Source organism: Paraburkholderia sp. MM5482-R2 (genome assembly GCF_050436125.1).
In the GTDB taxonomy this organism is placed as follows: domain Bacteria; phylum Pseudomonadota; class Gammaproteobacteria; order Burkholderiales; family Burkholderiaceae; genus Paraburkholderia; species Paraburkholderia tuberum.
This window is the reverse complement of the sequence record NZ_JBNDLP010000004.1, coordinates 230409-288079: the sequence shown is the minus strand read 5'-3', so window position 1 is coordinate 288079 and position 57671 is coordinate 230409. Positions and strand designations below refer to the sequence as shown.

Sequence of the window (57671 nt, the reverse complement as noted above, 5' to 3'; positions counted from 1 at the left end):
TAACGATTAACACCGCCGCTGTTGCGAGAGCCGCTAAGTTTTATAACGGCTGGTGTGTGATCGAAAGCCGTCGTTGGCGGACGACGCGTCGAGCGGCCGTATTGGGTGGCAAGGTGACGGTCCAAAAAAACGCGCAGACGTGCCATGAAACGCGAGGTTCGCCGCGAGATTGCGGCGCGGGTCCTTACGCGAACACTGCGCGGTGCTGCACCGAAGCCGGCGCGAGCTGTGCACCGCCGTTAGCGTCAGCGTCGCCCACCTGAAACGCCGCGGCCGCGCGTTGCAGACTCATCGCCTGCTCCTTCAGCGACTGTGCCGCGGCCGTCGCCTGCTCGACGAGCGCCGCGTTCTGCTGCGTCATGCTGTCCATCTGCGTGACCGCGAGATTCACCTGGTCGATGCCAGCGCTCTGTTCCGCCGCGGCCGCAGCGATTTCCTGCACGACACCGGTCACACGCATGATCGCGTCGCGCGCTTCGTCAATCGTCGAGCCGGTGTTTTCGACCAGCGTTGCACCACTGCCGACGCTGCCCACCGCATGACTGATCAGCTCGCGAATTTCCTTCGCCGCGGTCGCGCTACGCTGCGCGAGGCTGCGCACCTCGCTCGCGACGACTGCGAAGCCGCGGCCTTGCTCGCCCGCGCGTGCTGCCTCAACCGCAGCATTCAGCGCGAGGATGTTGGTCTGGAATGCGATGCCCTCGATCGTCGCGATGATCTCGACCATGCGACCCGATTCGTTCGAGATCCCCTTCATCGCCGCGACGGCCTGCGTGACCATGTCGCCGCCGCGGTTCGCGATTTTCGCGGCGCCGGCCGCAAGCTCGCTGGCAGTGCGCGCGTTGTCTGCAGTCTGGCGGACCATCGCCGTCATCTGCTCCATGCTCGACGCCGTTTCCTGCAACGACGCCGCCTGGCTCTCGGTGCGCGACGACAGGTCCGCGTTGCCGTTCGCGATCTCGTTCGCGCTGCACGCGACGTTGTCGGACGCATGCTTGATCTGGCAGATGGTACCCGTCAGCGCGTCGCGCATCCGCTGCATTACGTGTAGGAGGCTCGACGTGTCGCCGTTGCGCGTGCGGATCGCCACCGTCAGGTCGCCCGATGCGATCGCGTCCGCCACGTTGGCCGCATAGGCCGGATCGCCGCCGACCATGCGCGCGATGCTGCGGTTCGTCACCGCGACGAGCGTCACGAGGACCGCGGACACGGCCACGAAGATCGCGCCGATCAGCCACAACGATGCCATGAACGCAGCGTCGATGTCGTCAACATAGGCGCCGGTTGCGATGATCCAATCCCACGGCGCATAGCGCACCACGTAGCCGATCTTGCCGACCGCCTCTGTCGACGCCGCGCCTGAATGCGGGAACACGTAGTCGACGAAGCCGCCGTCCGGCGCCTGTGCGGTCGACGCGAACGTCACGTAATGGTGACGGCCGTCGGCATCGGCGCTGCCCGAGAGATCCTTGCTTTCGAGTGCCGGCTTGATCGGATGCATCACCATCTGCGGCTTCGAATTGATCACGAGGAAGTAGCCGTCTTCGCCGTAGCGGATGCCGCGCAGGCGTTCGAGTGCCTGCTTGCGGGCATCCGCCTCCGGCAACGCGCCGCTTTGCGCCAGCGCCGCATACTCCGTCACGATGCTGAGTCCGACGTGCGCGATGTTCGTGAGGTCGTGCTTACGTTCTTCGATGCGCGTCTCGCGCGACTGCCACGCCGCCGATACGGAGACAGCGAGCAACGCGACGAGGCTGATGATCAACGGCAGCCAAAGCTTCTGCGTAAAACTGAGCTTGCGCATCCTGAGTCCTCGTGCAAATGAATGGAAACCGCGCAGGGCTGCCATGCGAAGTGGCATGTGTATGGGCGCGCCGTGTGGCGCCGGCGGACTGTCCGGCGGCCATCCAGGTGGTTCCTGCTCGAGTTATCGGCGGATACGAGCGAAAGTTTCATCCCGTGAAACCCTCGGTTACCACCTTGCCAAGGCGTATCGGAGGGCCCTTGTGCGTCGGCTCCCACGGAGCGTCATCAGGCACCAGCCGGCCACTTGCTGCCGCTCGCACATCGCGCTGAGCCGACACTCGAACGGCTGGTCCACTCCGAAAACTGCCCGATACCCAATGCGAACATCTCGGCCTTAGCCGACAGTCGGGGATCCGCGGCTGTGGGGCGGCTGCACACTCCTTTGCAGACGTTCGAAAACCGGCGCTGGCGAATGGTGCTCTGACCGATGTTGATTGAATCTTCCCGAGACATTGCCGTCGTTCAGGTGGTAGACATGGGATTTACTGTTATCGAGTGCTCAACAGTCATTCGTTTGAGTGCAGTGCTGATTGCTTGTCGAGCAGTTGAGATGGGCCCATCGTCGGACTCGCAGCTAATTAGCCTTACGTGAGCCGAACACTTCCTGGTTAACCAAGCCTGTGCTACCGCACGTATACAACTCGTATCCCAGCAAGTCACCCGGATCGATGCGCCGCGCGCTCTTAGCAAGGCTATTCTCAAGCAATAACTCAAAATGCAGATGGGCGGGCTCCCCGCCCGCATTACCCGACGTACCCGTTTTCCCGATCTCCTCACCATCTCTTACAGAGTCGCCTTCGCTAACTTCAAACTGACTCAGGTGTGCGTAGAGCGCGTACAGCTTTTCATAGTTTTCGATTCCAACCGAAGCAATTAATCCAGGCTTGTACTTCGGATTATGAAATTCGAGCAAGATGCAGCGGCCGAAGCCTGACACGTTTGTGTGAATCTGGACAACAGATCCGTCCGCTACGGCGAACACTGGAGAATTGGATTCGGCGGAGAGGTCCCAGCCTTTGTGCCATTTCGTCCCACTATTCCTAACCTTTCCGAAAGAGTTGCCTAGAGCCTCATGCGGCCCGTCTGAGCGAATCTTGTTCACTACAAGAGGCAGTGTCATGTCGCCACTCCTTTGATGATGTTTGGTCAGGCTTTATCTCGCGAAACGCGAAGGTAAGCGCAGTCCAATAGGGCACGTCCTCGGAGCCTCCACAGCCAATTGCCGCGCTGGTCCCGCAAACGTTCAGTTCGCACCTCCGTCGCCAAAGAGCGCAAACGGCGCCCAGAAAAACGGATGTGCATATGACGCGATCATCTTGCCGTCTCTGAATCGTCCGGATTTGTCAATGATTGCAACCATTGTTTGCCGCAACGCTTCAGCACGGCCCAGCGTCGGCTCTGCTTGTTGAAGAGAAAACAGCTGGGTCGTCAGTTCCTGGGCCGATTCCGTTTCGACAGCCCAATGCGTCGCAAGCAGAGCGCGCGTGCCTGCATAGAAAAAAGCCCGTCCCAGACCTGACACCGCCTCTGAACCAGCGCCATCGGCCGCAGCAGTGTTGCAAGCGGACAGCACTACCCAGTCGGCGTTCAGTTTGAGCGTTAGCACATCATCCATCTTAAGCAGTCCATCGCCGGTTCCACCCACGACCTTGGGGTTTGACAAGGCCAGAGCAGGTTGCTGCAATCCGTCAAGGTCACCGGGCACGAGTCCATGTGTGGCAAACATGACGACACGGCGATTGGCGAGTAGTCCGCTCTTTGCGGCCGATACCGTCGCTGCGGTACCGAGTAAAACGTCCGAGTTCTCATCCGCACCGAGCGCACGGGCTACCTCGCGTACTTCGTCGGCCGTTTCGGGAAGGGGCATGAGATCGTCCAGATGTGCCGAGACAAGTGCTTGACTATCCAGTGCGCCACGGCCGGTGATACGTGTATCCAAAACATGGATCGCGCTCGTACCTCGTTGGCTGAACTGAGGCGTCGTGGCCGACCGAGCGGCGCTAAAAAGAGGGGCGCCGAAGCCGATGAAATTCTTGCGGAAACCGGTCGCCGTCGATACTTGCCGCAGACTAACTAACGCCGCGGCTGACGGCACGCTCGAAGTGGCGTGCGAGCGAACCAGCCATGCTACCTGCCGGTAACCGTCGAATATCGCGTGAGCATCAGTCGTGTGCTCAGGCCGTTCTACAGGGAGCAACCCGAACGGCACAAAGCCAAGTGCTTCATCGGGGACGATGACGAGCGAATGCGCACGATCCCATCCTGGCTGTACAGGCAAGAGTGCCTGTTCGTAGATGGCGTAGGCAGCGGCGAGATCGAACGACTTGATGCTTGCAAAGGTATCTCCGTGTATTTCGGTTGAGGCACGGACCAACGCTACCAGACGGCTAATTTGCCCGCGTCCGCCGCTGGACGCGCGAAACAAAATCGAGCCGGACGGATCGATACTCCAGATAAATGTGCGATCGCTGGTCACAAAGGTCGCTACCATCACCTCGTCGGGGCGCAGCGCCTTCGCGACAGCGCTTGCTCCTACGCTAGGTGACTCAAGTGCGTCACCGCGCTCGCTCAGATGCATGACGAGATCCTTGTGCGCCGCCTGCTGCTGCTGCTGAGTCAGCTTCAGCTCGTCCACAAGATTTGCCGTGATCTGCCGTATCTGCGGGCTGGGCCGGGTGGCCGACAGCCTCGCGAGATGAACGCGCAATGCACTCGCGCGCAAAGCAAGGTCCTGCTCCTGACGAACGACGTCAGCTGTTTGCGACGACCTTGCTGCAGCTCGAGCGGACGAAGCCTGGATTGCTCGTCGCACCTCAGCTTCGCGCGCCGAATCTGCGAGAACAAAGGCCTTCTCGGTCATCTGCCGCCTCACGTTGGGATCGCTCGCGTGCTGCGAGGCTTCGAACATGACTCCAACGTAGCATTCCGTCAGAAGGCGGTAGCGCACATGATCAAATACATTGCTACCCCCGCCGATCGTAGAGTATTGGGCAAATACGTCAAACTCTGCGATCGCGTCGGCGCTCTGCCCGGCATGGGCAAGCGTGAACGCATGAATGCCGATTGCCTCGGCCCATTCTCGACTGCCGTCCCCATACGTGCCCCGCCGCAGCTCCACCAAGCTACCCGCGAGCTGGACGGCCCGCGCGATTTGCCCATTTGCGGCCAAAGACAGAATTGCGTCAGGCGACTGATGAAATAGGGATCTCGCGAAGAAGTCGTCGTCGGGCAAGCCCGCTTTTGCCTGTTCAAACGATGTAAGACTTTTGGTCAGCTCGCCTTCGGCAAGATAGATGCGGCCCTTAAAGTGATCGATCTGGCGGCGTTGACGAACATTCGGAGGTACCTTCATTTCGTCAAGGATCGCGAGAGCTTCGTCGCAGAGACGAAGCGCATCAGCGATGTGATTTCGCGCATAGACCGCATCGCCCAGCGCCAAGACGCCATCGACGGTATCGAGGTTGGTTCGCCCGACGCGATGAAGCAGCGTGCGAATCACCTGCCGATCTATTGCTTCTGCCTCGTCGTACCGACCCTGCATTACCAGATTCTCGGAAAGATGCAGCAGGCGCTTCTCAATCCAGTTGGGCGTCCGATCTTTACGAGCGCTGCCTTCGTAGGCGGCAATTGAGTCGCGTATATAGGGCTCTGCCTGTCGCCACTGGCCGTCCGACTCGAGGATGAGATATTCGACAGTCGGGGCACGCCACTCCTGCGGCGGATCGGACTTGCTGATGTGGTTCATTAGCTGTTGCGCCTGCCGCCCGGCACTGCGAGAGTTGCTGGTATCGCCAATCGATGCATAGATGGCACTCAGCGTTTCATAGTTGCCGATTGACTTGGGTACCTCGCGTAAAGCCTGTTGCATGAGTTCGATGGCTTTTTGGAAGTTGCCGGCTTCTAACTCCGCATTGGCGAGTTCCCGTACGACGTCGCGTCGTGCTCCCGTGCCGCGGGTGTGCTCTGTCAGTTCATAAGCAGTGCGCAGATCTGTAAGCGCCTGTTCGGGACGACCGACCTGTGCGGCCGCCCCCGCACGTTTCCAATAGAACGTGATTGGGCTTTGACCTTCTTGCGGAGATGTTGCATTGGCAACCGCCGTCAACCGCTGCAAGGTGTCCTCATTGCCCTTTACGGTGCGGATTTCTGCAAGAATGTCATTCGCATTTCGCGGCGGCTGCAGGATCGGCTGAGTGGACGCCGAGAGCGGTAGGCGCGCCGCTTCATCATGTGTAGTTAGTGTGCCTGACGAGCAACCAGCAAGCAGGAATGTGAAAAACCAACACGCAAGGCCCATGTGCGTCGCTCTCACTTGCTCCTCCTCGCTACATTTAGTCATTGGGAATTGCATTGCATCGGGCTGAGAGCGCCCGTCCCGATTCTGAGCCCGCGGGATTTGACGTACCGGCGACGTCGGCAGGGCGGTCACCCTCATGCACCGAGTAGTCTTGGCGCAGTTGACATTGCTGCCGGTCTGTAAGACACCGCTGCCGCACTTGCCAACGGGAATAAAGGAAAATGAGCCTGCGTCTGGAGAATAGCCGCTGACGTCGTGGATATTTGCCGATACTTCGGCGATTTGCGCCTTGATATAGAGTTTTTTGCCTCCTTTGAATTTCGAGTGGGCGGTTTGGCGGGTCAAGGGCGGGCGTGAGCCCGGCGCAGCAAACCCTTGAGGCGCCCTGAATCGATAAGCTTGGGCATGGCTGGTTGCTGCAGAATGCGGCAACCAGCCATGCGAGACGAAGCGAACATGACGAATCAACTCTTTGAAGCCGCCTTGGGCATCAAGGCCCCGTGGTACGTGCAAAGGCGTCGACTTCGACACGGCCAAACGGCAGCTCACGATTGCCGTGGACTTTGTCGCTGGCAGCCGCTTCGCCTACCCCGGGGTCGCCGGTGAGCACCCAGTGCATGACACGCAAATCAAGCGACTGCGCCACCTGAATTTCTTCCAGCACGAGTGCTATCTGGAGGTCCGGGTACCGCGAGTGCGCTTGCCGGATGGAGCGGTACGGCTGGTCGAGCCGGATTGGGTCGGCCAACTTGACGGCTTCACGTTGCTGTTCGAAGCGCTGGTGCTGATGCTGGCGCAGCAGATGCTGTTTGCCGCTGTGGCGCGCATCGTCAATCTGTCGTGGCACCGGGTGCACGCCATCTGTTCGCGCTATGTGGAACTCGCGCTCGCGTCTGCGAACCTCTCGGACGTGAGCACGGTCGCCATTGACGAGACCTCGTACCGGCGCGGCCACGAGTATCTGACACTGGTCGCCGATATGCGGGCGCGGCGCGTCGTGTTCGTCACGCCCGGCCGGGACGCGAAGACGATTGAGGGCTTTGCGGCGTGCCTTAGCCAGCACTACGGCACGCCCGAGCAAGTCACCTCTGTGAGCATCGACATGTCGCCCGCGTTTATCAAGGGCGTGGGCGAACATCTGCCCAACGCGCGAGTGACGTTCGACAAGTTTCACGTCGTCGCCCACGCGTCCAAGGCGCTTGATACGGTGCGCCGCCAACAACAGAAAGCCGACCCGGAACTCAAAGGGATGCGCTGGACGCTGCTCAAGGACGCCAACAAACTGAATCTATCGCAGTTGACCGACCTCGAGGCGCTGGTCAGGCAGTACGCCACCAAGCGCACCGCCCGCGCATGGCTGTATCGCGAGCAACTGCGCGAGATTCTCGAGCGCAAGCAAATCCATGTCGTCTCCGAGATGTTGCGGCAGTGGTGCACCAATGTCATGCGCTCGAAAGTCGAGCCGATGAAGGACGTCGCGCGTCTGATTCGCCGGCACTTCGACGGCATCGTCGCCTGGACTCAGACCCGCCAGACCAACGGCTTCATCGAGGCCATCAACGGCTTGTTTCAAGCTGCCAAACGCAAGGCTCGCGGCTACACACGCTTCACTACCATGCGGACCGTGCTCTTTCTCATCGCTGGCAAACTCGATTTCTCCAGCTTCAACCCACATGCCTCGTGAGCCGCATTAGCCACTCCACTTTTGAAATAGCCATTTTTGTCATTAAAGTGGCGGTACCTAGCGACTGCCGGACTCTGATACTCGGTGCCTGATCTCCGGCGTCCCGAGCGGCCGCAGTGGGTCCGGCATCTGCCTGATCAGTCGGGAGAAGAGGGGGATGCCCCCGTCGCCCCGCGCCGACGCCCGGCCAACAAAAAAAGGCCCGCGCGCGGCGGGCCGGAATCCATGTGGAGACATGGAGGAGACGGCTTAGGTATGAACCCTGGCTCGATCTTGTGCACGCCCCAGGGTGAAAGACCGTGTCACGGACCCGGCCTCGACGCCACGGCCGCGGAGGGCGCGCCGCGCCGGGGGACGGGCAGGCTCCAGTTGCGACCGCGGCAGCCACGCGATGCGTGGCGCGGCCTGGCCGCGATAAGCGGCGTTATCGCGGCCAGCGTCGTTGCTAATCGTGACAGCGGGAGCGCCCGGCAGCCTCTGTCCACTGTCGTCGCGTCGTCACTCAGCGAGCCTGTGGATAACTCTCCCCCTGCACCCCCCAAAAACCCGGAGAGGTAAAGGTTTACGAAACCGCAAAACCATTATGAAGTGCATGAACCCGCGATGCGGGTTCAAGGTAACAAAATCACTGAAACCCAAAGCCTCGTCCAATACGAATAGTATTAGACGAGGCTAAAACCCAATGTTCACGGCAGTCTCAGAGTTAGATCTAGTAAAGCGCCGGCTATAACTGGCATTCAAATACGTGCACCGCAAGTTCGAGCCCGGATTTGCAGACCTGAATATCACTGGATCAGCAGGAGTAAGCCACCATGACCCGCATCGAAGAAGTGCTGTACACCGGCAAAACCCATACGACCGGCGGCCGGGAAGGCGCCGCGCGCAGCTCGGACGGCCGTCTCGACATCAAGCTGTCGCCGCCCGGCACCTCGGGGGGTGGAACGAATCCCGAGCAGTTGCTCGGCGCGGGCTGGTCGGCGTGTTTCATCGGCGCACTCGGGCTGGCGGCGCGCGCGTTGCACCTGTCGTTGCCGGCCGATACCAGCGTCGATGCGGAGATCGATCTCGGCACCACCGATGGCGCTTACTTTCTTCAGGCGCGTCTGTTCGTCAGTCTTCCCGGTGTCGAGCGTGACGTGGCGCACGGGTTGATCGAGCGAGCGCATCTGACCTGCCCGTATTCGAAGGCGTTGCGCGGTAATGTGGATGTGCAGACTACGCTCGTTTGAGCGTCGCTGAGGGTGGTGGCGGGGCCGCGCCGAAGCATCGCGCGGCCCCGCGTATCTGCCATGCCAGCAGCTTCGAAGCTACGCGGTGTCGGGTTCGTGCGGCCCGCTACGCCGCAGGCGCAACCGACGCTCCCGCGATCTTGTGCCGCGCGAGCGATTGCGCCACCAAGCCCGAGGCCTTCATCTCTTCGACAAACGAACGCAGCGCGTGAGCCGCCGCTTCGCCGCGGCTCTTCGGCACACCCATCGCCTGCCGGATCACCATGAAGCGCTCGTCTAGCAACCGCAGACCGGGAGTTTGCTTCGCATCGGCCTCGAGTTGCTGCTTCACGCCTGCCGCCACTTCCAGATGCTGCTCGATAAACGTCGGCACGACGCTCGGCGAGCTCGGCGCGCGCACGATTTGCGCGGATTTCAGCTCGCGCGTCAGAAACAGATCGTATGCACTGCCTGTGCCGACGACGACCCGGTTGTGCGCCTGATCCACATCCTGATTCGAGCGTACCGGCGAGTCGTCGCGCACCAGGTAGAAGCCTTCGATCAACACATACGGCGCTGTGAACGCGATCGTCTCGCCGCGCAACGGATCGATCGCGAAGAAGCCGAAATCCGCGCGCTCCTCGCCGACGGCCTGCACCGATTTGCCGGCCGTATCGAAGACGACCAGCTCCAGTTCGACGCCCAGTTTCGCGGCGAACGCGCGCGCAAGATCGATCGATACGCCGAACGGCTCGCCGGAGTCGGCGTGACGATTGGCGAGGATTGGATTGCCGAGATTGATCGACGCGCGCAGCTTGCCCGTGGGCGTGAATGCGGCGACGACGGAGGGATCGATGGTCATTACGGCTCTCGTGGCGATGGCGTTGGGGCGAGCGAAGTCTCAGGGTTCAAGGATTTCGCTGATGCGGGATAGCGCGTTGAGAGTATGCAACAGATGCTCGCCCGTTGCTTCTGACACTTCTTCGTTGCGCTCGCGCTCCAAAAGTTCGGCAGGAAGCATCATTGCAAGGGCGGGGGACGCCAGTTATCCGTGCCACGTCCCCTCGCCCTTTCACCCGCCAGCGGCACTTCAATCGCGCAACTTGACCGCCGTCATCCGCGGCATCAACAGATGAATGATGCCCAGCGCAACCAGATACGCCGACGCGCCGACCGTAAAGAGCGCCCAATACTGCCCGGTGCGCTGCAAAGTCTCGCCGATCACGCCGGAAAAGAAGAACGAACCGACCATCCCCGCCACGCCGCCGATACCGACCACCGTGCCGACCAGCCGCTTCGGAAACACGTCGCCGACGGTCGTGACGAGGTTCGCCGACCAGCCCTGGTGCGCCGCTGCCGCGAGACCAACGGCGAAGACCGCCCACCACAGGCTCTGGAAATACGACAACGTTGCGATCGGCACCACGCACAATGCACAAATGAGCATCGTGAGCTTGCGCGCGAAATTCGGCCTGTTGGTGCGGGCCATCAAACGCGACGACAGCCAGCCACCCGCCACGCTGCCGACCGATGACATCGTATAGATAGCGATCAGCGGCAGGCCCATGTTGCCGATGTCGATATGGCGCGACTCATTGAGCCACTTGGGCAGCCAGAACAGATAGAACCACCACACCGGATCGGTCAGCAACTTGCCGAACACAAACGCCCACGTTTCGCGGTACTTGAGCACCGACAACCAGCCGACTTTCTGCTCGACGACTTCCTCGCGATCGGCATTGATGTAGTCGAGTTCTTCCTTCGACACCGACGGATGCTCCGAAGGCTGCCGATAAACCAGCATCCACACCGCCAGCCAGATGAAACCGGTCGCGCCGCCCGCGATGAACGTCGCGCGCCAGCCCCACATCACGGCAGCGATCGGCACGAAGGCCGGCGCCACGATGCCGCCGATCGTCGCGCCCATGTTCCAGAAGCCCGTCGCTAGCGCGCGTTCCTTCTTCGGAAACCACGTGGCGGTAGTGCGGATCGCAACCGGAAAATTGGCCGCCTCGCTGAAGCCGAGCAGACCGCGCACGGCCGCGAAGCCCGGCACGGTCGATGCCACCGCGTGGAGCATCGCCGCGAGACTCCACAGCGCCATCGCGCTGCCGTAGACCTTCTTCGTGCTGACGCGATCCGCGATGCGGCCGAAGATCGCGAGACCCACCGCATAGGCGACCGTAAACACCATCACAGTCTGCGCGTACTGCACCTGGCTCCAGCCGATATCCTTTTGCAGCAGCGGCGCGAGCAGCCCGAGCATCTGACGATCCATGTAGTTGATGGTCGTCGCGGCGAAGATCATCGCGCAGATGGTCCATCGGTATCGTCCGACGGCCGTGCGTGCGGCGGCCGTCGTGGCTTCTATCGTTTTCATCGTGTCTCCTTAAGGTTTCTGCAAATGGTGTCTATACGGTTGTTCGATGCAGTCAATGCGCGGAGGTGGGCATTCCTTCGCGCGGGCTCATACGGGAGAAGAACACGACCCCGGCGGCTACCACCGACATCACGGCGAGTCCAGTGAGGCCGCCCTCGATCGAGCCGGTCTTCTGTTCGAGGAAGCCGAAGGCCGCTGGCGCGACGAAGCCGCCGAGGTTGCCGATCGAGTTGATCAGCGCCAGCACCGCGGCGGAAATCCGCGCGTCGAGATAGCCCTGCGGGATCACCCAGAACAGTGACGAGGCGGCCTTGAAGCCGATCGCCGCAAAGCAGATCGCGACGAACGAAAATGCCGGGCCGCCCTGGCCGGCCGCATACATGCCGAGCGCGGCGATCAGCAGCACGCACGCGACCCACGCCTGCTGGAACTTGAAGCGCGCCGCGAGCATCGCGAACAGATACATCGCCGCGATCGAGATCAGCCACGGAATCGAGTTGTACAGGCCGACCTGGAAATCGTTGAAATGGCCCATCTTGCGGATGATGCTGGGCAGCCAGAAGGTCGCGCCGTAGATGGTCAGCGATACCGCGAAGTAGATCAGGCAAAAGATCAGGATTTGCGGATCGCGCAGCAGCGCGCCTATCGATGGCTTGACCGGGTGCGCGGCGGCGCGCTGGCGTTGCTCTTCGTCGACCGCATCGAGCAAGGCGTCCTGCTCGGCGCGGGTGAGCCAGGCGGCGTCGCGCGGCTTCGAGTCGAGCCACAGCAGGATGAAGCCCGCGAGCACGACCGAGAACATGCCTTCGATGATGAACATCCACTGCCAGCCGCGCAGCCCCGCGCCTTCGATCAGCATCAGCCCGCCGGAGATCGGCCCGGACAGCACCGACGCGAGCGCCGAGCCGCTCAGGAAGATCGCCATCGCCTTGCCGCGCTCGTTGCTCGGCAGCCATTGCGTGAAGTAGTAGATGACGCCGGGAAAGAAGCCCGCTTCGGCCGCGCCGAGCAGGAGCCGCATCGCGTAGAACGACGTCTCGCCGCGCACGAACGCCATGCCGGCCGCGGCCAGCCCCCACGTGAGCATGATGCGCGCGAGCCACAGCTTCGCGCCGTAGCGCTGCAGCAGGATGTTCGACGGCACTTCGAAGATCGCGTAGCTGATGAAGAAGAGCCCCGCGCCGAGCCCATAGGCCGCCGCCCCGATGCCCAGATCGGCGCTCAGATGCTGGCGCACGAAGCCGATGTTCACGCGGTCGATGTAGTTGACGATGAACATCACGACGAACAGCGGCAGCACGCGCAATTTGATCTTGCGCACCGCGCTCGCCAGCGCGCCGGCGCGCTCGGGCCGCGCCGTGTCGGCAATCGGGCTACTCATGGGGTTGTCTCCTTCGATGGCGACGCGCGTTGCGCGTCGCAGGGCTCGTAGGCGCGGATTGGAAGCGGGAGTTAAAAGCGCGGATTCTTGCCGGTGAAGCCCGGCTCGTACTTGCGCATCTGCGAGAGGTCATCGCGATTGCGCACGCCGCACGACAGATACTGCGCATGCAGTTCGGCGAGCCGCTCGCGGTCGAGCTCGACGCCGAGGCCCGGCGTGGTGGGCACGCGCACCGAGCCGTCGTCGAACGTCACGCGGCCGCCCTTGATGACTTCTTCCTCCTGCCACGGATAATGCGTGTCGCACGCATAGGTCAGGTTGGGGATGCTTGCCGCGACGTGCGTCATCGCCATCAGGCTGATGCCGAGGTGCGAGTTCGAGTGCATCGACATGCCGAGATCCCACAGCTTGCACATGCGCGCGAGCGTCTGCGTCGCGCGCAGGCCGCCCCAGTAGTGGTGATCCGACAGCAGGACCTTGACCGAACCCATCTCGGCGCCGCGCCGGAAATCTTCCATCGTCGTGATGACCATGTTGGTCGCGAGCGGCAGGCGCGTGTGCTTCGCCAGTTCGGCCATTCCTTCGAGACCCGGGCACGGGTCTTCGTAGTACTCGAGCAGCTCGTCGAGTTCGGGGGCAGCGGCGATGCTCGTTTCGAGCGTCCAGTTGGCGTTTGGGTCGAGGCGCAGCGGCACGCCGGGGAACGCCTGATGCAGCGCGCGCATGCACGCGATTTCGTGTGCCGGTTCGAACACGCCGCCCTTCAGCTTGATGCTCTGGAAGCCATACAGCTCGATCATTCGACGCGCCTGCGCGACGATCTGCCCGGGGCTCAGGCCTTCGCCCCAGGCATCGGGCGCATAGGGCTTGTCGACGTGCTCGGCGTACTTGAAGAACAGATAGGCGCTGTAGGGCACGGCGTCGCGCACCTTGCCGCCGAGCAGGTCGACGATCGGCGCGCCGACGATCTGCCCTTGCAGATCGAGCATCGCGACTTCGAGCGTGCTGATGACTTTCGGCGCGTTCTTCGCCGAGTGCGAGCCGGGCGCGAGTTCGAATTCGACCGCACCCGGGCTCGCCTTGATCGACGCTCGCACGCGCTCTTCCATGCGATTGAGGTCGAATGGCGACAGGCCGGTCACCAGCGACTTCGCCTGTTCGAGCACGCGCAGCATCGGTTCGTCGCCATAAGTCTCGGAGATGCCGACGCGGCCGTCGCTCGTCTCCAGCTCGACGATGGCGCGCAGCGCCCAAGGTTCGTGGATTCCGGCGGCGTTGAGCAGCGGGCCGTCGCGGAAGGCGATCGGGGTGATGCGCACCTGCGTGATGGTGATGTCGCGAGTCATGATGGCATTCGGCATAAGAAGAGTTTGATGGGACGGATGGTAAAGCACTAATGTATTAGTGCGTTACTGGGGTAAATACCCATCTGCACTTCTCGCGGAATTCCGCTCGCAAGCCCGCTGGAAGGGGCGCGCGTCGGCTATAGTACTAGTGCCTCAGCGGACCGCCATGCCGGGTCACGCCTGCTTCCATGCTTCAGTTTCTGCCATGAAAAACCACGCTCATTCGTCGACGGTAACCCGGCTCGACCGCTCCCGCCACGCCGCGCCGCAAGTATTCGAACGACTGCGCGAAATGATCCTTTCCCTCGAACTCACGCCGGGTACGGTGCTGTCGCGCACCGAGCTGGCGAACCGCTACGGGCTCAGCCAGACGCCCGTGCGCGACGCGCTGATGAAGCTCGGCGAGGAAGGTCTCGTCGATATCTATCCGCAGCACGCGACGGTCGTCAGTCAGATCAACGTGACGTCCGCGCTGCAGGCGCATTTCCTGCGCCGCTCGATTGAACTCGAAGTGGTGCGCACGCTCGCGGAGCAGCGCGACGCCACGCTGTTCGCTGAACTGCGCCTGACGATCGCGCGGCAAACGGAAGTGCTCGACCTGAAGAACTACGAGCAGTTCTCGCTGCTCGATCAGGCGTTTCATCGGCAGATGTACGAGGCGGCCGGCGTGCCGCAGCTATGGGATCTGGTGCGTAGGTTGAGCGGCCATATCGACCGGCTGCGGCGCCTGAATCTGCCGGTGGAGGGCAAGACGATAGCGGTCGTGCGCGATCACACCGAGATCGTCGATGCGATCGACAAAGGTGATGTCGAGGCGGCGCAGGCAGCGCTACGCAAGCATCTGTCGGGGACGCTGAGTCAGATCGATCAGATCCGCACAAGTCATCCGAATTTTTTGGCGGACGAGTGAGCGTTCGCTGATTCGCTGGCTACGGCTGGTTCACGGTCATTCTGAATGGACCGCCGTTCGCCGCCGCGTGGGGTACCGCTTCGTTGAGCGGACCGCAACATCCTGTTTTCATGTTCATCGAACCGGAAGCGCGGCGGCTGTTCGGACCCGCCTGGGAAAACGAAGCGCGCCGCATGTGGATCGCGCACGACGCGAAGGCCCTAAGACCTTGGTCCGATTGACGCGACAGCCACGCGTGGCACCCTCGTACAAAGCCGGAATACTCGTATTCAACCTGTCAGGGAGGTCGCCATGTTTTCATGGAGCCGGGAGTTCGCGGTCGCGGTCATGGCTGTGTCCGTGATGGTTTGCGCGGGAAGCTCCTGGGCAACCGAACAGGCTCAGCAGCGTCGCGCCGGACGTGACGTTCGCCAGGAGACACGCCAGGGTTCCCGCCACACGAAGCAGGCGTGCCGGGCCACGGACCAGAAGAGCAATTCGCAATGCCGGCAGGACAAGCGGCAAACCAAGCAGAATGGCCGTGAGGCGGCCAGGAATATCAAGTATTGAGCGTTTGCGTTCGCGTGCGCCAGCTGGGCACTGAACCAGCGACAGCAGGGGATGGCAGACACCACGTCCACCAGATCAAGCGGGGAAGCTGATGCGAGCCTGCCGATACGTAGCGCTTTGCACCTTGCCGTTCATGATCGTCGGCTGTAACACGCCTCCGATCGCACCGGGCAAGCCGGTCGATATTCCGACTGCCCTCGAGCAGGTTCTCCAGGGTCTGTGCAATTTCCGCAAAGATCAGGCCGGCCGGAAGCAGGATCTGGGCGCTGCCATCGACTCTATTACCGTGGAACTCGACCTGACCGTCGACGGAGCGAGAAATCCCCCGGTGGCGGTCGCGCCGGATATCCAGTTCATTCCCACCGTTAGCTATGGTCAGATCATGACGGCAAACAGGGGTAGCAGACTCGTGCTTACGCTGAAAAACACCGGCAGCGGTGCCCACGGCGGCGACTGCGATGTCACCGCGCCGGCCAGGTAGAGACCACTTTCGCTCGCCATAGTCTATGGCATTGCGAAAGCAGACGACTGGGCACTTGCCGCGCGTTGAACAGCGCGGGTCGCGCCAGCGTTGCACGTCAACCTTGGGCGATGCTCTCCCACGCGCCCGATTGAGCCGAGCGGAACACGGCATCGATCACCCGCATATTCGCGCGCGCATCTTCTAGCGGAATAGCCTGCGGGCCCCCACTCAGGATCGCCTCCGCGAACGTGGCGGCGGCTACGCCATATTGATCGCACAGCGCAAGCTCCAGCCAGCGATCCGTCGCGACACCGTCGCTATTGTGCTCACTGATTAGCAGGCGTGTCGGTCGATCGTTTGGTGCATTGAATGGAATTTCGACTTCGATTCGCCCCTTGGTACCGTGAAATTGCATCCGCTGGTACGGATAGGTCTGAGTCGAGTAAAAGAAACTCGCCTGCACGCCATCGAAGTCCATCAGCACGGAGCCGAGCCGGTCCACTTTGAAGGTTGGATCCTGCTCCACCAGCGCAACTACGCGCCGTGGCTCACGCCCGATAGTGAAGCGCGACGTCGTGATCGGATAACAACCAATATCGAGCAGACCGCCGCCACCTAGCTCGCTCTTGTTGCGGATATTGTGTTCGTTCGTGTTGTGATAGGTGAAACCGCCGGTCACTGCCCGCAATTCGCCGATCGCGCCTTCGTCGATCAAGGTCCGCACCTTCAACCATTGCGGATGCGTGCGAACCATGAACGCTTCCTGGACGTATCGGCCGTTCATGTCGCGCGCGGCGATCAGCCGTTCAACCTGTAGAGCGTCCAGGCTGATCGGCTTCTCACACAGGACGTGCTTGCTCGCCTCGACCGATTTGATCGTCCATTCCACGTGGAGATGATTGGGTAATGGAATATAGACCGCGTCGATTTCCGGGTCCGCGAGGAGCGCCTCGTAACTATCGTATGCGACAGCCAGACCATACCTGGCCGCGGCTTCCCGCGCCTTCTCCGGAGAGCGCGACGCGATGCCTTTCACCCGACACTTCGGCGCGTTGTGCATGGGCACGACCACCTTGTCGTTGATCTTTGCGGCGCCCAAAATTCCCCAGACTATTTCATCCTTTGCCATGACATCCCTTTATTCGATTGCGTATCCGATGAGTCGAGCAGGCTGAACATTCGCGTGAGTCGACAAGTCGCGTGAGTCCGCGAACGACCAGAAGCATGCGATCGTATCAGTTTAACCGTGTCGACCCGCGATACGCGGCGAACACTGCCGCGCGCTGAGCGGGCGTCAGCCGGCCCAGATCGAGTTCGTCGTGATTGCGCAGAAACACCCCCCATTGCGCGCTCGGCGGCCGTGGCTTCGTCGCAAGGAGCGCGTCCTTCAACGGCTTCGTGTTGCCCGTCGCGAGCGTGTAGAACGTGTTTTGATTGACCCGGAAGTTGAACATCATCGGCAGGCGCTCGCCCTCGTCGCCGAAGTAGTGCAGGTCGGTTTGGGGCGGCACGTTGGCTTCGGCCAGATCGTCGTCATGCCAAGCCCTTGCAGGTAATCGAGCCTGCGCATCAGGCCCTGGAAGTCGCCGACGCCGTCGCCATTCGCATCCATGAAGGTGCCTACCGAGAGGCAATAAATGATCGCGCCAATTTGCTTGCCGCCAGCGAGGCGGTCATCGTGATTCTTACGCGAAGCTTGTGCGATGCCGTGCGGCCAATTAACGGGCCGAACGATGCAGTTCGGTAGTCGTCCCCAAGGTGCTCCAACCTCATTGGTTTCCACGAGCAATTGCGAAGTCGCCCGAGTGCGATCCGGCGGCCGCGCTCGCGCTCGAGCGTCAAAGCCGATCACGCAGCGGTCAAAGGCGCGGCGCTGGCACTCTCATCGATCGATGAAACGGTACTGCGGATGCGCGCGGCGATTCGCGCGTCGAGCGGCGTGTACACGAGCATGCTCAGGTCTGGCCGACCATCGACGGCGAACAGCGAATACTCCATTTCGATGGTCCCGAACGCAGGATGCAGCAGGCGCTTAACGTGCTGTCCTTCGCTGTGGCCGAATACCTGGTTTTCGCGCCACATGCGTTCGAAGTCCGGGCTCGCGCGACACAGATCGTCGACCAGATCGCCCACCTCGGAAGCGAGCCCCGCGCGGGCAACGTCCGCTCGGAACGTCCCCACGACGAAGCGCGCGACACTCTCCCAGTCGTGCTGTTTTGCCCGGACGGCCGGATCGCCGAACAGGAAGCGCAGGATGTTGCGCTGGCCCGGCGGCAGCGCGCTGTAGTCGGTCAGCACCACGGCTGCGGCGCGATTCCACGCGACGACGTCCCACGTCGCGGTCTTGATGATCGACGGGCTGGCATCGAGTGAATCGAGCACGCGCTGCAAGCGCGGGTCCACTGCGTCGGTGGACCGGTAGCGCACTTCCGGGGGGCGTCCGAGGCCCAGCATGAAAAGATGTTCGCGCTCGGTATTCGTCAGCATCAGCGCCGCGCAGATGCGCTCAAGCACCGCGGCGGACGGCGCGCCGCCGCGGCCCTGCTCGAGCCACGTGTACCACGTCGAGCTGATATTCGCGCGCTGCGCCACTTCTTCCCGGCGCAATCCGGGCGTGCGCCTGCGGCCCGAGAAGCCGAAGCTGGCCGGATCGAGCCGCGTGCGGCGACTACGCAGAAAGTCCCCGAGGGTTTGGGCGGTGTTCACTGGGATGATTAACCTGTTAGTCGCTTTACCGGGATAAGCTCACTACTTCAATAGCATAGTGAATGATCGCATAGTGCGTCGGTGGCTATTCTGGAGACTTGACCATGCGAATCTTTCTGACGGGCGCAACCGGGTTTATCGGCTCGGCTCTGGTGCCCGAACTTATCGAAGCCGGGCATCAGGTTGTCGGCATGACCCGGTCCGACCAGGGCGCGCAGGCTCTCAGCGCGGCCGGCGCGGAGGTCCATCGCGGCACGCTCGAAGACACCGACAGCCTGCGCAGCGGCGCCGCGAAGGCGGACGCCGTCGTTCACCTTGCTTTCGACCACGATTTCTCGCACTTCGTGGAGAACTGCGAGAAGGACAAGCGTGCTATCGCTGCACTGGGCTCGGCGCTGGCCGGCTCGGATCGGCCGCTTCTGATCACGTCGGGCACGGGCGTCGGCAGCCGCGATAACGGGCAGCCGGCCACCGAAGACGTGTTCAACACCAGTCACCCGAACCCGCGCATCGGCTCGGAGCTGGCCGGCAACGTGCAGCTGGAGGCGGGCGTCAACGTGTCGGTGATGCGCTTGCCGCAAGTGCATAACCCGTACCGGCAAGGCCTCATCACGCCGCTCATCCAGATCGCGCGGGACAAAGGCGTGTGCGCCTATGTGGAGGAGGGACGCAACCGCTGGCCGGCGGGGCATCTGTCGGATGTCGTGCGGCTGTACCGGCTCGCGATCGAGAAGGGCGAACGCGGTGCCCGCTATCACGCGGTCGGCGAAGAAGGCGTTAGCGCCCGCGAGATCGCCGAGGCGCTCGGACACGGCCTGAAGTTGCCGGTCGTCTCGATCGCGCGCGACGAGGCGCAGGCGTACTTCGGATGGATGGCGATGTTCGCCGCGCTCGATATGCCGGCATCGAGCGCGCAGACGCAGGCGCATTTGGGCTGGCGACCGACAGGTCCGGCGCTTCTCGCGGATCTGAACGAAGCGCGCTACGTTCAGGTGTCCACGTAGCTGTCGCTGTCGCTGTCAGCCGCCGTCCCACGAGAACAAACCTGGAGCAACCATCGCCGCCATCATAGGTGTTTCATTACGCCACTCGCCAGCTTGCGCAGTTCGTCGAACTGCGTGACGAGCTGGAGGCACAGAATAAAGGCCAGCGTCGCTGCGGGCGCCGGGTGGCGTTCGGTCCATCGCAGCACCGGCGTCGCGTAGCGTACGCGGATCGCATCCCGCGTCATCACCAATGTAATCACGATTCCCACCGCGGCGCCCACCAGCAAATCGGTCGGATAGTGAAAGCCGAGATAGGCGCGCGGAAGGCAAATGAACAGCGCAGTATAGAGAAGCGCCAGCACGCCCGACGCGCCGCGATATGAGGAAGATGCCGGTGGCGACCGCCATCCATAGCATCGCGTGATCGCTTGGGAAGGAACTCCAGTTGGTCAGCACTGCGTCCTTGATTTCGCCGCTGGCAAAGCGCAGATGCAGTTCGGTGTCGTAGACGGGGCGCACCCTGAATGGCAACCAGTGAGTCAGCAGTCTTCCGACTAAGAGCGCCACGATGCCGCTGACAAGCGTCGCGAGAACCATTTCTCGCCGCCATTCGCGGCACTCGTCTTGCTGAAACCACATCCACCACAGCACGGGAATGAGTACGAGGCCTTTGAAGGTGTACAGGTTGTCGATGGCCTGGATGGATAGATTCGCGAACTCACCGAGGTGTATGTTGGACAGATATGTTTCGATGGATAAATCGAAGCTATTCATTGTTTTCTAAAGAAATTGAGCCGGTCGCGGATGAGGGTCAGCATAATTCATCGCATGCACGGCATTTTTTGGCGCTTACTTTCACTGACAATTTTTACCGCGCAATTTCATCGCTAACTTTCAGTGACCCTGTGGACGCTCATAACAAGGGGAGCCGTGTGATTGAAATGCGCTCGTCCTCTCCAGCGCTGAGTCACCGCGCAGGATGCGGCGATACACTGTAGTCGGATCTTTCAAGGAGGCCGTCATGAAACTGGTCGACTGGAACATTCAGTGGGGATGCGGCGTCGACGGCCGCGTCGACCTCGGACGGATCGTGCGGGAAGCACGCGCGTTGTGCGACTTCGACGTCCTGTGTCTGCAGGAAGTCACGCGCGGCTTCAACGAGGAACCGGCGGCCGGCGGACTGAAAGGCGCGCCATCGTCCGATCAGTTCGCCGAACTTGCCGCTCTGCTGCCGGAGATGACCGTGCTCGATGCGATCGGCTCCGATCTGCCCTCGTTGGGCGCGAGCCGTCATCGGCGGCAGTTCGGCAATGCCATCGTGACCCGTTTGCCGGTTCGTCAGGTGCTGCGCCATTCTCTGCCGTGGCCCGCGGACCCCGCCAAGCCGTCGATGCTGCGCGTCGCGCTCGAAGCGGTGCTCGAAGCCGACGTCGGTCCGCTTCGTGTCATCACCACGCACCTCGAGTTCTATTCGGAGAAACAGCGGCTCGCACAAGTGGCGAGACTGCGCGAGTTGCATCAGGAGGCGTGCGCTCACGCGCGCGCTCCCGCGCGTGGCGAGAAGCCGGACAGTCCGTTTGCCGATACGGCGCGCCCGGTCAGCGCGATTTTGTGCGGAGACTTCAACAGCGCATTCGAAGACACCGCCTTTTGCCGGATGCTCGAACCGATCACCGACGCTCCGGCGTTCGTCGATGCGTGGGCCCGCGCGCACCCCGGCGAGCCGCGTGCCGCGACGGTCGGCCTATACGATCACGCGCAATGGCCCGACGGAGCATTCGCGTGCGATTTCGTTTTCGTCACGGAGGACCTGTGCGCACGCATTGCATCGTGCGATGTCGATCAGCACAGCCGCTCGTCCGATCATCAGCCGATGTGGCTGGAACTGCGTTGAAGGGACTCGGAGTTACCGCCCCGTTACTGGCGCAGGAAAATCTGACCGCGTGATTCGGCGGGATGCTTAAGGTGCTGTTAAGGGTCGCTCTGCGATGGTTGAGCCTATGTTCAAGCCATGAGAATAGCGAGCACGTCACATGAATAGCAACCCGTCGCAAACTCGCGCGCATGCACTCAGTAAAGTCCCGCAGATCACGCTGGGCTTCTGGATCATCAAAATCGCCGCCACGACGCTTGGCGAAACGGGCGGCGATTGGGTGACCATGTCGCTCAAATTGGGTTATCTGATCGGCACCGCGATTTTTGCGGTTATTTTTATTGGGCTGGTCGCAGGGCAGATCAGGGCGGAGCGGTTCAATGCCTCGCTCTATTGGGCGACCATCGTTGCAACGACCACGCTCGGTACCACGCTGGCCGACTTCTTCGATCGTTCGGTGGGAGTCGGCTATCCGGGCGGTGTAGTCATCGTCTTCGCGCTTCTGCTTGCGAGCCTGGGCGTCTGGTACAAATCGGAAGGTACGGTGGCGGTGCAGAGCGTAACCACGCCCAAAGCCGAGTGGTTCTATTGGGTGACGATCCTCTTTTCGCAGACACTGGGTACGGCCTTGGGCGATTGGGTGGCGGGATCGGACGAAGGCGGTCTGGGGCTTGGCTATGAGTACGGCGCCTTGATCTTCGGTGGGGGGCTGCTGATCGTCGGTGCGCTTTATTACTGGTCGCGGCTGTCACGGACCGCTATATTCTGGGCGGCGTTCATCCTGACGCGTCCGCTCGGCGCGACCTTGGGGGACCTGCTCGACAAACCCATTTCTCAAGGTGGGCTCGAGATCAGCCGACTCTATGCGTCGGTGATTCTGGTTTCGTTCATGGCGCTCTGCGTGATTTTCTTACCGCAACGTCCTGCTGGGCGAGCGATGCGGTAGATGGCGCGAAGAGGCTACGAATGTTCGGGAATAGCCATTGCGTGCCCGCTTCTCGGGTGGCGCCGCGTTGTTTGCCGTGTCTGCTCCTTCGATTACGGCAGCGACGAGTTTGACGCAACGCATTGGCACAGTGCCAGTTCGTCCTCGCGAAGCTCGGCCTCGGGAATTTCGCTGCGCGCTCAAACTGGATGCGGTCCTGTCAATTCGGCCAAAACGGAAAAACGAAGGAGCGCGACAGTCGCGCTCCGTTCATTCATGGGTTACAGCAGGCAGGCTTACTTGATCGCAGTCAGGTAAGAGCCGGACAGGAAGCGTTGCGAACGCGGAATGGTCGCCGTGTAGGCCTGAATCGCGGCTGCCAGCTGCGGACGAATCAGGTTACGGTTGTAGTCGTAGATCGAATAGCCGTCGCCTTCGCCATTGCTCGGATCGCCGTTGCGCACGACATACCAGAACGCCTTTGCCACCGAACCGTTGTTCATCAGAACCTTCAACTGGTTGAATGCGGCCGTTTGTCCGGCGTCCGTACCGTTGGTGCCATTGTTGGTCTCGGTCAGCCAGATCGGCTTCGCGCCACTGCTGACGAGGTTCGACACCGTGGTCATGAATGCCTGCACCATCATGTCGTATTCGGCGCTGCCGAAGTAGGGGTGAACGTCGACGACATCGATCGTGGTGTTCAACGGGCTGGAAGCACTCTTCGTGTTGTTACCCATTGCCTTGATGTAGTCGGTCGCCTGGATCAGCTCGCTGCCCGCGGGCGGTTTCCAGCCGTTATTCGGGTACGCCGAGTTGTAGAAGTACGAGATGCCCTGAGTGTGCAGAACCGTTTTGTAGCCCGACTGGCTTTTCGTGTTCAGGATCTGCCTGGCTTCCGAATAGAGCGTCTTGCTGCGATTCAGAATGTATCCGGAGATACCGTTCGGATCGCCGTAAGACGGGTCCGAAGCGGAGAACGACCAGTTGGTCTCATTGAACAGTTCGATGTCAGCCGTAAAGGGCAGAACGACGTCCATGAGCGAGCCGAGATACTTCGTGAACGTCGCGTCGCAGAAGTCGAGTCGCGGTGACGATGCGCTCGGCGGATTTTTGGTGGCCGGGCATTGGTATGCACTAGACGGCGCGTACATGCCCACCTGGAAAAGAATCTTCATGCCGCGCGTGCGTGCGGCGTTCAGAAGCGACTTCAGAAAGGCCACTTTGTTGGGATCCAGCGTGCTGCCGTCGGCCAGCGTCATGAAGTCCCACGAAACGCCGAGGCGAACCGTACCCACGCCCAATCCGGCAATCAGATCCAGGTCCTTTGAGCATTCGCTCAGCGCCGTCTGATCCGCACTCCAGAGATTGCAGTTCACGTCCATTGCAAAACGGTCGTTTCCGCTTCCGGTGGGCGGCGGCTGCAGCGCCGCGAGTTGCTGGGCGGTGGCGGCGGTCGAACTCGTCTGGGAGAACGCTGGCATCGATTGCCCGCACAACAGGGCTAAAACGGCGAATAGTGAGTAGAGTCTGAGTTTCATGGCTTAGCTATAAATTGCTACTGACCGGGGATGGGCCGAGAACGTTGGAACTACGTTTGCCGATGACCATCAGTTCCTGAAGCGATGGCATACGTAACGCAAACACGTCAAACGCGTGAGTCAACGGTCGCTGACATCACGATTGAAAATGCTCTTGCACGGGATATGCGGGTTTCGTATCGATCATCGCGAAACGGTTCAATCGCCTTGTCCCGCCCGTTGCACCAGGGCGCGGTTATAAGGCTGACCGTTCGCCTGAACCGGCGGAGAGCCATTGTCGGGGGGCACTACGCCGTTGCTGTACGGATCTGTAGCCGCGTTCGCGACTGTGTCGGCAGGGAGGGAGTTGGCCGTCACGGACGCGGTGCTGCCATCATCGCTTGTTTCACCGCCACAACCTGCAAGGCTTAGTACGCCTGCGATAAATGCAAGCGCCGAAGCAGTTTTTGCGATCTGGGGAAGCCGACGAAATGACGGTTTCAGTCTTGGAGAGAGTCTGCTGAAGAAGGACATCTGTCTATCAAGGCCGATGGAACCTGGCCGCTAAAACGAACAACGTTCGCGTGATAAGGACGTCGCCACGAAAAAATACGCAACAACACGAAGTACAACTGAATAATGATCGGCTTTTGTCAAGAGCCGCCCGCTGCCGCACTCGCGTGGGGCACTAATCGCGTTTAATCTTCAGATTTAATGCGACCTACTGAAAACCCGCTTTCATCATTTTCAATCGGAAGATTCGGTAATTCGTCGCAAATTGCGAAGTTTTTCCAATCGAATCAAAATCGACAAGGTTTTCCCTGAGTGATCTGATGAATACGAATGATACAGAATTGGAACAAATCTTGCGCCATCGGACGTAACTAAGCGTAACAACGAAATTTGTGCTATGTGAGCCTATCGGCAACGCGTCCCTCCTCCCTTCCAACGCTTATCCAGAGGCGTTCTCACGCCCGAATTAGAGATTCACAAAACAACAAAAAAGCCGTTACAAAATTGTTACTTGTCGCTTTTAGACAGTCGCGGTGCTTTATTTCCGCCAATGTATGGTTCTTATCGGGATGGCTGGGACCTAATTAAATGCTGATTAAATGTTTCGGTATGGTTTTAGAAAGAAAATAATGCTGCCGAGGCATTTATATGGGCCGCACCGGTCGCATCAAATAAATCGCGGAATGCGAATTTTGCCACGGTTTGACTTTGGGCTTTGGAACAAGGAGACGGCCGGGAGCCAGGGGCGCGGAACCTGCATATCATCGCCAGCGAAACACGCGCAATGGCTCGCCTGGTCGCGGCGAAACTCGAAGCCGCCGGAACACCGGCGCTGCTTGCTATTCGCCACCGCGGACTTGCCATCGTGCCGATGCTGAGGCCTTGTTGGGCAACCCCTTCGTTGTAGGAGCAGGGCTTGGCAGTTCGGTAACGGTCAGCCGAGTCTCTTCGGCCGGGCCGACCTGGTCCGCCTGCCTGACGCGTCTTGCCGCCACGTTTGAGCGCGCAATTCATTTTCGCGACTTCGCCATTTCCGCCGCCTCACGACGAATCTCAGGACAACATAGGTTTTGCTCGGGCTTTCTAAAACACCCAGTTTTTGAAGTTTCATTGTTATGTGGCCGACCTCACAAAGCGGAGCAAGTCGCGGGCCTGACGCTGTAATTTTCCGGAAGGTTCTCTGCTACGCTCCCGAATGCCGTTGATTCGCAATTAGAAAGCGAACGTAGCCGTCGCGCGACTCGTGCGCATTATCGCGTGGGTAACACGCAATAAAAGATGGCGACGAATGGTTCTGCGAGCCATTACACGTTGCGGGAGATCATAGTCATGTTCCATCAACACGCGCCGACTCGCGCGACGTTGCGTGCGTGCGCGCCGGTCCGAAGTCCGGGACGCCGCGCGCTGCTGCGTGCCATATCGGCCGCGGCGTTAGCCGGCGTTTCTTTTCCGCTATACGCGCAGCACGCAAGCATAGGACTCGTCACGCCGCCCATTCGTCTCGACGACTTCTGGGTGGTCGATCAAAGCGGCCAGAAACAGTTGCTAACCGACCTGTTGCGTCAGAAAGTGACTGCGTTGCAGACGATTTACACAGGATGCACTTCAGTTTGTCCTTTGCAGGGTGCACTGTTCAGCACCGTTCAGCAACGGATATCGCAGTTACAGCACCGCTACCCCGTTCAGTTGGTGTCGATCGGAATCGATCCGCTTTCCGACTCGCCGCCCGCGCTGCACGCATGGCTCATGCGCTTCCAGGCCGGACCCGAATGGCAGGCGGCCACGCCGACGTTGCAGGACGTCGACCGGATGCGCAGAGCGCTTTCGGGCAGCACCCTGCCACTCGGCAACATTGCCGATCACTCGACCCAAATCTACTGCTTCGACGCGAACGCAATGTTGCGCTGGCGAAGTGACGACCTGCCTCGCGCGGATCAAATTTGCGATGTACTGGGCGCATTAGGGCGTGTGTAACCTACTGGACTGAGGCTATGTCACAAAACCGATCGTTTAGGATCCTCTCGCAATCGTTCGACGGGTGCGTGAAAGCGTTGCTGCTGATCACATTCATGGCGACGCTTTCGATGTTCTCCACAGCTGCCGACGCGCAGACATCGAGCACGCTCACCGTCAACGGCACGACCTTGTGCGCCGACGTGAACGCTGAATCGAAGACGCCTGGCGCCTCGGTTATCGAGTGGACGTGCAATGGCGGGAATAACCAGCACTGGACACTGACGCAGAACAACGGGCTTTATCAGTTCGTCAACGTCAACAGCAACCTTTGCCTCGACATCTACGGTGTCAGCACGGACGCCGGCGCTGGGGCGGACCAGTGGACCTGCAATGGCCAGGCGAATCAAAGCTTTCAGCTGATCCCGCAAGGTGGCGGCTTTGCAATCGTCGCGTCGCAGAGTCACCTGTGTCTGGCTGCTGCCAGCCTCACGGCGCAGGGCTCGCAGATCACGCAGCAGGCTTGCAGCGGAACCGCTCTGCAGACGTGGCAGATCAGCGGCATGACCGCGAAAACATTGCCGGCAAAGTGGACTACACCCTATAACCTGTCGATCGTGCCGGCAGCTGCGGCGAATCTGCCCGATGGCACCGTGGTAGTGTGGTCCGCCGACCAGAAGCTGGACTTTACGTCTGGCGAAGTCACCCCCGGCAACACATACACCGCAATCTTTAACCCGACTACCGGCACGAGCAAACAGGTTCTCGTGTCGAATACCGGCCACGATATGTTCTGCCCGGGAATCGTCAATCTTCCGGATGGCCGTATTTACGTCACTGGTGGCTCGAGCAGCGACGCGACGAGTTTCTACACGCCTTCGACTGGAAAATGGTCGTCAGGTCCTCTAATGAATATTCCGCGCGCCTACCACGGCAGCGTAACGTTGAGCAATGGCAACGTATTCCTGGTGGGCGGCTCGTGGAACGGAGGCGAGGGCGGCAAGACCGGCGAAACCTGGTCACCGAGTACGGGTTGGCAGCTCAATAGCGCCATTCTCGCCGACTACATCCTCACGAATGACGCGGCTGGCATTTTCCGCTCCGACAATCATGCATGGCTGTTTGCGGTGGCAAATGGGCGAGTCTTCCACGCCGGCCCGAGCGTCGCCATGCACTGGTTCGATACCGCCGGCGCGGGCAACGTGACGCCTGCCGGCAACCGGGGCAGCGATACCGATGCGATGAACGGCAACGCCGTTATGTACGATATCGGCAAGATCCTGGCTGTAGGCGGTGCGCCGAGCTACGAGTATGCCAACGCGACTGCGGACGCCACCCTAATCGACATCAGCAGCGGCACCGCGGTGACTCAAACGCTTACGCCGATGAATTACCGCCGCGCCTTCAACACCAGCGTGGTCTTGCCGAACGGTCAGGTGGTAGTCCTTGGTGGAGAGGCGTACCCGATAACGTTTTCGGACGACACCGCCGTGCTGGCGCCAGAGTTGTGGGACCCTACCACCAAGACTTTCTCGGTGCTCCCGCCGCAAGCCGTGCCGCGTAACTATCACAGCATCGCACTGCTGTTGTCGGACGGTCGCGTACTGAGTGGTGGCGGTGGACTGTGCGGAACCTGCTCGACAAACCATACGAACCTCGAAATACTGACGCCGCCGTACCTGCTCAACGCGGACGGCTCGGCGGCAACACGGCCGACCCTCACAGCCGCGCCCACTACGGCACAGCTCGGGACATCGATCGCCGTAACGGGCAGCAGTGGCATCAAGGCCTTTGCGTTGATGCGCATGTCTTCGTCGACCCACGCGGTCAACAACGAGCAGCGACGGGTACCCGTGACTTTCACGGTAGGAACGGCGGGCGAATATCTGATCAATATTCCTTCCGATCCGGGTGTCGTCGTGCCTGGCTACTACATGCTGTTTGGCCTGAACGCGAAGGGCGTGCCGAGCGTTTCGCGCACGGTGCAGATCCAGTGATGGCGTTACGGTCACGGCGAACCGCGGCGCGTGCGCTGGCGCTGGCGCTGGCGAACATCACGTATGTCGCGCATGGCGCGCCGCTTTGTGAGTCGAACGATCTCGGGTGTTCGATCTTCAACGGGCAGCATTCGGTTGAGGCGCAATTGCGCGACGACGATCGTCTGTTGCCCGGCTCGACCACCCGTTGTGCGAACTGCCATTCGCAAACCGGCTCGAGCGACGCATTCGCACCACCCTTGACCGCCGGCAACCTGTTTCCTGCGAAGAGTCGAAGGGACGGTCCGGCGAGCAGTTACGATCAGGCGACGTTCTGCAGGGCGCTGAGGGAAGGCATCGACCCGGTCAACGTGATGTTGCGCAAAGCCATGCCTCACTACCGGATATCCGACACCGAGTGTGCGGCGCTCTGGCATTTCGTGACGAAGCCCTAGCACCCTTGCGTGCGGTTGCGCGAATTCGGCGCCGTTTGCTCCACCAGCTTTTGTCGGTGTTTTCACGCTATACCGGCGCTTGTTCGAAATGATCGAAATAGCAACATCGCAATTGCGCACGACCCGTTGGGGCGAAAAACGCGAATGTGCGGCAGCGTACGGAGGTGCGGCAAGCCGTCAGATAGGCTGCGATAACTTCTGCTATGAATAACTCGATTTCTGTTTGCTGGCGCAATACATCGGATGCGGAAAAATTAGAAGTCTGCGCCAGACCCGGCGGAAGTCTCTTTTAGACCATAAGACGATTCATTTCGAGCACGCTTGCGAGCAGGACTGACGTACTCGGCCTGTGCGTCCGATTTCAGCCGTCCCGTGACAAAAAGCGAGATCTGGCAACGCCGCATCGCCTGCACATTAAATCGAGCTTCCATCCTTTTCGTACACCCGCCCTGGGGTTTCGATGAATCAGAACTCTCTGCTTACGAATGCTGCCGTGCTCCGGAATAACGATGTCAGTCTTTCGCGTTATTTCGACGTTCTAATGGCCAACCGCTGGCTGGTCGGTGGGATCGCCGGCAGTGTGCTCGCCGTGGGCGTGGCCTACGCGTTTATCGCGCCGTCGGTGTACCAGGCCGATATTCTCGTGCAGGTTGAAGACAGCATTCCGACCAACAATTCAAAAGGCCCGCTGGGCGACGTCTCCAGCATGTTCGACGTCAAAACGGAGGCGACGGCTGAAATGGAAATCCTGCAGTCGAGAATGGTGGTCGGAAAAGCCGTTGACGATCTGCACCTCGACGTCAGCGCAAAGCCGAAGCGCTTTCCCTTGATCGGAGACTGGTTGGGCCGGCAAGCCCGGAGTCTTTCCGAGCCAGGTATCTTTGGATTTGGCGGATATGCATGGGGCGATGAAGCGATCAAGGTGTCCAGCTTCGACGTCCCGGAAGCATTCGAAGGCGAGAAGTTCGTTCTGACGGTTCGGGAGGGCGGACGCTACCGGCTGGAGCAGTCGGATCTCAGCGAGCCGATCGAGGGTCGCGTGGGCGAAAAGCTCGACACGAAACTGCCCGATGGCGCGATCACGCTGCAGGTCGATTCGCTGAACGCAAAGCCGGGCACGCAATTCATTCTGGAGAGACAGTCGCGCGAGAAGACGGTGGAAAGCCTGCAAAACCGGCTGACGGTCTCGCAGAAGGGTAAAGACAGCGGCATCATCGGCGCGTCGCTGATGGGCTCTGAGCGGCTGCTGACGGCCAGCACGCTCGCCGAAATCGGCAATGCGTATGTTGACCAGAATCTGAAGCGCAAGGCGGCGGAAGCCGAGAAGTCGCTTGCGTTCCTGAGCGAGCAGCTGCCGCAACTCAAGAGCGACCTGGAGCGCGCCGAGGGACGCTATAACGACATGCGCAACCGCATGGGCGTGTTCAATCTGAGTGAGCAGGGCAAGGCCTATCTGGATCAAAGCGTAGCCACGCAGCGCAGCCTGCTCGAACTGAAGCAGAAGCGCGCGGAGATGGGCGCGATCTACGCGCCGGGTCACCCCGCGATCCAGGCGATCGATCAGCAGATCGGCATGCTGAGCAGCAGGATCGGAAGCTTGTCGCAGCAGGAACAGGCGTTGCCGGACCTGGAGCAGAATGCGGTGCGCCTGACCCGGGACATGAACGTGAACAACGAGCTTTACGTCGGCATGCTGAACAACATGCAACAGCTCAGACTGGTTCGCGCCGGCAAGGTTGGAACGGTGCGGTTGATCGATAACCCGGTGGTGCCGAAAGAGCCGATCAAACCGAACAGGCTTCTGGTGATGATCTATGCTGCGTTGGGCGGCCTGATTCTGGGCGTGGGTGCGGCGTTCGGGCGTACGGCACTGTATCGGGGCGTGACCGACGCGCAGGAGATCGAGGAGCAAACGGGCCTGAACGTCTATGCGAGCGTGCCGCTGTCGCAGGCGAAAGTCGCGCGAATCGGCAAGACGCCGAAGCTGCCCGCTGGCGAGAAGTTCCTGCTGGCGAGCGAGTTTCCGCGCGACCCGTCGATTGAAAGCCTGCGCCGACTCAGAACCGCGCTTCATTTTGCCATGCTGGAATCGGAATCGGGCGACAATCGCGTGCTGCTGACGGGGCCGACGGAACAGGTGGGCAAGTCGTTCCTTTTCGGCGAATCTGGCGGCGGTCGTATCGGCGGCCGGCAAGCGGGTGTTGCTGATCGACGCGGACCTGCGAAAAGGTCATCTCGAGCAATACTTTGGTCTCGACTCGACACCCGGCCTGGCTGACTATCTGACGTCGGAGGTGACGTCCGACCCGGTGATCATGCGTGACGTGCGTCCGGGCCTCGACTTCGTTGCGCGCGGAGCGATACCGGAGAACCCGGCCGAGCTTCTGGTGAGCGAACGCATGCAGCAATTCCTCGCGAAGACGAGCGAATACGATATCGTGCTGATCGACACGCCGCCGGTGCTCGCCGTCTCCGACGCGACCGCGCTTGCGGATAGCTGCGGCACCGCGTTACTGGTGACCCGCTTCGAGACCACTTCCATTGCGCAGGTGCTGGAGGCGACCGCGCAGCTCAAGCAGGCGAATGCCCGGGTGAAGGGTGTGATCTTCAACGGGATCGATACGGATGTCTATCGCTATAGTCTCGGCGCGCGCGCAGACCTCTATCGCAGTGCTTCCTATCTCGATGCACTGCCGGCCAGTGGAGAGACAAAGAAAGACTAGCCTTCACGGCGCGAGGGCCGTCGTCACGAATGGTGATGAAAAATCAGCCGACTTTCGGCGTGGATGATTGGCGGATATCAAAGACTCATTCGTCAGTGTCGCTGGAGTTGTACTGAGTCAGGCGCTCAATTTCGTTTCGATTCTATTGATCGGGAAGTTCTGCGGGCCGACGGCTCTCGGGTACTTTTTATCCGCTCGTTAATCGGCTTGCGTCCGGAGGTTGCGTGCATGGCGGCGGACAAGGCCCAGGCCGTGCGTGCAATGACGAGTTGCAGCGCCGTCGCCATACCGATCGGCCCCGCGCTTGGTGGCCACGATCATTTCCGCCCCTCCGATTCGATCCCGGTGATCGCCCTCGCATTCGGCGTATTTCTGCAGCAGACGCTGGGTGAAGCGCCGACCAGCTGAGCGCACGGGCACCGGCGTCTTCATCTATGGCGGGATCTTTTCGACCTCTCTGTTTGTGCCGGCCGGCGTCTGCCATTTTGATGCTGATGATATTCGTCCATCGCGACGCCGGCAGCTTCGCGCTCGCCTACCGCGTCGGCTATTTTCGTACGTCACGTTCTTCTGAACCCGCGCGCCGCCGGCCATGCAATGCGCTTGCCATTCTGAAGTTTGGCGCCGAAAGCGTGGCTAAACCCGTGGTATAGTGAGTTCGATTATTAGGTCGGCATCCATCCGCAAGCGGGACATTGCGCCCTTGTCAATCTCTGCCGGACTTTGGATCGCCTTCATCACACTGTCCGGTGCAGCTAGGGGAGATCTCAAGCCATGGCTACGCCACCGATGACATCGTGCTGTTCAACTTCTCGAAAATTCGATGTGGTCGTAAAGGGAGTGGAAGATGGTAACTTTCTTGACGCATGCCGCCTGTCTGCTGATCGGCGTGGCGATTGGGGTCTTCGCGTGTGCGCTTTGCGTTGCGCGCGCGAGAGGATCAAAGGAGGATAATTAGTCTCATCGCCCTCTTATGATCCATCCGTCATTGCGGATGTCCGCTGCTTCCTCTTTGCAACACCATCAAGCACGTTGGAGCAGGGCAGAACAGCAAAATGACGCAGACGGCGGAGTCGGCGTTCGCGTTCATCTCATCGATTGCAATTAGACGCCTTCACTGGACCGGGGTCAGGTAGGGACCCGATAGGAATCGCTGCGCTCGCGGGATGCTCGCGGTGTAAGCCCGAATAGCGGCGGCAAGTTGCGGACAAATCAGGTTACGGTTGTAATCGTAGATTGAGTAGCCGTCGCCTTCCCCGTTGCTCGGATCGCCGTTACGCACGACATACCAGAACGCCTTTGCCACCGAACCGTTGTCCATCAGCACCTTCAACTGATTGAATGCCGCGAGTTGTCCGGCGTCCGTACGGGTCGTCCCGTTGTTGGTTTCCGTGATCCAGATCGGCTTGGGACCGCTAGCGACCAGATTCGAAACGGTCGTCTTGAACGACTGCATCAGCGTTTGGTAGTCGGCGCTGCTGAAGTACGGGTGAACGTCGACGACGTCGATCTCGATGTTCAACGGGCTGGAAGCACTCTTCGTGTTGTTACCCATTGCCTTGATGTAGTCGGTCGCCTGGATCAGCTCGCTGCCCGCGGGCGGTTGCCAGCCGTTATTCGGGTACGCCGAGTTGTAGAAGTACGAGATGCCCTGAGTGTGCAGAACCGTTTTGTAGCCCGACTGGCTTTTCGTGTTCAGGATCTGCCTGGCTTCCGAATAGAGCGTCTTGCTGCGATTCAGAATGTATCCGGAGATACCGTTCGGATCGCCGTAAGACGGGTCCGAAGCGGAGAACGACCAGTTGGTCTCATTGAACAGTTCGATGTCAGCCGTAAAGAGCAGAACGACGTCCATGAGCGAGCCGAGATACTTCGTGAACGTCGCGTCGCAGAAGTCGAGTCGCGGTGACGATGCGCTCGGCGGATTCCTGGTGGCCGGGCATTGGTATGCGCTAGACGGCGCGTACATGCCCACCTGGAAAAGAATCTTCATGCCGCGCGTGCGTGCGGCGTTCAGAAGCGACTTCAGAAAGGCCACTTTGTTAGGGTCCAGCGTGCTGCCGTCGGCCAGCGTCATGAAGTCCCACGAAACGCCGAGGCGAACCGTACCGACGCCCAATCCGGCAATCAGATCCAGGTCCTTTGAGCATTCGCTCAGCGCCGTCTGATCCGCACTCCAGAGATTGCAGTTCACGTCCATTGCGAAACGGTCGTTTCCGCTTCCGGTGGGCGGCGGCTGCAGCGCCGCGAGTTGCTGAGCAGTGGCGGTAGTCGCGCTCGTTGTCTTGGCGCGACCGTTCTTCGCGAAGGCCGACATCGGCTGTCCACACAAAAGTGTTAAGACGGCGAATAAAAAGAAAAGTGTGAGTTTCATTTCTCAACTATAAATGCTGTCGCCTGGAATTGGTTCCGAAAACATCAGAGTTAAGTGTGCCGATGAACATCAATTGTTGAAGCGACCGCATTGACGGCACGGATATGTCGAACACGCGCATCGAATACCGTGTCGACGTCAGAGTCCCGCACAGACACTACACTTCCGAACAGAGCGACTCAATCTTCCTAAGGATGCGCCCCCTTGTTCGGCATCAGTCCCAGCTGAAGTTTGTTGTGTGACGCAATGCCTCACTATCAGATTTCCGACGCCGGTTGCGCCACGCTTGTCGGCATATCACGAAGTCTTCGCGTCGAACTCCGCAATGAGCGAATCGTCCGATCATGTACGGGAACGCACATCGATTCGTAGTGCCGAGCCGGGATACTTGCGACTTCGATGCGCAGCGCGAGTCATCGCATAGACCTTGCCGCGGTCAGTCATTACACAGGTTGTTCCTTCATCAAATGTTCTTTTTTCCTAAAGATGAAAACTGTCGTCTCTCTTTAGACAAATTCGAAATCACGAGCTTTAGAGAGAACGGTTACACGTCTGATAAAAAGTATGCGTCTGACCTGAACGCTTTGTCATGATATTTACGAGTGATACCTGGCGATAAGACCAATCAAAGAACGAAGCCATGATTCGAATTCTGCGTATTTGATTGGCAGAAGAACTGCTGGTGCACCTGATGAAGGGCGACGTGTCTCGATCGAACTGTACGATGGCGACTTTATGCGCTATTGCTAACATTCGGTCTTTGAGTGAGATGTTACGCTCGTCGTGACTCGTCAGTGAATCAATGAAATTAGCTTCACTAAACGATTCACTTCCGCATCAAAATCTGTTTTGCAAGCGCAGGGTGCCTGCGCCGGCATCGTTTCCCACGAGTTTCCGAACTGAGGAGATAGTATGTTCGAATCCAACGCCACCGCGGATCCGAAACTGGAAGAGGCGTGCCTTGAGGCGAATTCAAAACAGGTCGCCCTGGATGACTCGAACCCGCAAAGCGAGAACATCTTCGTCGCAAGGTGGGACGACGCAGTGAAGAGAACGATGGACGTTTGCGGGGCGTCGGTTCTACTCATCCTGCTCTTCCCGGTTCTTCTGATAATTGCGCTGGCAGTCATGAGAGATCACGGAAACGCCGTATATGGTCATCCGAGAATTGGCCGAGGAGGACGTACTTTCAAGTGCCTGAAGTTCCGCTCCATGGTCAAGAACTCGGATGAAGTTCTCGCCAAACTGCTCGCAACCGATCCGCAGGCTCGTGCGGAATGGGACCGCGATTTCAAGCTTAAAAACGATATTCGTGTGACGCCGGTTGGCCGCATTCTGCGCAAGACGAGCCTCGATGAGTTGCCGCAACTATGGAACGTGCTGCGCGGCGATATGAGCCTGGTGGGACCCCGTCCTATTGTGCAGAAGGAGCTGGTGCGATATGGCCGCGATGTTCGTTACTACCTCGCGCTGAAGCCGGGAATGACAGGCTTATGGCAGGTCAGCGGCCGCAACGATGTGGACTATCCGACGCGGGTTTCGCTCGACGTCAAATACGCAATGAACCGCTCGTTGACATTCGATATGTCGATTCTTCTGAGAACCGTCAAAGTGGTGTTCGCGAAAGACGGCGCCTACTGAGCCGGCTGGGGTCCTTTCCCTGTCGTAGATTGCATGTCGTCCCGATCGCCGTGACCGATCGGGGATGTGTTCCGCTATTGCTGCGCAATTCACGAGAAACATGTTATGAGAGTGGTCCACGTAATCGAATCGACTGCTACAGGAACGCTTGCAGTTGTGAGCACGCTTGCGACGCGCCTTGCCAAGGAAGGTCACGAGGTGTATGTGATCTATTCAGAGCGCGAGGAAACACCGAAGAATTTGCGCGCGATGTTTCACTCTGATGTCGTCCTGCAGCATCTGCAGATGAAAGGGCCATCATTGGCACGGATCATGCCTGTCTTGCGCCAACAACTCATCGAATTGAACCCGGATATCGTCCATCTGCACTCGTCATTCGCAGGTTTCCTGGGACGAATGTCGACCTTGTTTGCGTTGCCGTCAACGGCGCTTCTTTATAGCCCGCACTGCATCTCTTTCGTACGGCGAGACATAGGCAGGTTGAAGCGATACTGTTTCGCCGCGTTGGAGTTGCTTGCGTGTGTGAAGAACTGCACATACGTTGGCTGCTCCGAGAGTGAATGCGCCGCTATTCGCCGCTATCTTCGGCGAGATGCAGTACTGGTCGAGAACGCGATCGATCGGGCTGTCAGTGTCCAGGGCAACAATCGTTTGGAAAGCGCCGGAAAAGTCGGATCGACCAAAAGGCGAAAAATTGTGACTGTCGGCGGCATTCGTGTCCAAAAGAATCCGCGATTGTTCGCGGAGATTGCACGCTCGTTTGATCGGGACGGCGTCGAGTTCGTATGGATCGGCGACGGCGACGCAGATCTCAGGAGGACGCTCGAGGACGCCGGCGTGCGTGTGACCGGTTGGCTTACGCGTGCTGACGTAATCGCGGCTGTGGCGCAAGCGGATATCTATTTGTCGACAGCTTCCTGGGAGGGAATGCCGATTTCTCTGATTGAAGCAATGACGCTCGGCACACCCGTTGTGGCGTCAGATTGTCCGGGCAATATAGACACCATTCGTCACAATTCGACCGGCGTTCTTTATCGGACGGCTGCGGAAGCGACTTCGCTGATCCGGAAGATGATAGCCGAGGATAAATTTCGTGAAGGTTTATTGCGGCGCGCGCAGGAAGAAGCGCGCAACAGATTCAGTGAAGATCGTTTCTTCAACAACATCGCGCTGCTTTATTCGGCCCAGTTGAGAAGCATTCGCCAGGGCCGTTCGGTGCTGAGCGAGTGACTACTGCGCGATTTGCAGCAGGCCGTCGTCTGGGACCGATTGCATACAGTGCTCTTGCCGAAGTGAAGAGTAGCGGACAAAAGCCTCTTCACGCGTGTGACCATCAACTCTTCATCGATTCGCGCAGTCGGGACGGGCAAAGAACTGGCCCGAACGTGCCGATGGGGCGCGGCAAGAATCGAAGCACCACTCCGTAACCAACGTTCACGGAACGCGATCGCGACGAGACTGACTTTTGAGAAATGGTTTGCGCGTGTCATCGCGCAAACCATTTTAATTTTTAGAGCCGCGCGAGATATCGCTCCACGCCCGAGGCGGCGATTATATCTGTCCACCGCAAATGCAGCAGCGTGGAGGGGTCATTTTTCGGCACCATATCGCCGTGGAAATTGCAGATGCTAGAGAATACGTCTGGGCCCGTTACTTTACATTGAATTCCAAACTTGGCGGCGGCGTTCAGATTCGAAGGCGAGTCATTGCAGATGATTCTTTTGCCGAGCGCAGCATATTCCAGAAGCTTGGTCGGCGTCTGCACGTCGTACGGACGCTTGTACGGGATGGTTGAAATAGCAATCTCGCAGTTGCGAACCACCGCGAGGGCATCGCGTTGCGCAAGACGTCCCGTGAACAGGATGCCGGGCGATCGAAGATATGCGTCGGAGATTTCCTTTTCAACAGGCCCAATCAGAACGAGGGTATCCGAGTCGCGCTTGGCGGCCAGGAAGTCCCTGATGAAGCCGACAAAGCCGCGTTCCCGTGTTATCTCGCCCAGATAACAATACGTTCCCGACGGAAGCGCCTGGTTGCGGTCAGCATCCGTCGTGAAAATCCAATCTGGTACGCCCATCGGCAGGAAAACGGTATCTACGCCGTCGCGGAAGCCCATGACTGCACTCATTGAGTCGTTCTGAAATATTCGAAGATCGGGCCGTGGTTGAAACGTTTTCTTGATGCTGTCCTTTAGCGCACTGTTACGCCCGACAGACAGCGAGCGGTAATCGTGGATAACGTATTTTGCAGCAGGGATCCTGGGGTAAAAGCCCATGATGCACCAGAGAATGTTCTCTTCCGGATTCTTGACTTTTTTGTAATCATCCAGTGTCCCTGACGTTACCTTACAGTCGTTTCTCACGAAATACTTCGTGTAGGCGTCTATCTCAGGATAATTCGCCTTGCCGGGGTGAAGAATGAATATCTGCATGTCATTACCACCGTTCAAATGTCGTCTCTTCGGCTGACTCAGTGCTACCAAGGGCAGTTCGAGTCGCATTCGTTGAAATGTCGCACCTCAATGGATTGGTCAAGCGTTGGTTAGCTTGATATCCGTCGGCAGAAATGTCGCGACGTTGGACTGCTCTATCACCCGGTCCCAAATGAGGTCTGCGAAGTCCGTCCGACGATTCGCTGTCGCACCGCGCGCGGCGTCTTCATCGATTCCGTCAAAGATGTTCGCCGTGGTGATCACACTATGGATGCCCATCTCTTCACAGCATCTGATATTCGACGGCGAGTCGTTGCACACGATTTTCTTGCCGAGCGCAGCATACTCGAGCAGCTTGGTCGGCGTTTGATAGCAGTGCGGCCGGTGATAGGGGAAATAGCACACCGCAACATCGGACTCGACCACGTGTTTCAGCGCCTCACGCTGCGGCAAGGGCCCAGTGAAAATGATATTTTTTGCGTTCGAAAATCTTTCGTAGATGCGCGGGTCCGGTTTTCCCACCAGGAGGAGGGAGACGTCGCGCTTCTGAAAGTTGTTTATAAATGCTTCCAGCACGCGATCGAAGCCCCGCTCGACGCTCATTTCGCCGATATAACAGAAATCAGCTTTCTTTTCGGTCTGACCGCCATCCTGTACCTCGAAGATCCAGTTCGGCACGCCCATGGGCAGGATCACACTGGGTACGCCGTGACCGAAACCCATGATCTCCTGTTGCCGTTTGTTCTGAAAGATCCGCAGATTCGGCTGGCAATTGAAATACCGCTTCGCGACGTCTTTCATCGCCGGCCAGCCGCCAACGGAGAGAGAACGGTAGTCATGGATGACAAAGTCGGATTCAAACCGGTTCGGATAAAAACCCATGATTTCCCACAACACGAAATTTCGTTTGTTATCGAGGGCGCGGTAATCGCTGATTGTTCCGACCACCACGTCCACGCCGCGCGCTTTAAAATAGTTTTGATAGGCAGTAATTTCCGGATAATTGGCGGTACCCGGAGACGTGATGAAGATTTTACGCATGCCGCCTTCCTTTTTAACCGTGGAGATAAGGAACAATAAGGCCGTTACGAATAATGCACTGGCGGTCCGGTTGCGCCTTTGATTGACAGGTGCTCGAACGTTGACCGCTTGTTCTGCTCGAAGCCGAGATCGCGCGCGATAGTATTTGTATTAGCGAATACCTTATCGTGACGATTCGCCGCCCTGGGTTGGATGCAGCGCGGTGCACGACGGTGTCGTACGCCGCTGCGCGAGCTGTCGCGTCGGCGCTGTGCTTTCTACGCCTGGTTCAATGCACGTGGCCTGCTAAAGATGCGCTGAGCGAGGCGCCTGACGCGTCCCAGTCGCAGATAGCGCGCCACCAACGTCAGGCCCGTGAGCTGCGCGGCGAACCACGACACGGAAGAGTCATCGTCAATGTCGAACGCCTTGAGTCGGAACGGGTCGCTTCCTTCGTCATTCCAGCCCACGTCGGTCGTGCGTGCGGTCTTGTAGCCGGCGGCCTTCAGCAGCTCGACTTCGCGCGGACCATAAATGCCATAGGGATACGCGAAATGCTCGCAAGGCTTACCTACGATCCGTTCTACCTCCGACTTTGATAGCGCAAGCTCTTCAAAGCATTCGTCATCGTTACAGAAGGTTAGTGTCGGGTGATAGCGTGTGTGAGACTGAAAGTCGACATAGGGGCGCATCTCTTCAATATGGGCGGCGCTGAGGCCACTAATCGTCGCCGCTGGGTCTGGCAAGTCCTGACGAAAGCCTCGCGCGTCGAGTTCAGCCAGGCGCTCGTGGTTTTTCATGCGAATCAGCCGCTTCACACCTGCATCCCTCGCGACAGGATGCAGGAACCAGTGAGTACGATCGTGCGCCACGACACTGCTGCAGATGTAAATGGTCGGGTACACGCCGTACTTGATGAATACGGGCAGCAGATTTGCATTGCCGATATGGCCGTCGTCAAACGTGACGGCCACGCGCGGGCGACCACTACCTCGCGAATTTGCCTGCGACAACGGCACGAACTCGACCTTGTCTTTCAGGTACTCAAAATGAGCCTCGAGCGTGGCGGGCGACGGATCGTGATAGAGCAGAATCGCTGTGCGATCGCGCCAGAGAAAGGCTCGAATCGCCGCGGGGGTTCCACTGAAAAGCAGCGCGCGTGTGAATATCTCACGCATCAATTGTTTCATATGCATCCCAAGCTAACGGCGTTGAATGGGATTGTGCCGTTACGGCCACAAAAGCGATGTGCGTTAGCGTACGGAGGTGATGACCGTCTTCAGATAGTCTGGGATACTTGTTAGTGTGAAATATACGCTAATTTTCCACCGAGAAATCTACTGCGGGAAAACAGTGGTTCAGCGGAGAATTAGGCAGTCTTATCTTTGTACGGTAAGACGATTATTCTGAAGTTGGTGGCGCGCAAAGCAGAGGAATTGTTGACAGATTGCGTTGCACACCGAACTGACGCGCGCAGCGCCAGCACCGAAAATGTTGCCGTCCCGTGACAAAAAGCGAGATCTGGCAACGCCGCATCGCCTGCACATTAAATCGAGCTTCCACCCTTTTCGTACACCCGCCCTGGGGTTTCGATGAATCAGAACTCTCTGCTTACGAATGCTGCCGTGCTCCGGAATAACGATGTAAGTCTTTCGCGTTATTTCGACGTTCTAATGGCCAACCGCTGGCTGGTCGGTGGAATCGCCGGCGGCGTGCTCGCCGTGGGCGTGGCCTACGCGTTTATCGCGCCGTCGGTGTACCAGGCCGATATTCTCGTGCAGGTTGAAGACAGCATTCCGACCAACAATTCAAAAGGCCCGCTGGGCGACGTCTCCAGCATGTTCGACGTCAAAACGGAGGCGACGGCTGAAATGGAAATCCTGCAGTCGAGAATGGTGGTCGGAAAAGCGGTTGACGATCTGCACCTCGACGTCAGCGCAAAGCCGAAGCGCTTTCCATTGATCGGAGACTGGTTGGGCCGGCAAGCCCGGAGTCTTTCCGAGCCAGGGATCTTTGGATTTGGCGGATATGCATGGGGCGATGAAGCGATCAAGGTGTTCAGCTTCGACGTCCCGGAAGCATTCGAAGGCGAGAAGTTCGTTCTGACCGTTCTGGACGGCGGACGCTACCGGCTGGAGCAGTCGGATCTCAGCGAGCCGATCGAGGGTCGCGTGGGCGAAAAGCTCGACACGAAACTGCCCGATGGCGCGATCACGCTGCAGGTCGATTCGCTGAACGCAAAGCCGGGCACGCAATTCATTCTGGAGAGACAGTCGCGCGAGAAGACGGTGGAAAGCCTGCAAAACCGGCTGACGGTCTCGCAGAAGGGTAAAGACAGCGGCATCATCGGCGCGTCGCTGATGGGCTCTGAGCGGCTGCTGACGGCCAGCACGCTCGCCGAAATCGGCAATGCGTATGTTGACCAGAATCTGAAGCGCAAGGCGGCGGAAGCCGAGAAGTCGCTTGCGTTCCTGAGCGAGCAGCTGCCGCAACTCAAGAGCGACCTGGAGCGCGCCGAGGGACGCTATAACGACATGCGCAACCGCATGGGCGTGTTCAATCTGAGTGAGCAGGGCAAGGCCTATCTGGATCAAAGCGTAGCCACGCAGCGCAGCCTGCTCGAACTGAAGCAGAAGCGCGCGGAGATGGGCGCGATCTACGCGCCGGGTCACCCCGCGATCCAGGCGATCGATCAGCAGATCGGCATGCTGAGCAGCAGGATCGGAAGCTTGTCGCAGCAGGAACAGGCGTTGCCGGACCTGGAGCAGAATGCGGTGCGCCTGACCCGGGACATGAACGTGAACAACGAGCTTTACGTCGGCATGCTGAACAACATGCAACAGCTCAGACTGGTTCGCGCCGGCAAGGTTGGAACGGTGCGGTTGATCGATAACCCGGTGGTGCCGAAAGAGCCGATCAAGCCGAACAGGCTTCTGGTGATTATCTATGCTGCGTTGGGCGGCCTGATTCTGGGCGTGGGTGCGGCGTTCGGGCGTACGGCACTGTATCGGGGCGTGACCGACGCGCAGGAGATCGAGGAGCAAACGGGCCTGAACGTCTATGCGAGCGTGCCGCTGTCGCAGGCGAAAGTCGCGCGAATCGGCAAGACGCCGAAGCTGCCCGCTGGCGAGAAGTTCCTGCTGGCGAGCGAGTTTCCGCGCGACCCGTCGATTGAAAGCCTGCGCCGACTCAGAACCGCGCTTCATTTTGCCATGCTGGAATCGGAATCGGGCGACAATCGCGTGCTGCTGACGGGGCCGACGGAACAGGTGGGCAAGTCGTTCCTTTCGGCGAATCTGGCGGCGGTCGTATCGGCGGCCGGCAAGCGGGTGTTGCTGATCGACGCGGACCTGCGCAAAGGTCATCTCGAGCAATACTTTGGTCTCGACTCGACACCCGGCCTGGCTGACTATCTGACGTCGGAGGTGACGTCCGACCCGGTGATCACGCGTGACGTGCGTCCGGGCCTCGACTTCGTTGCGCGCGGAGCGATACCGGAGAACCCGGCCGAGCTTCTGGTGAGCGAACGCATGCAGCAATTCCTCGCGAAGACGAGCGAATACGACATCGTGCTGATCGACACGCCGCCGGTGCTCGCCGTCTCCGACGCGACCGCGCTTGCGGATAGCTGCGGCACCGTGCTGCTGGTGACCCGCTTCGAGACCACTTCCATTGCGCAGGTGGTGGAGGCCACCAAGCAGCTCAAGCAGGCGAATGCCCGGGTGAAGGGCGTGATCTTCAACGGAATCGATACCGATGTCTATCGCTATAGTCTGGGCGCGCGCGCAGGCCTCTATCGCAGTGCTTCCTATCTCGACGCATTGCCCGCCAGCGGAAAGACGCAGAAAGGCTAGCCTTCAGACGACAACCATCGTCGTGTAGAGCGATGAAAAATTCACCCGGACTTCGACGTAGATAAATTGTGAATATCAAACATTCGATCGTCAGTATCGCTGGAGTCGTACTGAGTCAGGCGCTCAATTTCGTTTCGATTCTATTGATCGGGAAGTTCTGCGGGCCGACGGCTCTCGGGTATTTCAGCCAGCTCATGGCCGGTGGTCTTTTTATCGGGTCGGTGATCGGCTTGCGTCTGGAGGTTGCGTGCATGGCGGCGGACAAGGCCCAGGCCGTGCGCGCAATGACGAGTTCCAGTGCGGTCGCCATAGGGATCGGCGTGGCGCTCGTGGTGGCCACGGCAGCGGCCGGGCATACGGAATACATACCTGTTATCGGTCTGGCACTTGGCGTGTTCCTGCAACAGGCGTTGTGCGGAGCACTCACCACCGAAAGAAAGTACGCGCAAATCGCGACGATCCGGTTCTTCCCTAATGCCGCGTTCGCCGTCTACTTCGTCTGCATGATGATGTTTTCGAAAGGGGAGTGCACAGGCACCACCGTATTCAACATCTATAGCTGGATTTTTCTGGCCTCGACCGTTGTGCCCGCCGCGATCTGCCTTTACTCGGCGCGCCGGATGATCCCGTTGGCCTTCGTCAGGTTCTCCGCGCTTCAGATCCAGTATGCAAAATTTGGTGTGCCGACCACTACGCTGAATTCATTCGTGATCTATGCGTCCGCCATTTTGATGCCGATGATCTTCGATCATCGTGAAGCCGGCATCTTTGCGCTGGCGTATCGTGTGGGGTACTTCCCTGCGTCCCTCTTGTCGCAAAGTTTGGGCGCTGTCTTCCGCCGCGATCTGATCGATTATTTCGACGGCCACAGAAAAGACAGAGTGAATCCCTCGAAACAGTTTTTTACTATGCTGACGTTTATCAGCATTTCTCTTGTGGCAGCGTGCTATGCAGGCCTTAGCCTCATTATCCACATGAAGATGGGCGACGAATGGGAACCGTCGATGTCCGTGTACCTGATCTTTGTTCCCTATTTCATCACGATGGCGATCTATGGCTCGATGGCTCAGGTATTCATTGTCGCGAACCGGCTGAAGATCGACTTGATGATTCAAGCAGTCAATGCCGTATCGATCTTCCTGATCTTTGCGACGGCTCAATTCCTCGGCGTCGGGTTCATCCACTCGCTTCTTCTGCTTAGCGTCTGTGGAACGATCGTGGCAAGTGCGGGTACTTACCAGGCGCTCAAGATCGGCAAGGAGCCGGACGCTTATTTGAATCGCCAACCTAGTTTTGAAGCGCCGTGATCTCTGCGCTCAAAAATCAGCGACGCTGCAAGTTTAGCTCCTCCACCGCGAGGCGAGTCGCTCACTTGTTCAGGGAAAGAGAATGCGCATTGTAAAACTCCCCGGCATCATCGGCAGGAATGCGAGTCCAGGCGTGTCGGCCGTGGTCTGGTTCATTCTGTTCATCGCACTTTATGCGATCTCCGCGTTTCACGAGAGCACGTTGCCGGCGCGTTTTCTGTTGGATGAACTGGTGATCTTCGACCGGATGAAGACCGTCACGGCTTTCAGGGCGTTTGGCGACTCATTTGACAATCTCGCGTGGCTGTTCAACTTTTTCGGTCTCCAGAGTTTCTCCATTTCTTTGATAGGATTTCTCGCATCGACTATCGGCATGTTTGTCGCCGTCTGGCGTTCCGGTGTCACTTCGCTAAAACCGGCCGAGTTCTTTCTGGTTGCGTTCTGGCTCGCCAATCAGACCGTCTACATCGGTGTTCCATCGAAAGAAATCATCATTTCGGTTCTGGTTCTTCTGATGCTGTTTTACAACTCGTCGCGTGCGATATTGGTTTTGTTTGTCGTCCTGGCAGCGCTGGTAGCCGTGTACTTCAGATCGTACTGGGGCATTACACTGGCCGCAACCGTGTTTCTTTATTTCGCGCCAAACGGCTTCAGAAGGCCGGTTTCATTGATCTTTTTCGCGCTGGCCATGTTTGTGATGGTCGCCTTCGTGTTCCAGAAGGCCTATGGCGAATCACTGGATTTCGCAAGGCAGAACGCCAATGAGTGGCGGGACCCGGAGGAAGTGGGGTCGATGATCGTACAGTTCATTCCAGGCAGTGGTATGTTCATTGGCGTGGCGAACGTCGCCATCACACTGGCGACCTTCGTTTTGCCGGTGCGGTTGATTACGTCGGGTTCTCCGCTGCAAATGCTGGGCGGCATTGGCGTGTTTTTCACTTTTGCGATTGTGTTTATGCGTTATCGCTCCGCGGCGGCGCTATTTCCGGTGGGCCGATTCGAGACGCTTTGTTTTTGTTTTCTGGTCAGTTTCCTATCAACGCAAGCTATTTTCGAGCCGGACTATGGGTCATTTCTGCGGCATCTTTCGCCGGTGTCGCCGATGATCATGTTTCTCGTCCTGCGGCTCTCGTACGATGAACACATAACGGTATCGGCGCAGAGTGCGTCGCGAGTGAACGACGGCGCCCACCACCAGTCCACATTGTCGAAGCATCGCAGCGCCTCCTGAATCGCAATGACGGTCCGCTGATTCAGTAGGCCGTCGATGAAGCACATGATCGTAAACATCGGGGCGAACTATCTGACGCGCATCGGTGGGTATGACGTGACGCTGCGCGCGGCGATCGACAACATCACGAATCGCCGCTACTGGATGTTCCAGTACTCGGACTACATCACGCCGGGCGATCCGCGCATGGTCAGCGTGAACGCGAAGATCGATTTTTGACCTGAGTTGCGCGGTGTCGCGGGCCGTGGCGGGCTCACTGTGCGCCGCCGGCGCGCATGGCCCGGTATTCCCGCTGCACGATGTCCATCAGCTCCGCCACCGAAGTCAGCGCGCTCTGTTGCTCGTAGGTCACGCGCCCTCGCTGCATCAACATGATGCGATCCGCGATATCGAGCGTCTGCGCATAGTTGTGCATGATCATGATGATCGAGAGGCCGCCTTTTTCCTTCAAGCGCATCAGTAGGTCGATGATGAGTCCCGCCTCGCGCGCGCCCATCGCGGCGAGCGGTTCGTCGAGCAACAGGATTTTCGCGTTCGAATGCACGGCGCGCGCCACGGCGATCGCCTGGCGCTGGCCGCCCGAAAGACGCTCCACGGGCAAATCCACCGAAGGCACGTGCACGCCGATATCGTCGAGGCATTGCGCCGCGCGCTCGCGCATCCGTTTGTGGTCGAGCAGCCTGAACGGCCCGCGCCGCACGATTTCGCGGTTCAGGAACATGTTGTGGTAAATACTCAGCGAATTCGCGAGCGCGAGATCCTGATACACGCATTCGATGCCGAGCGAACGCGCATGATCGACCGAGCGCAACAGCGTCTCCTCGCCGTCGATGTGGAGCGTGCCGCTCGTTTGCTGATGAAAGCCCGTGAGGATCTTCACGAGCGTGGACTTGCCCGCGCCGTTGTCGCCGAGTATGCCGAGGATCTCGCCCTTGCCGAGCGTGAGCGAGACGCCATCGAGCGCCGTCACCGCGCCGAAGCGTTTGACGAGGCTGTCGCCGCGCAGCGCGAGCGGGGCGTTCGGCGCGCTGCGCGCAGCGGCCGTGGCATTGGCGCCCGCGGAGGAGGTTTGCGATTGGTCCATCATCGTCCACCCTTGCGGCGAATGCGCCCGACGTGGATGTTGAAGATCATCGCCGCCAGAATCGCGGCGCCAAGAATGATGTTGAACGTAAACGCGTTGATACCGATCAGTGTAAAGCCGTCGTTCAGAATGCCGAGCACCGCTGCGCCGATGAGCCCGCCCACGATGGTGCCCGAGCCGCCCGTGAGCGGCGTGCCGCCGATCACGGCGGCGGCCACGGCAAGGAACATGATCTGGTTGCCGCCGGCCTGCGGGTCGATCGAGGTAATGCGAAAGGCTTCGAGCATGCCGGTGAAGCCCGCCAGCACCGCGGCGAGGACGAAGTTGCCGAGGCGCAGTCGCTTCACATGTATGCCGGCCTCGCTCGCGCCGAGCGGATTCGCACCCGCGGCCTGCGTATGCAGGCCCCAGCGTGTATGCCGCAACAGCACGTGCATCGCGGCCGCGATCACCAGGGTCCAGATGATCTCGCTGTAGCCCCACGCGCCCATGAACGCGGCGAAGGTGGGCGATCCCGGCGTGGCGGCGGGCGTGCCGCGCGAGATCGTGAGCGTGATACCGTTGATCAGAAAGAGCGTGCCGAGCGTCGTAACGAACGAGGGCAGCCGCAGCCAAACCGACACCGCCCCGTTCACGAAGCCGACGATTCCCGCGGCCACGAGCCCCGCGATCACGGCGAGCCACATCGGCGCGCCCGCGTCATTCGCGAACACCATCATGAATGGCGCGAACGCGAACACCATGCCCGCCGACAGATCGATGTCGCCGCCGATCATCAACATGATTTCGCCGAACGCGATGATCGCCACCGGCGCGATGAACTGCGACAGGTTGACGAGGCTCGCGTTGGTGAGCAGGAAATCGTGGTTTGCGAATTCGAAGTAGGCGGCCAGCAGCACGGCCACGAGCAGGATGCGCAGCTCGGCCGCCCATTGAGACGCGAAGGAAACGCCCGCGCGCCGGGACGCGCGGACCGCTTTGCTGGTTTCGTTCACTGTATTCATCAGGACTTGATTGCGCCGGATCTCGGAACGATTTGCTCCTTGTCGGTCTTGCCTTCAAAGCGCGTCGAGGTATTCAGGTACGGCTCGACGTTATCCTTCGTCACGAATTTCAGGCCGGTGTTGATTTCGGCCGGGCCGACGAGGCCGCCGGAGCTGAGGAACACGAACGCCTCCATCACCGTATAGAAACCCTGGACGTAGGGCTGCTGATCGATGGTGAAGTCGAGGAAACCTTCGTGGATCAGCTGGATCGTGCTCGGCAGCAGGTCGAAGCCGCCGCCGTGCACGCCTTTGGACGGCAGGTTCGACTCTTTCATCACCTGCGCGACGCCCTGCGTGCTGCCCGCATCCACCGCGAACATGCCTTTCAGGTCCTGGTGGCCCAGGTAGAACGCCTTGATCTTCGACAGCTCCTCGTTGACGGTCGCGCCCGTGGCCACGGTTTGGATGTCGATCTTCTTGCCGGACTTCTTGATGGCGTCGCTCGCACCGTCCAGACGCGGCTGGATGTTGAGCTGCCCCGGCGTGGCGATGAACAGCCCGACCATGCCGCTGTCGATCAGACTGACGATGCGCTCGCCCATCTGGTAGCCCGACAGATACAGGTCCTGGCCGATATACGCGAGGCGCGGATTCTTCTTGCCGCGCGGCGCGTCGGCGTTGTACGCGAACACCGGAATTCCGGCGTCGAGCGCGGCCAGGATGGGCTTGTCGAAAGCGCTCGGATCGACGATCGGCACCGCGATGGCGTCGGCCTTCGCGGCAATCGCCGAGTTCACGGCGCGGACCATTTCGCCCGCGTCCGAAGTGGCCGAGCCGGTCCACTGATAATCCATGTCGAGCAGCGAGCAGGCATCCTGAATGCCGTACTGCGTGGGCACGAAGAACGGGTTGGTGGTGACGTGATTGACGAACACGATCCTCCACTTCTTGTGCGACGGAAAAGCCGTCTGCGCTGCCTGCGCGGTGCCGATCAGACCGCCTGCGCCGCCTAGCGCGCCCATCAGCGAAAGCGCTGCGCCGAGTCCCGCGCCCTGCATCAGCCCCCGCCGCGCCGTGCTGAAACCGTTGCCGCTGTTTTTCTGATCGTCATCCCGTTGCTGTGCCATCTGATCCTCCGGTTCTTGTCTTCATTGGTCGATGTGGTCGACGTTGCGTCGATTGCGTGCAGATGCTGGACGGCACCGGGAGTTCGCGGGGCAGCGCGAGAGTTTGGCGTGGGACGTGCAACCCCGATTCGGAAGCGCTCGATACGAGCCGTGCGGTACCGCAAAAATGTTAGTGCAGTGCGGTAGCGACTCCTAATCCATGTATACCCGTAACCGTTCCGAAGATTGGGACGCCGGGTCAGGATGCGTGTTTACCACGAGCGGCTGATCGCGCGGATGGGTGCGCGGCGCTCAAAGCTCGCCGCCCGCCAACACCGTCGCCACGTGCTCGCGCAACGTCGGCAGCACCGCGCCCTCGAACCAGGCATTGCGCTTGAACCACGCGATATTGCGCGGCGACGGATGCGGCAGCGGCATCACATGCGGTCCAAACTCGGCCCACCTGACGAGCGTTTCGGTCGAGGTCGGGCCAAACGCGTCGCCGAGGCCAAAGCGCTGCGCGTATTGTCCGATCAGCAGCGTCAATTTCACCGAACGCATTTGCGCGAGCAATTCGCGGTGCCAACGGCCGGCGCACTCAGGCCGAGGCGGCAGGTCGCCGCTCGCGCCGCGGCCCGGAAAACAGAAGCCGATGGGCACGATGGCGAATCTGGAAGCATCGTAGAAGGTCGTGTCGTCGACGCCGAGCCATGTCCGCAGACGCGCGCCGCTCGCGTCGCTCCATGGCACCCCCGACGCATGCACGCGCGCGCCTGGCGCTTGCCCGATGATCAGAATGCGCGCCCGCGTGGACGCGGCGAGCACGGGGCGGGGCGCGTGCGGCAGCATGGGTGCGCACAGCGTGCAGGCGCGGATGTCGCGAAGCAGCGTGTCGAGTTTCGACGGACGTTTGGTGCTAACAGCCATAAAGCGGTGCGAGGTGACTGGTGCGCAGTCGTGTCGTGAGTCGGCTCAGTTCTGCGCCTGAGCCGGATAGATCAGCGTGCCGTCGGCCTGGGCCTCGGCGCCCGGTGTCATCGTGGCGGCGTTCGTGTGATGTGCGTCCATGATGTGCAGCACGGTTTCATCGTGCATCAGCAGATAGTCCGTAATGATACGCCGGTGGCAGCGCCACCAGACCGCCTCCGAGCACATGATCGCGCAGCGCTGCCGATGACCGAGCGTCAGAAGTTGCGCCAGTCCCTCGCGGAACGCGTCGCTCATTGCATAGTCGGCATAGTTGCGAAAGGCCGGATGCGTCCAGTACGCATTTGGCGACGGCGCGTCATCCTTGCGCCTGCTGCGGCGTCCGCCGAGCGCGGCGAGATGCATGTAGTCGATATGTTCCGGTGCGAGCGAGGCGGGCAGCGTGTCGCGATTGAACTGCGGGTTGGTCCGCGAGCGCGGGATGCTGCGCACGTCGACGAGCAAGGCGATCTGCTCGCCTTTCAGTAAGTCGACGAATTCCTGCAACGGACGCGTCGAGTGGCCGATCGTGAAAAAAGGGCGTTTCGTTTCCATGCGTGCTTCGCCGGCGCCGATAGCGGCAACGATCCCGACAGATTTACAACGTGTGGCGCAGTAACGTCAACTGTGTCCCGATTCAGGTGTTGCACGTGTCATGCCTGACGAGCGCGCGTATGCACGCGCTCGCGAATCGCAAGACCCCGGGGAGACAAGCCGGGTAGCCATCATTCCGGTATCGAGTGCAACCTTGCTCCCGCGAGTCGGAGTTGCAACAATGCACCCGCGACGGCGCCCGCGCCGCACGCAGTCGCCCGCGCATTTTCTTTCGACCCGCTTGCACCATGACCGACGGCCTGCCCAATCCCCAACGTGCGTTTGCGTACATCGCGATCGCCATCGCGATGACGATGTCGGTGCTCGACACCTCGATCGTCAACGTCGCGCTGCCCACCATCAGCAACGACCTCGCGGTATCGCCCGCAAGCGCGATCTGGGTCGTCAACGCGTATCAGCTGGCGATCACAGTGTCCTTGCTGCCGCTCGCGGTGCTCGGGGACAGCCTCGGCTACAAACGGGTCTACTGCTACGGACTCGCGCTTTTCACGCTGGCGTCGTTCGCCTGCGCGAATGCGCACACGCTGCTGGTGCTTGCGGTCGCTCGCGTGTTTCAGGGCTTCGGCGCGGCCGGCATCATGAGCGTGAATATCGCGCTGGTGCGCTTCGTTTTCCCGAAGGCACGGCTTGGCGTCGGCGTCGGCTATTCGTCGCTGGTGGTGGCCGTTTCGTCGGCGGCGGGGCCGAGTATCGCGTCGGCGATTTTGTCGGTCGCGCACTGGCAGTGGCTGTTCCTCGTCAACGTGCCGCTCGGCGTGCTGGCGCTGTCGATCGGCGCGCGCACGTTGCCCGCGACGCCGACCTCGGGGGCTCGCCTGAGCGGCCTGAGCGTCCTGCTCAACGCGCTCACATTCGGCCTGCTGATCTCCGGTCTCGCGGCATTCAACCAGGCGGGCGCGACGCAGCGCGGCGCCGCGATGGTCGCGATCGCACTGGTGGCCGGCGTGCTGTTCGTGCGACGCGAAAGCCGGCTCGCGACCCCGATGCTGCCCATCGACCTGCTGCGCATGCCGGTGTTTTCACTGTCGATGGCGACGTCGATCTGCTCGTTCGCGGCGCAGACGATGGCGTACATCATGCTGCCGTTCTACTTCGAGCAGACGCTGAAGCTGTCGGAAACACAGACAGGCATTCTGATGACGCCGTGGCCGCTCGTGACCGCGTTGATCGCACCGGTCGCGGGCCGGCTGTCCGATCGGTGGGCGCCGGGACGCATCAGCAGCGTCGGGCTCGTCGTGTTCGGGTGCGGACTCGCGATGCTCTGCCAGCTCGGCGAGACGGCGACGCGTTTCGACATCGTGTGGCGGCTCGCGGTCTGCGGCCTCGGCTTCGGTATCTTTCAGTCGCCGAACAACCGCGTGATCATCGGCAGTGCGCCGCGGCATCGCAGCGGCGGCGCGTCCGGCCTGCAATCGATGGGTCGTCTGCTCGGCCAGTCGAGCGGCGCGGTGGCGGTGTCCATCGTGTTCGGACTCGTGCATGGCCGGCACCTCACGTTGATTGCCGGCATTGCCGCGGCGCTCGCGTTGATCGCGGCCGGCGTGAGTTCGGTGCGGCGTATGACGGAGCACAGCGACGCCCCGCCGGAACAGCAGGCTACGCCAACGCGGTCGGTCTCCGAGCGTTGACGCGGGTGCGGCGTCGTTCCGCCGCCCATACGCCTACGCGAGATTCGAAGGCGCCGCCTTCAGCACGTCGACGTGCTTCGGAATCAGGCCGAGATCGAGGAACGTATCGGCGATCTGTTGCTGCTCGCCGAGAATCGCGCGGGTAATCGGCTGCGTGCCGAACTGCTGACGCTGCACCGCCACGTCCACGACCTGCTTCGGCAGACCCCATAGCCGCGCGAGTTCGCTGGCGAGCTGATCCTTGTTCTGCTTGCCCCACTGATCGACCTTGTCGAGTTCTTCGATCAGGATCCGGACCACGTCGGGATTGTTCGCCGCATAACTCTGCGACGAGAAGTAGAACGCCCGATTGCCGACTACGCCGCTTGCATCGGCAATCACGCGAGCGCCGAGCGATTGCTCCGCCGCGGCGAAGAAAGGATCCCAGATGACCCACGCGTCGATCGACGCCCGCTCGAACGCGGCGCGTGCATCGGCGGGCGCGAGGAACACGAGCTTTACGTCGCCGTATTGCAGGCCATGCTGACGCAGTAGTTTGACGAGAAAGTAGTGGACGTTGCTGCCTTTGTTGAGCGCGATCCGTTTGCCCTTCAGGTCCGCGACCGAGCGGATCGTCGATTGCGGCGGCACCAGCACCGCTTCCGACCGCGGCCGCTTGACGGTCGCCGCCACATAGGCCAACGGTGCGCCGGCGGCTTGTGCGAAGATCGGCGGTGCTTCGCCGACGTCGCCGAAATCGATCGAGCCGACGTTCAGTGCTTCCAGTTGCACGGGGCCCGCCGCGAACTCGGTCCATGTAACCGATACGTTCAGCGGCGCGAGCCGTTTTTCGAGGGTGCCGCGGCCCTTCAGCAGATTCAGGTAACCCTTCTGATTGCCGACGCGCAGCGTGCGCGCGTTGCCTTGCGCGAACGAAAGCGGTGCTGCCGCGGCCGCTGCGGCGCCGAGCGAAAGTTTCAGGAAGGTGCGGCGGTCGTGGAGCGTTCTGTTAATGGACATGACGGACGATACGATCAGGAGGGCAATGAAGAAGGCAGGATGCGCGGCGGCCGAAGCGCCGCGGCGTGAGTCGCGCGTTGTTCGTGCGTCAGGTTAGTGCTGGGGCGCGCCATCCCATGCCGGCAGCGTGGCGCCGTGATAAACGGTCAGGATCGCCGCGGCGACGTTGGTCTGCTGGTAGCTGTCGACGATCGTCTTCACCCACGCAGCGTTCGCGTCTTTCGCGTTGACCGCGATGAAGTTGCGGTACGGGTTGCCCGGCACTTTCTCCTGCGCGATGCGTTCCTGCGGAATCTTGATGCCCGCTTTGATCGCCCAGTCGGTATTGACGACGGCAGCGTCGAGGTCGCCAATCGCGCGGCCGACGATGCCGGCGTCGAGTTCCTTGATCTGGACGTGCTTCGGATTCTCCGCGATGTCGCGCGCGGTCGGCAGCAGGCCGACGTCGGGGCGCAGCTTGATCAGTCCATTCGCCTGCAGCAGAAGCAGCGCGCGGCCTTCATTGCTCGGATCGTTCGGCACGCCGATCGCCGCGTCCTGCGGCAGCGCCGCGACCGATTTCACCTTGCGCGAGTAGAGACCGATCGGCTGCAGGTAGGTATAGCCGACCGGCACGATCCGATAGTGGCGCGCCGCGATCTGCGCGTCGAGATACGGCTTGTGCTGGAACGAATTCGCATCGAGGTCGTGTTCCGCGAGCGCTTCGTTCGGCTGCGTATAGTCGGAGAAGGTCGTGATCTTGACGGTGACGCCCTGCCTGGCGGCATTGGCCGCGACCGCACGCCACACGTCTTCGTCCTCGCCGGACATGATGCCGACTCGCACCGTTTGTCCCGCCGCGAGCGCCGGTTGCGCGCTGACGATGCCGCATGTAACGAGAACCGAGAGGAGTGCGGCCTTGAGCGCTTTTGTCGTAGCCATGTTTTGAAAAGAGATCGAAGTGTAGGTCCGGAGATCGTAGAGAGGCGCTCGTTAGTGCACAAATAATATCGAGCGCTATCGTTATCGCGCTTGAGCGTAAGCGGCGGAACGACGTGCATGGCGCTGCTGGGAATAAGCCAAGCGCGATCGCCGCGCTGGCATGAAGCGAGCCGCAGCGGGGTTGGCGGATGCCGGATCGTGCGAATGTCCGCTGGCGCGGTTTTCGTTTCAGGTTGCGTGCCGGAACAGATGTGCGGGCTCGCGTGCGTCGTCCGTCATTTGTTCTGGAAAGGCACCCGGTTCTAACCAGGTGGCGGCGGGGAGGGGGCTATGGGAGCCGAAATGGAGGCGCTGTCTGGCAGACCGCGACGGCAGGCGGTCTTCAGGAGCAAGCGCATCAAGCCCGCGGCGGCAACAGTGCCGAAAGCAGCCGGCGCAACTGCGCCAATTCGCTTGGCGTCAGTCTTTCAGTGAGAATGCGCTCGACCTGCTCGACGCGCGGACGCAAGGCCGAGAGTTGCTTCTTACCGGCAGTGGTGAGAAACAGCACATAACTGCGCTTGTCGACAGGATCGTCGGCGCGCTCGATCTGGCCATTGCGCACCATGCGTGCAACGAGATCGGCAATCGTCGAACGATCCACGTCGAGTTTGTCTCCGAGTTGCCGCTGACTGACGCCAGGCGTCTCGTGCAAGACCTCGAGCGCCGCGTACTGCACGCTCGTGATCTCCGCGGAAACCTCGCTCAGCCAGACCGCTGCATGGCGCTGTTGGGCACGGCGCACCAGGCTGCCAGTAAATTTGGGGAGCGCGCCGGCGTCTTCGGGTTTGATCGGCAATTTCGGAGGTTTGGGTTTCGTTGTGGTTTAACGCACGCGAAAGATGGGCCGAAAGAAGGCGTTCAACTCCGCATACGCATTCAATGGGAGAACATGGGCCACGTATTGATCGGGACGTACCACGACGAGTGCACCTTGTTCGCGATCGATGCCGCGCTCGTCGAAGATATCAGTCGTCGCGTCGCTCGTAAATGCCTTTTCGTAGTCGATGAGGCCGTGGCGACCCTTGCGCGGCAGCAGGAGGGCGGGGACGTCTTCGAGGCGGACTTCGCGATGCGGCTGTTGCAGCACCGCGCGCAGATCGAGAACGCTGTCCACGTCGGCGTCCTTCGGCGTGAAGAGCCTCAAAACGGAATCGGGCGACTTGTCGAGATGCTCGCACAGCGCATCCAGCGCACGATGCGACGCGTCCGCGAAAGCGTACAGGCGCCAGCGGCCGTCCGCTTGCGCGGCATGCCCTAGATGGAACGGTTTTGCATCAGCGAGGCGAACGACAGGCGACGAGTGAAAGCGCGTACCGATCGCAAAGCCTTTGGCGAGCGCTTGATGCGTCGCTTCACCGGTCAGGGTGGCCGGCCGGTAACGCGTTGCGACGCCAGCCGTGTAGCGGCCAGCGCGAACGAAGTACGCCTGAAGCTCCGCGGGATCGACGCCGCCTGCCTCGGGCCGGTTGGGATCCTTCGGCGGCGCGGCCATCATCGCCGACCATTCCTTGTCGAAATCGATCAGCTGCTGCGCAATAGGTTGGCGCTCGTCCGAATACGTGCGCAACAGAGCGGCGTCGCTGCGGCCCTCCAGCACCGCGCCGAGCTTCCAGCCGAGATTGAAGCCGTCCTGCATCGACACGTTCATGCCCTGACCCGCTTTGGCGCTATGCGTGTGGCAGGCGTCGCCCGCGATGAACACGCGAGGCTCGCGCGAAGTGCCGTCGGCGGCGATGGCATCGTCGAAGCGGTCGGTGAGGCGCTGCCCGACCTCATAGACCGAGAACCACGCCACTTCTTTTACGTCGAGCGTATAGGGATGGAGGATGCGCTGCGCCGTCTCGATGATGCGATCGACCGTGATCTGCTTGACGCTGTCGCGGTTCTCCGGGGTGACATCGCCGAGGTCGACGTAGAAGCGGACCAGATATCCGCCTTCACGCGGAATGATCAGCAGGTTGCCCCTGCTCGCGGACTGAATCGCCGCTTTCAGCCGGATGTCCGGAAAGTCGCTGACCGCCAGCGCATCCATCACGCCCCACGCATGGTTGGCCGCGTCACCGCGCAGCGTTTGTCCGATGGCGGTGCGTACGCGGCTGCGAGCGCCGTCGCAACCGACGACATAGCGCGCACGCACGGACACGGTCTCGTCGAGCCGCGCAGGATCGGTATGGCGCAGCGTGACCAGCACCGGGTATTCGTGCGTATCGTCGCGCTGAACGTCGACCACTTCGAGGCCGTAGTCCGGTTCGATCCGTCGCGCGGAGCGGCGCATCACGTCGAGCAGATATTCCTGGATGCGGGCCTGATTGACGATGACGTGCGGAAATTCCGAAAGGCCTGTTTCGGTATCCTGAACTCGGCCGGTACGACTGATCGCGCCGCGGTCATTTGCATCGGGTCGCCAGAATACTGTTTCATTGACCCAATAGGCTTCTTGCAGCAGGCGGTCACTGAGGCCGAACGCATTGAACATCTCGACGGTACGGCACGCCACGCCATCGGCCTGACCCATCTGCAACGGTCCGTCGCGACGCTCGACGACGCGCGTGCCGATCGACGGGAATTGCGACAGCTGCGCCGCCAGTACGAGTCCGGCAGGGCCGCTGCCGACGATCAGCACGTCGACCGTCTCGGGCATCTGCGCCGCATGCGCATTGCCGATGACTGGCTCGATCGTCGGATCGCCGACCCGGAAACCGTTGAGGTGAAATTGCATGACGTCCTCCTCCGTTCAGTAGATATTTGCTGAACGCGAATATACTCCGTACACCAACCATTTTGAAGTGCTTCGTGGGAGGATGGATGTTTACCCTGGTTCGGTAGAGTGCTCGTGGACTTTCGGGAACGGCTGTTTCAATGACCGTGCCAATGGCCCCCATGGCCACCCCAGTAGCCGCCAATGCCGATGCCGAGGCTCACGGAGGGCGCGACGTAATACCCGGGGGCATAGCCATAGGCGGGCGCTGGCTCATAACCGTAGCCAGAGCTGGGCGGCGGCGGGGCGACGACGCAGCCCGCCAGGCCGACTGCCACGATGATTGCAAAGAGTAGTCTGGTCATGATCGTTTTCCTCCAATGATTGAGGAGACGCAAGATTCAGTCCAGCCGTCTTCTGCCACCACGTCGACAGTGTCGTCCTCGGCAATGGCACCCAGAAACTCAGCGTCAGCGATGCACGTCGTTAATCACGGATGACCTCGCGCAGCACATGACGCGTGTCGAGCTGTTCGGACAGGCACTCGCTGACCCATTCGCTCATCTGCTGGAAAGAGGGATCGTTGGCCATTTCTTCGCCGAACTCGCGCAGCAACAGCAGGTCGACCACGGCACGAAAGAACTGCCGCTCGTCGTCGACACCTGCCGCGCGTAACGTGTCGATCCGCGTTCGAATCGCATCAGGCAGACCTTCGGCAGTCGGCGGCGGTCCGCCAGGCTGCATGGAAGATGCCCCCTTGCGGCCGGAGGCGGTCCGGTCGCCCCGCTGCTCCTTTTCGGCGAGTTGTTGCCGTAGCACCTGCATTGCCTGATTGAGCGTCGAAATGGGGTCCATGGCGCGGCCGCGAATCAGTGACGGGTCTGATTGTTCTGATAGCCCGACAGCAGCAGATGGTCGTGTTGCGCCGCGGAGCCTTCTTTCGCCTGATCCGCAGGCTCGGCCTCGGCAGTCAATGTCGCGATCAGCGCGCGGACATAGGCGTTGATCAACGGATACTGCTGATTGAGCTCCATGCCGAGATTGAGCTTGTCGAGCGCGTCATCGAACTGATCGTCGGCAAACCTCAGCAGCCCATCTTTGAGCACGCGCAGTGCGT

At 60.3% G+C, this 57671-nt stretch carries 44 protein-coding genes and 6 pseudogenes (2 of these 50 cut by a window edge); 21 read left to right on the top strand and 29 right to left on the bottom strand.

What is annotated here, in order from left to right:
• Positions 1–3 carry the 3' end of a PaaI family thioesterase gene (locus tag OKW37_RS37375; protein WP_429402280.1) on the top strand. 420 nt of this gene lie to the left of the window's left edge, so the window shows 3 of its 423 coding nt (coding positions 421–423); its start codon lies beyond the left edge, outside the window; its stop codon occupies positions 1–3.
• Between the two features lie 181 nt (positions 4–184).
• Here OKW37_RS37375 and OKW37_RS37370 read toward each other — a convergent pair whose 3' ends face one another.
• From OKW37_RS37370 to OKW37_RS37360, 3 genes are all read right to left on the bottom strand, one after another.
• A complete protein-coding gene (locus OKW37_RS37370; protein ID WP_429402281.1) occupies positions 185–1804 on the bottom strand; it encodes a methyl-accepting chemotaxis protein in 1620 nt (539 codons plus the stop codon).
• Positions 1805–2380: 576 nt separating this feature from the next.
• Positions 2381–2926 (bottom strand): M23 family metallopeptidase, encoded by a 546-nt coding sequence (locus tag OKW37_RS37365; RefSeq protein ID WP_429402282.1) that lies wholly within the window; start codon positions 2924–2926, stop codon positions 2381–2383.
• A 123-nt stretch (positions 2927–3049) separates the two neighbouring features.
• On the bottom strand, positions 3050–6448 hold the full coding sequence (locus OKW37_RS37360) for a CHAT domain-containing protein (protein ID WP_429402283.1): 3399 nt from the start codon (positions 6446–6448) through the stop codon (positions 3050–3052).
• A gap of 111 nt (positions 6449–6559) precedes the next feature.
• Between OKW37_RS37360 and OKW37_RS37355 the strand changes: the two are divergent.
• Both OKW37_RS37355 and OKW37_RS37350 read left to right on the top strand, forming a co-directional pair.
• Positions 6560–7787 (top strand): annotated as a pseudogene (locus OKW37_RS37355) (ISL3 family transposase).
• An 812-nt stretch (positions 7788–8599) separates the two neighbouring features.
• The gene (locus OKW37_RS37350; protein WP_090811710.1) at positions 8600–9016 is read left to right on the top strand and encodes an organic hydroperoxide resistance protein; all 417 of its coding nucleotides are present in this window, start codon (positions 8600–8602) and stop codon (positions 9014–9016) included.
• A gap of 106 nt (positions 9017–9122) precedes the next feature.
• Here OKW37_RS37350 and OKW37_RS37345 read toward each other — a convergent pair whose 3' ends face one another.
• From OKW37_RS37345 to OKW37_RS37330, 4 genes are all read right to left on the bottom strand, one after another.
• On the bottom strand, positions 9123–9857 hold the full coding sequence (locus OKW37_RS37345) for an ABC transporter substrate-binding protein (RefSeq protein ID WP_429402284.1): 735 nt from the start codon (positions 9855–9857) through the stop codon (positions 9123–9125).
• 228 nt (positions 9858–10085) lie between these two features.
• Positions 10086–11375, bottom strand: coding sequence for an MFS transporter (locus OKW37_RS37340; protein ID WP_187630612.1), 1290 nt, complete (start codon positions 11373–11375; stop codon positions 10086–10088).
• A 52-nt stretch (positions 11376–11427) separates the two neighbouring features.
• Positions 11428–12756 (bottom strand): MFS transporter, encoded by a 1329-nt coding sequence (locus tag OKW37_RS37335; RefSeq protein ID WP_429402286.1) that lies wholly within the window; start codon positions 12754–12756, stop codon positions 11428–11430.
• A 71-nt stretch (positions 12757–12827) separates the two neighbouring features.
• The gene (locus OKW37_RS37330) at positions 12828–14102 is read right to left on the bottom strand and encodes a glucarate dehydratase family protein (protein ID WP_429402287.1); all 1275 of its coding nucleotides are present in this window, start codon (positions 14100–14102) and stop codon (positions 12828–12830) included.
• A 205-nt stretch (positions 14103–14307) separates the two neighbouring features.
• Here OKW37_RS37330 and OKW37_RS37325 point away from each other — a divergent pair, with 205 nt between their 5' ends.
• From OKW37_RS37325 to OKW37_RS37315, 3 genes are all read left to right on the top strand, one after another.
• Entirely contained in the window at positions 14308–15012 is a 705-nt protein-coding gene (locus tag OKW37_RS37325; protein WP_429402288.1) for a GntR family transcriptional regulator, read from the top strand.
• 291 nt (positions 15013–15303) lie between these two features.
• Positions 15304–15561: a hypothetical protein gene (locus OKW37_RS37320; RefSeq protein ID WP_260321079.1), complete on the top strand. Its 258-nt coding sequence runs from the start codon at positions 15304–15306 to the stop codon at positions 15559–15561.
• Positions 15562–15694: 133 nt separating this feature from the next.
• Positions 15695–16042, top strand: coding sequence for a hypothetical protein (locus OKW37_RS37315; RefSeq protein ID WP_084754269.1), 348 nt, complete (start codon positions 15695–15697; stop codon positions 16040–16042).
• 97 nt (positions 16043–16139) lie between these two features.
• Here the strand turns inward: OKW37_RS37315 and OKW37_RS37310 are convergent, their stop codons facing one another.
• The 4 genes and pseudogenes from OKW37_RS37310 to OKW37_RS37295 all read right to left on the bottom strand — a co-directional run bounded on the left by OKW37_RS37310 (position 16140) and on the right by OKW37_RS37295 (position 18730).
• Positions 16140–17153 carry a Gfo/Idh/MocA family protein gene (locus OKW37_RS37310; protein WP_429402289.1) on the bottom strand — a complete coding sequence of 338 codons (1014 nt, stop codon included), beginning with the start codon at positions 17151–17153 and terminating at the stop codon, positions 16140–16142.
• A 130-nt stretch (positions 17154–17283) separates the two neighbouring features.
• A pseudogene (locus OKW37_RS37305) lies at positions 17284–17550 on the bottom strand (trehalose synthase); the annotation flags it as partial.
• A complete protein-coding gene (locus OKW37_RS37300; RefSeq protein ID WP_429402532.1) occupies positions 17478–17636 on the bottom strand; it encodes an alpha-amylase family glycosyl hydrolase in 159 nt (52 codons plus the stop codon). The pseudogene OKW37_RS37305 and the gene OKW37_RS37300, both read right to left, overlap by 73 nt.
• Before the next feature lie 236 nt (positions 17637–17872).
• Positions 17873–18730 (bottom strand): helix-turn-helix transcriptional regulator, encoded by an 858-nt coding sequence (locus OKW37_RS37295; protein ID WP_184023351.1) that lies wholly within the window; start codon positions 18728–18730, stop codon positions 17873–17875.
• Between the two features lie 104 nt (positions 18731–18834).
• Between OKW37_RS37295 and OKW37_RS37290 the strand changes: the two genes are divergently transcribed.
• Positions 18835–19734, top strand: coding sequence for an SDR family oxidoreductase (locus tag OKW37_RS37290; RefSeq protein ID WP_429402290.1), 900 nt, complete (start codon positions 18835–18837; stop codon positions 19732–19734).
• Positions 19735–19796: 62 nt separating this feature from the next.
• Here OKW37_RS37290 and OKW37_RS37285 read toward each other — a convergent pair.
• Positions 19797–20490: pseudogene (locus OKW37_RS37285) on the bottom strand (phosphatase PAP2 family protein).
• Positions 20491–20737: 247 nt separating this feature from the next.
• Here OKW37_RS37285 and OKW37_RS37280 point away from each other — a divergent pair.
• Both OKW37_RS37280 and OKW37_RS37275 read left to right on the top strand, forming a co-directional pair.
• On the top strand, positions 20738–21610 hold the full coding sequence (locus OKW37_RS37280; RefSeq protein WP_429402292.1) for an endonuclease/exonuclease/phosphatase family protein: 873 nt from the start codon (positions 20738–20740) through the stop codon (positions 21608–21610).
• A gap of 139 nt (positions 21611–21749) precedes the next feature.
• A complete protein-coding gene (locus OKW37_RS37275; protein WP_429402293.1) occupies positions 21750–22535 on the top strand; it encodes a COG4705 family protein in 786 nt (261 codons plus the stop codon).
• A 275-nt stretch (positions 22536–22810) separates the two neighbouring features.
• Here the strand turns inward: OKW37_RS37275 and OKW37_RS37270 are convergent, their stop codons facing one another.
• Positions 22811–23995 carry a glycosyl hydrolase gene (locus OKW37_RS37270; protein WP_429402294.1) on the bottom strand — a complete coding sequence of 395 codons (1185 nt, stop codon included), beginning with the start codon at positions 23993–23995 and terminating at the stop codon, positions 22811–22813.
• A 1878-nt stretch (positions 23996–25873) separates the two neighbouring features.
• On the opposite strand from OKW37_RS37270, the gene OKW37_RS37265 reads away from it, so the two are divergent.
• From OKW37_RS37265 to OKW37_RS37245, 5 genes and pseudogenes are all read left to right on the top strand, one after another.
• Positions 25874–26518: an SCO family protein gene (locus tag OKW37_RS37265; protein ID WP_429402533.1), complete on the top strand. Its 645-nt coding sequence runs from the start codon at positions 25874–25876 to the stop codon at positions 26516–26518.
• Positions 26519–26535: 17 nt separating this feature from the next.
• Positions 26536–28494 carry an RICIN domain-containing protein gene (locus OKW37_RS37260; protein WP_429402295.1) on the top strand — a complete coding sequence of 653 codons (1959 nt, stop codon included), beginning with the start codon at positions 26536–26538 and terminating at the stop codon, positions 28492–28494.
• Positions 28494–28928, top strand: coding sequence for a hypothetical protein (locus OKW37_RS37255; RefSeq protein ID WP_429402296.1), 435 nt, complete (start codon positions 28494–28496; stop codon positions 28926–28928). The genes OKW37_RS37260 and OKW37_RS37255 overlap by 1 nt, the downstream gene beginning before the upstream one ends.
• Before the next feature lie 460 nt (positions 28929–29388).
• Positions 29389–31651: pseudogene (locus OKW37_RS37250) on the top strand (polysaccharide biosynthesis tyrosine autokinase).
• A 228-nt stretch (positions 31652–31879) separates the two neighbouring features.
• On the top strand, positions 31880–32059 hold the full coding sequence (locus OKW37_RS37245) for a hypothetical protein (RefSeq protein WP_429402298.1): 180 nt from the start codon (positions 31880–31882) through the stop codon (positions 32057–32059).
• Positions 32060–32765: 706 nt separating this feature from the next.
• Here OKW37_RS37245 and OKW37_RS37240 read toward each other — a convergent pair.
• Positions 32766–33968, bottom strand: a complete 1203-nt coding sequence (locus OKW37_RS37240) for a glycosyl hydrolase (RefSeq protein ID WP_429402299.1) — start codon at positions 33966–33968, stop codon at positions 32766–32768.
• 1101 nt (positions 33969–35069) lie between these two features.
• Between OKW37_RS37240 and OKW37_RS37235 the strand changes: the two are divergent.
• Both OKW37_RS37235 and OKW37_RS37230 read left to right on the top strand, forming a co-directional pair.
• A pseudogene (locus OKW37_RS37235) lies at positions 35070–35666 on the top strand (sugar transferase); the annotation flags it as partial.
• Between the two features lie 105 nt (positions 35667–35771).
• Complete coding sequence (locus OKW37_RS37230; protein ID WP_429402300.1) at positions 35772–36896, top strand: glycosyltransferase; 1125 nt, start codon at positions 35772–35774, stop codon at positions 36894–36896.
• A 280-nt stretch (positions 36897–37176) separates the two neighbouring features.
• On the opposite strand, the gene OKW37_RS37225 is transcribed toward OKW37_RS37230, so the two are convergent.
• The 3 genes from OKW37_RS37225 to OKW37_RS37215 all read right to left on the bottom strand — a co-directional run bounded on the left by OKW37_RS37225 (position 37177) and on the right by OKW37_RS37215 (position 40307).
• On the bottom strand, positions 37177–38097 hold the full coding sequence (locus OKW37_RS37225; RefSeq protein WP_429402301.1) for a glycosyltransferase: 921 nt from the start codon (positions 38095–38097) through the stop codon (positions 37177–37179).
• Positions 38098–38196: 99 nt separating this feature from the next.
• Complete coding sequence (locus OKW37_RS37220) at positions 38197–39138, bottom strand: glycosyltransferase (RefSeq protein ID WP_429354722.1); 942 nt, start codon at positions 39136–39138, stop codon at positions 38197–38199.
• Between the two features lie 257 nt (positions 39139–39395).
• Positions 39396–40307, bottom strand: a complete 912-nt coding sequence (locus OKW37_RS37215) for a polysaccharide deacetylase family protein (protein WP_429402302.1) — start codon at positions 40305–40307, stop codon at positions 39396–39398.
• A 402-nt stretch (positions 40308–40709) separates the two neighbouring features.
• Between OKW37_RS37215 and OKW37_RS37210 the strand changes: the two genes are divergently transcribed.
• From OKW37_RS37210 to OKW37_RS37195, 4 genes and pseudogenes are all read left to right on the top strand, one after another.
• The gene (locus OKW37_RS37210; RefSeq protein ID WP_429402303.1) at positions 40710–42971 is read left to right on the top strand and encodes a polysaccharide biosynthesis tyrosine autokinase; all 2262 of its coding nucleotides are present in this window, start codon (positions 40710–40712) and stop codon (positions 42969–42971) included.
• A gap of 68 nt (positions 42972–43039) precedes the next feature.
• Complete coding sequence (locus tag OKW37_RS37205) at positions 43040–44278, top strand: lipopolysaccharide biosynthesis protein (RefSeq protein ID WP_429402304.1); 1239 nt, start codon at positions 43040–43042, stop codon at positions 44276–44278.
• 82 nt (positions 44279–44360) lie between these two features.
• Complete coding sequence (locus OKW37_RS37200; RefSeq protein ID WP_429402305.1) at positions 44361–45509, top strand: hypothetical protein; 1149 nt, start codon at positions 44361–44363, stop codon at positions 45507–45509.
• Positions 45510–45554: 45 nt separating this feature from the next.
• A pseudogene (locus OKW37_RS37195) lies at positions 45555–45728 on the top strand (hypothetical protein); the annotation flags it as partial.
• 34 nt (positions 45729–45762) lie between these two features.
• Here the strand turns inward: OKW37_RS37195 and OKW37_RS37190 are convergent.
• The 5 genes from OKW37_RS37190 to OKW37_RS37170 all read right to left on the bottom strand — a co-directional run bounded on the left by OKW37_RS37190 (position 45763) and on the right by OKW37_RS37170 (position 50206).
• Complete coding sequence (locus tag OKW37_RS37190; protein WP_018422193.1) at positions 45763–46593, bottom strand: ATP-binding cassette domain-containing protein; 831 nt, start codon at positions 46591–46593, stop codon at positions 45763–45765.
• Entirely contained in the window at positions 46593–47597 is a 1005-nt protein-coding gene (locus OKW37_RS37185) for an ABC transporter permease (protein ID WP_090811666.1), read from the bottom strand. Before OKW37_RS37185 ends, OKW37_RS37190 begins: the two co-directional genes overlap by 1 nt.
• The gene (locus OKW37_RS37180) at positions 47597–48706 is read right to left on the bottom strand and encodes a sugar ABC transporter substrate-binding protein (protein WP_184059012.1); all 1110 of its coding nucleotides are present in this window, start codon (positions 48704–48706) and stop codon (positions 47597–47599) included. Before OKW37_RS37180 ends, OKW37_RS37185 begins: the two co-directional genes overlap by 1 nt.
• Positions 48707–48997: 291 nt before the next feature.
• Positions 48998–49612 (bottom strand): uracil-DNA glycosylase family protein, encoded by a 615-nt coding sequence (locus OKW37_RS37175; protein ID WP_184059010.1) that lies wholly within the window; start codon positions 49610–49612, stop codon positions 48998–49000.
• A 45-nt stretch (positions 49613–49657) separates the two neighbouring features.
• Positions 49658–50206, bottom strand: coding sequence for a DUF488 family protein (locus OKW37_RS37170; protein WP_429402306.1), 549 nt, complete (start codon positions 50204–50206; stop codon positions 49658–49660).
• A 287-nt stretch (positions 50207–50493) separates the two neighbouring features.
• Between OKW37_RS37170 and OKW37_RS37165 the strand changes: the two genes are divergently transcribed.
• The gene (locus OKW37_RS37165) at positions 50494–51894 is read left to right on the top strand and encodes an MFS transporter (protein ID WP_429354715.1); all 1401 of its coding nucleotides are present in this window, start codon (positions 50494–50496) and stop codon (positions 51892–51894) included.
• Positions 51895–51927: 33 nt separating this feature from the next.
• Here the strand turns inward: OKW37_RS37165 and OKW37_RS37160 are convergent, their stop codons facing one another.
• The 7 genes from OKW37_RS37160 to OKW37_RS37130 form a co-directional block, all read right to left on the bottom strand.
• On the bottom strand, positions 51928–52893 hold the full coding sequence (locus OKW37_RS37160; RefSeq protein ID WP_429402307.1) for a sulfonate ABC transporter substrate-binding protein: 966 nt from the start codon (positions 52891–52893) through the stop codon (positions 51928–51930).
• Between the two features lie 93 nt (positions 52894–52986).
• On the bottom strand, positions 52987–53814 hold the full coding sequence (locus OKW37_RS37155; protein WP_429402308.1) for a MetQ/NlpA family ABC transporter substrate-binding protein: 828 nt from the start codon (positions 53812–53814) through the stop codon (positions 52987–52989).
• A 397-nt stretch (positions 53815–54211) separates the two neighbouring features.
• Complete coding sequence (locus OKW37_RS37150; protein WP_429402309.1) at positions 54212–54652, bottom strand: MarR family winged helix-turn-helix transcriptional regulator; 441 nt, start codon at positions 54650–54652, stop codon at positions 54212–54214.
• Between the two features lie 27 nt (positions 54653–54679).
• Positions 54680–56575, bottom strand: a complete 1896-nt coding sequence (locus OKW37_RS37145) for an FAD-binding monooxygenase (RefSeq protein WP_429402310.1) — start codon at positions 56573–56575, stop codon at positions 54680–54682.
• A 137-nt stretch (positions 56576–56712) separates the two neighbouring features.
• The gene (locus OKW37_RS37140) at positions 56713–56919 is read right to left on the bottom strand and encodes a hypothetical protein (RefSeq protein ID WP_184058998.1); all 207 of its coding nucleotides are present in this window, start codon (positions 56917–56919) and stop codon (positions 56713–56715) included.
• 121 nt (positions 56920–57040) lie between these two features.
• Complete coding sequence (locus OKW37_RS37135; protein WP_187613022.1) at positions 57041–57409, bottom strand: hypothetical protein; 369 nt, start codon at positions 57407–57409, stop codon at positions 57041–57043.
• Between the two features lie 14 nt (positions 57410–57423).
• On the bottom strand, positions 57424–57671 hold the final stretch of the coding sequence (locus OKW37_RS37130; protein WP_429402311.1) for a tetratricopeptide repeat protein. 289 nt of this gene lie beyond the right edge of the window; 248 of the gene's 537 nt are visible here — the last part of the coding sequence; its start codon lies beyond the right edge, outside the window; the stop codon is at positions 57424–57426.

What these genes read in the sequence shown, in the direction of transcription:
- OKW37_RS37370 (WP_429402281.1), bottom strand. Translation starts at nt 1,804, where the DNA reads ATGCGCAAGCTCAGTTTTACGCAGAAGCTTTGGCTGCCGTTGATCATC.
- OKW37_RS37365 (WP_429402282.1), bottom strand. Translation starts at nt 2,926, where the DNA reads ATGACACTGCCTCTTGTAGTGAACAAGATTCGCTCAGACGGGCCGCAT.
- OKW37_RS37350 (WP_090811710.1), top strand. Translation starts at nt 8,600, where the DNA reads ATGACCCGCATCGAAGAAGTGCTGTACACCGGCAAAACCCATACGACC.
- OKW37_RS37345 (WP_429402284.1), bottom strand. Translation starts at nt 9,857, where the DNA reads ATGACCATCGATCCCTCCGTCGTCGCCGCATTCACGCCCACGGGCAAG.
- OKW37_RS37340 (WP_187630612.1), bottom strand. Translation starts at nt 11,375, where the DNA reads ATGAAAACGATAGAAGCCACGACGGCCGCCGCACGCACGGCCGTCGGA.
- OKW37_RS37335 (WP_429402286.1), bottom strand. Translation starts at nt 12,756, where the DNA reads ATGAGTAGCCCGATTGCCGACACGGCGCGGCCCGAGCGCGCCGGCGCG.
- OKW37_RS37330 (WP_429402287.1), bottom strand. Translation starts at nt 14,102, where the DNA reads ATGACTCGCGACATCACCATCACGCAGGTGCGCATCACCCCGATCGCC.
- OKW37_RS37325 (WP_429402288.1), top strand. Translation starts at nt 14,308, where the DNA reads ATGAAAAACCACGCTCATTCGTCGACGGTAACCCGGCTCGACCGCTCC.
- OKW37_RS37320 (WP_260321079.1), top strand. Translation starts at nt 15,304, where the DNA reads ATGTTTTCATGGAGCCGGGAGTTCGCGGTCGCGGTCATGGCTGTGTCC.
- OKW37_RS37315 (WP_084754269.1), top strand. Translation starts at nt 15,695, where the DNA reads ATGATCGTCGGCTGTAACACGCCTCCGATCGCACCGGGCAAGCCGGTC.
- OKW37_RS37310 (WP_429402289.1), bottom strand. Translation starts at nt 17,153, where the DNA reads ATGGCAAAGGATGAAATAGTCTGGGGAATTTTGGGCGCCGCAAAGATC.
- OKW37_RS37300 (WP_429402532.1), bottom strand. Translation starts at nt 17,636, where the DNA reads ATGGATGCGAATGGCGACGGCGTCGGCGACTTCCAGGGCCTGATGCGC.
- OKW37_RS37290 (WP_429402290.1), top strand. Translation starts at nt 18,835, where the DNA reads ATGCGAATCTTTCTGACGGGCGCAACCGGGTTTATCGGCTCGGCTCTG.
- OKW37_RS37280 (WP_429402292.1), top strand. Translation starts at nt 20,738, where the DNA reads ATGAAACTGGTCGACTGGAACATTCAGTGGGGATGCGGCGTCGACGGC.
- OKW37_RS37275 (WP_429402293.1), top strand. Translation starts at nt 21,750, where the DNA reads ATGAATAGCAACCCGTCGCAAACTCGCGCGCATGCACTCAGTAAAGTC.
- OKW37_RS37270 (WP_429402294.1), bottom strand. Translation starts at nt 23,995, where the DNA reads ATGCCAGCGTTCTCCCAGACGAGTTCGACCGCCGCCACCGCCCAGCAA.
- OKW37_RS37265 (WP_429402533.1), top strand. Translation starts at nt 25,874, where the DNA reads ATGTTCCATCAACACGCGCCGACTCGCGCGACGTTGCGTGCGTGCGCG.
- OKW37_RS37260 (WP_429402295.1), top strand. Translation starts at nt 26,536, where the DNA reads ATGTCACAAAACCGATCGTTTAGGATCCTCTCGCAATCGTTCGACGGG.
- OKW37_RS37255 (WP_429402296.1), top strand. Translation starts at nt 28,494, where the DNA reads ATGGCGTTACGGTCACGGCGAACCGCGGCGCGTGCGCTGGCGCTGGCG.
- OKW37_RS37245 (WP_429402298.1), top strand. Translation starts at nt 31,880, where the DNA reads ATGGCGGCGGACAAGGCCCAGGCCGTGCGTGCAATGACGAGTTGCAGC.
- OKW37_RS37240 (WP_429402299.1), bottom strand. Translation starts at nt 33,968, where the DNA reads ATGTCGGCCTTCGCGAAGAACGGTCGCGCCAAGACAACGAGCGCGACT.
- OKW37_RS37230 (WP_429402300.1), top strand. Translation starts at nt 35,772, where the DNA reads ATGAGAGTGGTCCACGTAATCGAATCGACTGCTACAGGAACGCTTGCA.
- OKW37_RS37225 (WP_429402301.1), bottom strand. Translation starts at nt 38,097, where the DNA reads ATGCAGATATTCATTCTTCACCCCGGCAAGGCGAATTATCCTGAGATA.
- OKW37_RS37220 (WP_429354722.1), bottom strand. Translation starts at nt 39,138, where the DNA reads ATGCGTAAAATCTTCATCACGTCTCCGGGTACCGCCAATTATCCGGAA.
- OKW37_RS37215 (WP_429402302.1), bottom strand. Translation starts at nt 40,307, where the DNA reads ATGAAACAATTGATGCGTGAGATATTCACACGCGCGCTGCTTTTCAGT.
- OKW37_RS37210 (WP_429402303.1), top strand. Translation starts at nt 40,710, where the DNA reads ATGAATCAGAACTCTCTGCTTACGAATGCTGCCGTGCTCCGGAATAAC.
- OKW37_RS37200 (WP_429402305.1), top strand. Translation starts at nt 44,361, where the DNA reads ATGCGCATTGTAAAACTCCCCGGCATCATCGGCAGGAATGCGAGTCCA.
- OKW37_RS37190 (WP_018422193.1), bottom strand. Translation starts at nt 46,593, where the DNA reads ATGGACCAATCGCAAACCTCCTCCGCGGGCGCCAATGCCACGGCCGCT.
- OKW37_RS37185 (WP_090811666.1), bottom strand. Translation starts at nt 47,597, where the DNA reads ATGAATACAGTGAACGAAACCAGCAAAGCGGTCCGCGCGTCCCGGCGC.
- OKW37_RS37180 (WP_184059012.1), bottom strand. Translation starts at nt 48,706, where the DNA reads ATGGCACAGCAACGGGATGACGATCAGAAAAACAGCGGCAACGGTTTC.
- OKW37_RS37175 (WP_184059010.1), bottom strand. Translation starts at nt 49,612, where the DNA reads ATGGCTGTTAGCACCAAACGTCCGTCGAAACTCGACACGCTGCTTCGC.
- OKW37_RS37170 (WP_429402306.1), bottom strand. Translation starts at nt 50,206, where the DNA reads ATGGAAACGAAACGCCCTTTTTTCACGATCGGCCACTCGACGCGTCCG.
- OKW37_RS37165 (WP_429354715.1), top strand. Translation starts at nt 50,494, where the DNA reads ATGACCGACGGCCTGCCCAATCCCCAACGTGCGTTTGCGTACATCGCG.
- OKW37_RS37160 (WP_429402307.1), bottom strand. Translation starts at nt 52,893, where the DNA reads ATGTCCATTAACAGAACGCTCCACGACCGCCGCACCTTCCTGAAACTT.
- OKW37_RS37155 (WP_429402308.1), bottom strand. Translation starts at nt 53,814, where the DNA reads ATGGCTACGACAAAAGCGCTCAAGGCCGCACTCCTCTCGGTTCTCGTT.
- OKW37_RS37145 (WP_429402310.1), bottom strand. Translation starts at nt 56,575, where the DNA reads ATGCAATTTCACCTCAACGGTTTCCGGGTCGGCGATCCGACGATCGAG.
- OKW37_RS37140 (WP_184058998.1), bottom strand. Translation starts at nt 56,919, where the DNA reads ATGACCAGACTACTCTTTGCAATCATCGTGGCAGTCGGCCTGGCGGGC.
- OKW37_RS37135 (WP_187613022.1), bottom strand. Translation starts at nt 57,409, where the DNA reads ATGGACCCCATTTCGACGCTCAATCAGGCAATGCAGGTGCTACGGCAA.